The following is a 53,940-nucleotide window of genomic DNA, read 5'->3' on the forward strand; positions in this document are numbered from 1 at the left end:
TTTTTCCTGTGCAGCTTCAGTTTTTCTGTGTCTCCCATCTGTCGGAATCATCTCACCCGTCTCAGGATCTATCTTTCCGATAAGAGTACGCTTGGCCCGGCTCTGCTGTTTTTCTTTGTCCCAGTATGCCTTGGATTCGTAGACATAGGTTATTCCTGTTCGTTTATCAAGTTGTTTTATTATTCCCATGGGGGTGCTCCTTTCTGTAACATCGTTACGTTTATATTATATATCATAACGATGTAAAATGCAATAGAAAAACCCAAAAAAGTTAGATTTTTTCTGGGTTTTCTCAAATTTTCATATGTATTTTTATCGTTAGGTTAGAATGTCAAGTTAGGGTCTGAACAGTAACGATTCTTCTGCAGAATTTTTAAAAAAATAATTATTGTATTTACATTTGCTTTGTATTTGCAAATCTTGTATTTGCTTTAGGGCTTACTACAAGATAATGTATGAAAAGCGCTTTGGAGGCTTGCCAAAGCGCTTTTTTCATGTGCTTAAATGGCTTTTAGACACTTGCAGATGGAGGAAAATGGGTATAAAATCAAATCAGGTGGTGAAAAGTGGTGATTTGTGGTGGAAAATGGTAAATCACCCACTAGGGCAAGGAAGGCCTGGATTTTGCCAGAGCGCGCGAGGTATGTGAAAACAAATGTTAACGGGTGAATACAGTCATTCAATTGATGCTAAGGGAAGACTGATCATCCCATCCAGGATCCGGGAGGAGCTCGGCGATGAATTTGCCGTGACCAAGGGACTGGACGGGTGTCTTCTGCTGTATCCCGAAGACAGCTGGGAGGACTTCGCGGGCCGGCTTCAGGCACTTCCTGCAGCCACAAACGCTGCAGCCAGAAAGGTTCAGAGATTCTTTCTGGGAAGTGCTCTTACAACAGAGTTTGATAAGCAGGGCAGGATTCTCTTGCCAGCCAAGCTACTGGAATTTGCAGGACTATCCAAGGAAGCAGTGATTGTAGGAATGGGTAATCATGCTGAGATATGGGATCCTGTGAAATATGAAGAGTTTAACAGTGATGATGATATAGACAGCATTGCTGAGAATATGGGTGACCTGGGACTCAGGTTTTGATCTTGTCACGGAGGAATCAAATGGAATTCGCACATGTATCTGTTTTGTTAAATGAATGCATTGATAATCTTAATATCAAAGCAGATGGTATCTATGCGGATTTTACTCTGGGAGGCGGCGGTCATTCCTATCAGATAGCTTCAAGACTTACAGAGGGTGGACATCTATACGGAGTAGATCAGGATGCAGATGCAATAGCTGCTGCCAGCAAGAGACTTGAGGACTTTAAGGACAGAGTCACTATCATCAGAGACAATTACGAGAATGCAGTCCGTAGGCTAAGGGAGCTGGGCGTTACAGGGGTAGACGGTATACTCATTGATCTGGGTGTATCTTCATGGCAGCTTGATGATGCCGCAAGGGGCTTTTCTTATAATAATGACGCTCCTCTTGATATGAGGATGGATCAGAGACAGGAGCTCACAGCCAGAGAGATTGTTAACGAATGGCCCTTGGAGGAGCTCTATCACATAATCAGAGATTACGGCGAAGATGGTTTCGCCAGAAATATAGCAAAGCACATTTGCATGGAAAGGGAGAAAAAGCCCATAGAGACCACACTAGAGCTGGACAGGATAGTACATGAGGCTATACCGGCCAAGATGAGGACCAGAGGCGGCAATCCCAGTAAGAGAACATTTCAGGCTATAAGGATAGCCTGCAACAGAGAACTTGATGTACTCAGTGATTCCCTGGATGGGATGATAGATTTTCTAAATCCCGGAGGAAGGCTCTGCATCATCACCTTCCATTCATTGGAAGACAGGATAGTAAAGAGCGGATTCAAAAGAAATGAGAATCCTTGTACATGCCCTCCGGAATTTCCGGTGTGTGTGTGCGGCAAGATATCAAAGGGCAAAGTACTGAGCAGGAAACCAATACTTCCATCCAGGGAAGAACTTGAAGCCAATTCAAGATCTGCCAGTGCCAAGCTCAGAGTATTTGAGAAGACAGGAGGATCATCATGAACGTAAGAACATATGATCGCTATGGCAATACAATTTTTGTAGAAGGTAATACATTAAGATCACAGCTTATGCCCGCTTTGGATGACAGAGAGGGTTTAAGAGTTGCGCACCCAAAAAGAGGCAGAAAGAGAAATGCTGTATCAGGCACATATCTTGCCTTTTTGTGTGTGATGCTCTTTGCTATGATAGCTGTTCTTACCTGGTATATTTCCCTTAGATCCGGGATTACAGAGAGCATTAATGAGATCGCTGTTCTTGAGAGCAGACTGAATGATTTGAAACAGTCCAATGATGAGGAGTATAATAAGGCGGTTAGCAGTATCGATCTTGACGAGATCAAGAATACCGCTATTTATGATTACGGCATGCAGTACGCAAGTGAAGACCAGATCATCAAGTACAGCGATGGCGGCGGAGAGGATTACGTTCGCCAAAACAGTGCTATACCCGGAAATTGAGACTGGGGCTTCTTTTATCGTATTTGAATAGTATGTGACTATTAATGCCGGCTGAAATATATAGCCGGCAAATTTTTTACTGATAAAAAAGAGGTAGGGGATGGAGAAAAGGAAAAAGGTTCAGAAATTTACGGCAAGGATGCGCAGAAAACTGGGAGTGCTCTTTGTGATCCTGCTAATGCTCTTTGGAGGACTGGGAGCAAGGCTTTTATCCATAATACTCAATAATGAAGAGGAATATCAAAAGCAGGTGCTGGCGCAGAGGGCTTATGATTCCATATCAATAGCCTACAGAAGAGGCTCCATAACAGACAGGAACGGAACGGTGCTGGCAGTCAGCGAAAAGGTCTATAATGTGATCCTGGATGTCCGCGTCCTTACTCAGACCAAGGAGGCAATAGAGCCTACTATAGCGGCTCTGGTACATCATTTTGACCTTGATCCTACTTTTATCAGAAATTACATCAAAGACAATCCTACATCGGCTTATTGTATCCTGGCCAGGGAGCTTAGCTATGATACAGTTGCGCCTTTTATGGCTCTCATGGAGATAGGCGGTGAGAATTATAATGAACTCATCAAGGGCGTCTGGTTTGAAGATTCCTATATCAGGAAGTATCCCAACGGCTCTATGGCCAGTGATCTGATCGGCTTTACTACAGGAGACGGCAGAGGCATGGGCGGCCTGGAGCAGTATTATGAGGAGGAGCTAAGAGGAACAGAAGGAAGAGAGTACGGATACCTGGATGACAATATGGATCTGGAGAGGACTACGATACCGGCTACTGATGGAAATAGTATCGTTACTACTATTGATGGTAATCTTCAGACTATAGTGGAGAAACAGCTATTGCAATTTAATGAACAGTATCGTGATGCCTTTCACGAAGGCAATGGCGCCGAAAATGTTGGCTGTATCATGATGGATGTCAATAACGGAGAGATACTGGCCATGGCTTCCTATCCGAATTTTGACCTGAATGATGTGTACGATACAGATGCTCTCATCGGCATGAGAATGGTGGATGAGGAAGGCAAGAAAACTGATCCTGATTCTGAACTGGGAGCATATATCAACGAAGCAAGTATTGAGAACATGAGCAAGAAACAGCTCATGGCTAATCTCAATTCTCTTTGGAAGAACTTCACCATAGCAACCTCCTATGAGCCCGGATCTGTAGCAAAGCCCTTTACAGTGGCTGCGGCTATTGACGGCGGGGCCATAACAGGCAATGAGTCTTATGAATGTAACGGTTCCCTTCATGTGGGTGACAGAGACATATCATGTCATAACAGATACGGTGACGGAACAGTGTCTGTAGCAAGGTCTATAGAGATATCTTGCAACGTTGCTTTGATGAAGGTGGGCCAGGCTATGGGTGCTGAGATGTTTGCCCACTATCAGCATGCTTTTGGCTTTGGCCTTAAGACCAATATAGATCTCTATGGAGAGACCAGGACTGCCAATCTGATATACAGTGCTGATAAGCTGGGTCCCACAGAGCTTGCGACCGGAACCTTCGGTCAGGGCTTTAATGTGACTATGATAGAGACAATAGCAGCCTTTTCTTCCCTTATAAACGGCGGATATTATTACCAGCCTCATGTAGTCAGCAAGATCCTGTCTCCCGGCGGAGCTACCATCAAGAATATCCAGCCTAGGGTGATCAGGCAGACAATCTCAGAATCCACTTCGGATAAGGTAAGAGAATATTGCAATCAGGTAGTATCAGGCTCTGAAGGCACAGGTAAGACCGCAAGGCCTGCAGGTTACATGATAGGTGGTAAGACAGGTACAGCTGAGACTATTCCCCGTGACAAGACCAATTATGTGGTTTCGTTCATGGGATATGCACCTGCTGATGATCCTCAGATCGCTATATACGTAGTAGTAGACAGGCCCAATACCCAGTATCAGGATGATGCCAAGTTTGCTACAAGGATAGTGAGGGGGATCCTGAGTGAAGCCCTTCCTTATCTGCATTTTCCTATGACAGAGGGCTTGTCTGAGACAGAGGAGCAGGAGCTTCTTGACAAGAAGGCCGAGGAGGAACGTATCGCTGCAGAAAGAAAGGCAGCAAAAGAAGAAGAGGAAGGAAATAATTCTGAAAATGGCATCCTGGATGGAAACGAGCTGCTGCAAAACGGTGAAGGTGGCCTGGATGGCAGTGTAGAAGGAATGGGATCTGAAGCTGTGGTCATAGATACAGATAATGCCAGTGACCAGGGAGCTGACTCCGATCCCCGGGAAGGCGAAGGAGAGGCTCCTGAGCCCGGGCAGGAGATCTGGAGAACTTTTGACGTAGATCCTGAAACAGGGTATTATATTGACCCGAACACAGGTAATCTTATAGACCCTGAAACGGGTAATGAAATAGGCGGAGCTTCTAGTCTGCCCGATACTGTAGCAGGAGAGGGAAATACAGATGACTAATGGATATTTGACCACAATATTTGCGCCCCTTGTGGCATCATGGCTACTGGCACTCATAGCGGGAAGATTTATCATCCCTGTTTTGAAGAAGATGGGAATAAAGGATATAGAAAGGGAAGAAGGCCTGGAATCACACAAGAAAAAGGCCGGTACGCCTCTTATGGGCGGTATCATATTTCTGCTTCCACTTCTTATTGTGTCTATTCCCTATCTGAAGAGAAGTAGTGAGATAGTATCAGTACTCATACTGACAGGCGGCTTTTATCTGGTGGGCGTAGCTGATGATTATATCAAAGTAGTGATGCACAGGAATCTGGGTCTTAGAGTATGGCAAAAGCTGCTCTTCCAGTTCCTCATCATGGCGCTTTATACAGTATATGTTGTGAATTTTACAGATATGGGATTTGAAATGCTGATCCCTTTTGCAGGAAGGACTCTTGATCTGGGTATCCTGAATATCCCTTTCCTTTTCCTGGTGGCACTGGCTACTACAAACGGGACTAATTTCACAGACGGAGTAGACGGCCTTTGCGCTTCTGTTACTGCTGTTTGTGCTGGATTTTTTGCAGCAGCGGCACTCCACTTGTCTTCAGGTGTGGCTCCCTGTGCGGCAGCCATGATAGGTGCACTTCTTGGTTATCTGTATTACAATGTGCATCCCGGTAAGGTATATATGGGTGATGGGGGTTCTCTGGCTATAGGAGGCTTTGTCACAGCAATGGCTTATGTGCTGCATCTTCAGCTCTTCATCCCTATTGTAGGTATAATATATGCTGTTGAAGTATTATCTGTAGTGATACAGGTTGGATATTTCAAGATAAGTGGTGGCAAAAGAGTATTCCGTATGGCTCCCATCCATCATCATTATGAGAAGGGTGGATGGTCTGAGACTCAGGTGGTAAATGCTTTTGCAACAGTGACAATTATAGCAGCACTCCTTGGTTTTTTAGCGCTGCTTTGATGAAAAGAGGTTAGAGATGGAACTGAAAGGTAAGAAAGTACTGGTAATAGGAAGCGGACTCTCCGGGATTGGCTCAGCCCATTTATTGTGTGAAAGCGGAGCACTCCCTGTAATACTGGATGAAAATGAAAAGGTGACCGTAGAGGCTGTAAAGTCCAAGCTTGATCCTGATGACAGAGATAAGGTAGAGATCATAATAGGTCAGCTTCCTAATGAGATCAAAAAAGAGATAGTCCTGGTAGTGCCAAGCCCTGCAGTATCAATGGAGACTCCTGTGATGGCAGCTTTGATAGGGGATGGCATACCTGTATGGAGCGAGATAGAGCTTGCGTATAATTTTGCCAAAGGCGAACTGATCGCGATAACAGGTACCAATGGCAAGACTACCACCACCAGCCTTATGGGAGAGATCATGAAGGCGGTAAACAGTGAAGTATATGTGGTGGGCAATATTGGCCATTCCTATGCTCTTGAAGCACTGTCCATGACTGACAAGGCTGTATCAGTGGCTGAGATCAGCTCTTTTCAGTTAGAAGCAGTTGATAATTTCCATGCACATATCTCGACTATCCTTAATATCACACCGGATCATCTCAACAGGCATCATACTATGGAAAACTATGCAGCCTGCAAAGAGAATATATGCAACAGACAGACCAAGGAAGACGTATGCGTTCTGAATTATGATAATCCCTACACCAGAGAATTTGCGGATAAGTGCCCCGGAAGGGTAGTATTCTTTTCCTCACAGGAACAGCTGTCTGATGGATGGTGGCTCAAGGGAGATACCATCATGCTGTCTGCAGGAGCGGTAGATACTCCTGTCATGGATATCCATGATATGAATCTGGTGGGTACCTGCAATGTGGAGAATGTCATGGCATCGCTGGCTATGGCCTGTGCTGCGGGAGTGCCCCTGTCTGTATCCCTTAGGGTGATCAGATCTTTTAAGGCTGTAGAGCACAGGATCGAATATTCCGGTACCAAAAACGGAGTGGATTATTATAATGATTCCAAGGGAACCAATCCTGATGCGGCTATACAGGGCATCAAGGCTATGAGTAAGCCTACCTATCTGATAGGCGGCGGTTATGACAAGGGCGGAGATTTTGATGAGTGGATCGAGGCTTTTGGAGACAAGGTAAAGGAGCTGGTTCTCATAGGTGAGACTGCGGATAAGATCGATGCATGTGCCAGAAAGCATGGCTTTACAGCTATCCATCATGAAGACAGCTTTATGGGAGCTCTTGAATACTGTTCCTCCAATGCTCAGCCCGGAGATGCGGTGCTATTATCACCTGCATGTGCCAGCTGGGATATGTTCCCCAGCTATGAAGTAAGAGGACGTCAGTTCAAGGAGTATGTAAACGGACTGAAATGATCAGTAAGTCCCGAGAATATTTTTTTGACTGGGGAGGAATTATTTATGGACGAAGCTGCAAAGCAGAGAGTCAAGGAAAGATTCAGAAAGAGATTTTATCCGGATTACGGACTATTTCTCATAGTCCTCTTTTTGCTGACCTTTGGACTGATCATGCTCTTGTCAGTCAGTTCCTATGAATCCAAGATCACTTTTGGTGATTCAAATACATATTTTTATAAGCAGCTAAAGGCAACTGCCATAGGCCTTGTCATGATGCTTATCACGACTTTTATTCCTTATGGTGTATATAAAAGATTTACCGGTATTGCTTATGTTTTTTCTGGATTAATATTGCTTTCGGTCAAGACGAGCTTTGCTTATTCTGCAAACGGTGCTACCAGGTGGGTCAGGGTGGCAGGAATATCCATACAGCCTGCAGAGATCAGTAAGACGCTTATGATAATTGCTCTGGCGGGATTTATCAGCGAGCTTGGCAAACGAGTATCTACCTTAAGAGGATTTGTTTTGACTCTTGTCATGTCCCTTATACCTGCCGCAGCTGTCTATGGTCTGACCAAAAACCTGAGCTCTGCTTTTATTATTGTCAGTATCTCTCTTATCATGCTCTTTGTTTCATGTCCTAATTATGCGAGATTTGTTGTTCTGGGGCTCATTGGCGCAGGCCTCGCATTTTTGGCTGTATTTAGGGCTGTAAATGCGCCTTCGCCCAGTGACCTTGGCTTTCGCTCCAACAGAATACTGGCCTGGCTTCATCCTGAGAATTATGCGGCAGGTAAGGGTATGCAGACCGTGCAGGCTCTTTATGCAATAGGCTCCGGAGGACTCTTTGGCAAGGGGCTGGGAGAGAGCATGCAAAAGCTGGGTTACCTTCCCGAAGCTCAGAATGATATGATCTTCTCTATAGTATGTGAGGAACTGGGACTCTTTGGTGCTGCGGCTATTATTGTCCTGTTCATAATGCTGATCTACAGACTCAGGTCCATAGCAGATGCTGCACCTGATATGTTTTCTGCCCTTTTGGTGGTAGGTGTTATGGGACATATTGCTGTGCAGGTAATACTGAATATAGCAGTTGTGACCAATACAATACCCAATACCGGAATTACCCTGCCCTTCTTTAGTAATGGCGGAAGTGCTGTCATCATGCAGCTCATAGAGATAGGAATAGCATCCGGCGTGGCATTCAGAACGCCTGTAAGCGAGGTCCACTAACTATGGCGGGTGTAAGAAGAGAGACAGATCAAAAAAAGAAACTTGCAAGGCGCAGGAAAAGGCAGCGAATGAGGAGGGGAGCGCTTGCTGCAAATGTTGTAAAGGCAGATGAGAGCCCTTCCATGCCAAGGAACAGGAGACCTCAGAGAAAAGCAAAAAAGAGCTTAAAGAGGCTCTTAAAAGATAATAAGTCTATTCTCTATATACTGGCCGGCCTTATAGTTATGTTGCTCCTGGCCTTTGGCGCACTCATGTATGTCAGGTCAGAGTACAAGGTCTACAATGTATATGTAGATGGAAACAGCTGGTATACCAATGAAGAGATAGGTGATATTGTGATGAGCGGGCCTTTTACTCACAATAGTCTCTTTTTGTCCATGAAATACAGGGGCAAGGCCATAGAGAATATCCCCTATGTGGAAAAGATCACAGTAGAAATAATTAATAATCATACAATCAGTATACATGTTTTTGAAAAGGCACTTGCCGGGTGTGTTAAGTACCTTGAACATTATATGTATTTTGACAGGGAAGGGATAATAGTGGAGACAGGTGATGACCTGCTCTACGGTGTACCTCTTGTCAGCGGCCTTAAATTTGACTCTGTGGTCATGTATGAGCCTTTGCCTGTGGGTAATGACAGCGTATTTGGACAGATACTGGATCTTACACAGCTTCTTAGCAAATACAAGCTGGATGCTGATAAGATCTCCTTTGACAGCTCATATAATGTGACTCTCTACTTTGGGGATGTTGAAGCTGTGATGGGAGAGGGCCTTGGGGTAGAAGAGAAGATAATACAGCTTCCTCACCTGCTTCCGGATCTTGAGGGCAAAAAAGGTATTCTTCATCTTGAAGATGTGGATGAGAATACGTCGACAATCAGATTTGAAGCTACAATAAATTAAAACGGTATAGGCAGAAAATGCGTGTTTCTGAAGGCTCATCTAATAATACATACACTGATAATGTATTTTTTTAAGCAAATCGGTTGATAAAAGCGGTGAAAAATCGTATGATATAATACATGTAAAGGTTAATTCAGTAGGAGGTTGGGCTCCTATGGAGATAAAAGGAGGAGGCTGTTTTGCTGGAAATCAAGTCGAATGAGGCTGAGTCTGCATGCAAGATCATCGTAGTGGGAGTCGGTGGAGCAGGCAATAATGCTGTGAATAGAATGGTGGACGAGAACGTGGCAGGCGTAGAGTTTATCGGTATGAACACTGATAAGCAGGCCCTGCAGATGTGCAAGGCACCCAAGCTCCTGCAGATAGGAGAGAAGCTTACCAAGGGTCTTGGCGCAGGTGCCAAGCCTGAGATTGGTGAGAAGGCAGCTGAGGAGAGCCTTGAAGATATAACTGCTTCCATTAAGGGCGCAGATATGGTATTCGTTACCTGCGGTATGGGAGGCGGAACAGGTACAGGTGCAGCTCCCATAGTTGCCAAGGCTGCCAAGGATATGGGCATCCTGACAGTCGGTATTGTTACAAAGCCCTTTTCTTTTGAAGCGCGCACTAGAATGCAGAATGCTCTGATGGGCATCGAGAATCTCAAGCAAAACGTAGATACACTTATTATCATACCTAATGACAGACTGCTCCAGATTGTGGATCGTCGTACTTCTATGCCTGATGCTCTCAAGAAGGCTGATGAAGTCCTTCAGCAGGCTGTATCAGGTATTACAGATCTGATCAATGTACCCGGACTTATCAATCTGGACTTTGCAGATGTCCAGACTGCTATGAAGGGCAAGGGTATCGCTCATATCGGTATTGGAACAGGTTCCGGAGACAATAAGGCATCTGATGCTGTTAAGCTGGCTGTTGAATCTCCTCTTCTTGATACTACAATTGCCGGAGCTACAGATGTTATTGTCAATATCTCCGGTGATATCGCACTTGCAGATGGTTCAGAAGCAGCTGAATATGTTCAGAACCTGGCAGGTGACAGAGCTAATATCATATTCGGTACTGTTTATGATTCATCCAAATCTGATACATGTACTGTAACAGTAATTGCTACAGGTATAGAGAGCCAGGGCGTTTCAGCTGCTGCTCCCAGACAGAGTATGAATCAGGCAAGACCTCAGGCTGCTATGCCTCAGGGCAATATGCCTCAGCGTCCTATGGGAGGCACAGGAATGCCTTTCACAAGACCTGCAGGAGTTGCTCCTCAGCTCAGGCCTTTTGTAAATCCTGCTAATCCTCAGCAGCCCCAGACTTTCCAGCAGACTGCCACATCAACAGTGACACCTTCTGACAGTCAGGGAATACAGGTTGAGTCTCAGTCTGCAAGGGCTTTTGACAGGCCGCTGAAGACTACAGTAGAGCAGAAAGCTCTGAAGATCCCGGATTTTCTTCAGAAGAAATGATATTGTGATCCTATAAAATCAGCGCTTCAGGTATTTTTCCTGGAGCGCTTTATCTTATTTTACAGATTGTGGGGGGAATGACATGAAGTGTCCTTATTGCGGAGAAGATAATACAAGAGTAATAGATTCAAGACCGGCAGATGATAATGCTTCTATCAGAAGAAGGCGTATCTGCGATTCCTGTGGCAAGCGTTTTACCACCTATGAAAAGGTAGAGACTATTCCACTTATCGTCATCAAGAAGGATAATAATCGAGAGCCCTATGACAGGTCCAAGATTGAGGCCGGAGTGCTCAGAGCCTGCCATAAGAGACCTGTTAGTGCTGAACAGATCACTAAGCTGGTTGACAGTGTAGAGGCAGAGATCTTCAATATGGAGAAAAAGGAGATTGACAGCAGAGAGATCGGAGAACTAGTCATGGACAAGATGAAGGACTTGGAGCCTGTGGCTTATGTGCGTTTTGCATCTGTCTACAGAGAGTTTAAGGATATCAATACCTTTATGGATGAACTACGTCAGGTGATGACTCCTAATAAAAAATCATAAAAAGATATCAAAAATAAAAATATAAAATACATTAATAGATTAAAATATGATGATTTCGGTGATAACCTCTGTGATATTATTCATTCAGGTTTTGAGGAAAGCAGTTTTCAACACGACGAAATCAGTTTTACAAAGCCTATATACCTGGCGCTCTGGCGTAGGGGACATGGGCTTTTTATTTTGCCTTATTTTAGAAACTAGTGAGGAAGTTCAAAATGCGATCAATGAGTTCTAAGAAGAAAATCCTGGCCTTTGTATTAACGGCAACAATGTTCATGGGTGTACTGCAGGGCTATGGCTTTGCTGCACATGCTGATGAAACAGAAGGTGAATATACAGAGGTTTATCCGGCAGCATCATCAATGCCTTCGCCTGAACCTATGACTTATCAGGAAGAAGAGAGCAGCATATCCGCTGAGCAGGAGGCCTGTGATAACTCTGATGAGGATCTTGCTTCCGAACCTGCTGATGATGAGACAACATCTGCTGATACAGATAATGACATGATCCCTGCTGATGACGCTGCATCAGAGAATCCTGCAGAGACAGGTGAAAACGCAGATGAGTCACAGACCTCTGAAGATGAAGAAACAGGCGATCTTATCACAGATGATCAGCCTGCAGGAACTGATGGGAACGCTGATGACATTACAGAAGAAACAGAAGAAGAGGAATCCTCAGAGGACGAGGAGAATCTCGAAGATAATGAAGCTGATGAAGAGATCACTATCATCGAGGATGAAGAAGATCCTCTGGCTCCCGCTCCTGCTTCTGATAAATACGAGATTCTCTATAAAGAAGTAACGATCAGCTACAGCGTAGTAGAGGGAGATCTTAAGGCAGTTAAAGATAAGATTGAAGAAGACGCTGCAACAGAAAAGTCTGCTTCAGATATAGCAGGTGAGGCCTGCAAGGTAAGCGTTACCGAAGAGAAGATAAGAATCCCTTATGTATCTGAAATTGCAGTAGAAAAAGCAACTGCTTCAAAAGTATCAAAAAAGACCAAAACACTAATACCCGGTCTTCTTAAAAATGAAAATATCAATACAGGTAATGCAAACGCTGATAAAGCGGAGGACAGCACTGATTCTGCACTGAAGTTTGCTGATAAAAAAGCGGCAGATACAAAATGCGAAGAGCTTCTGGACAAGACAGTTGTCAAAGGTTCCAAGGCCACCGCAGCTGCTGGATGGGGACTGACAGCATGGATCGATGAAGAGGGTGACGAGATCTCATCTGAAAGCTTATTGGTTCCTGAGATCCCTGAAAAGGATGTAAGTTACAGAGCACTGTTCTACAGATATGAAGAAAATGAGATATCTGCCAAAGCCCAGGATGGTGCGGTTATCAGCATCAAGGGTTACCTTCCAAAGGGTGCTTATGTAAAAGCAAGCGTTCCCGGAAATGCAGAGATGGAGAGCGTTAAAGCTGAGCTTGAAGAAGGCGGCGATAAGGAAGTTATCTACGCTTACGATATCAAGATCTGCTTTAAGGATGCTAAGGGTAAGGAAATTGAATATCAGCCCGGCAGTGACAATAAGGTAGAAGTTACTATCACACCTGCAGATAAGGATGATGAATCAGTACTGGATAGCTTCTCTGATGAGGAGTTCCTGGATAAGATATATGATCTGGATTTCCTGGATGGTGAAGACAGACTCTTTCACATCTCTGATGAAGGCGATGGAGCTGAAGAAGTAGAAATAGCAGTAAGTGAAGATAACAGCATAGTATTTGAAGCAGAAGGCTTCTCCATATATGCGGTAACCAATGATAAGGTTCAGGGATTATCCACAAGTGATCTCTATCTCTACCTGGTTGGATCAGACAGAGACAATATAACAGTCTATTTTACAGGGGAAGAGAACGCTGCAAAGAGACTGATCCTGGTTGACAGAACAGCAGGAAACAGTGGCTGGACAAGTAGTAACAAGAATGTGATCCTGACAAGACTGGATGGCAAATCCGATTCCACCAAGAACAACTGGACCAGAAACAGCAATAACAATCCTAAAACTAACGTATCCGTAAATGGTAAAAATGCGCAGGTAAGCTTTATCTATGCTGATGTGTCTGCGCCTGCTAGTTCACAGACATCATATACAGCGACAGTTAATTATGGCAGCGACAAGCTGAATATAACTGTAAAGCGTCTGGGAGATCTCTACGTAGAAGATATGATCGCAGAGTCTCAGGAAGCATTTGCAGGCAATCTCAGAGCGGATATCAGCGAATATTATGATGCTGATGAAGCACTGGAGTTTGTATGGGAGAGCAGCAGAGACGGAAACAGCTGGAAAGAAGTAGATAACACGGTTCCCGGAAATGTCAGATTCCTGGCTTCTACTGATGAAAGGAATTGGAAAGAGCTGGAGAAAGCAGAGAATCCTCTTCAGATCGGATCTGCTGATACTAATGCAGTAGCTAATAAGGTCTATGCATGCATCAATGCAGCTATAGACAGTGGATATGAGAAAGTATCCGGTTCTGACAGGCTCTACTACAGGCTGGTGATCAGAACTGCAGGAGATGACCGGAAAGTTCTGGCTACTTCTGAAGAATATCAGATTCCTTATTATACAGAGCTTCAGAATGTAGGCTTTGAAGAACAGAATATGTCCAATGGTGTAAAGAAGAGTGACACTATGTACAACTTCTCCAATGGAACACCGGGACTTATATGGAAGTCTACAGGTATCACTTCTGATGCTAATCAGGATATAGAAATCCTGAAGTACAATTCTGATGACCTTAGTGGCTGGATCAGTCACGGTGCTACAGACGGCGGCGAAGGCAATAACTATTTTGCCGAGCTTAATGCAGAAGCTGCGGGAACACTGTATCAGGATATGATCACAGCTCCCGGATCTACTCTGAACTGGTCTATCAGCCACAGAGCAAGACACAGAGCCGGTAAAGATGATGAAAAGCTCCATAAGGAAACAGTAGTAAGCAGTGAGATTGATTACTATTCATTAAGCCAGTCCGGTTGGTATACAGATTCGGAATACCGAAATGTAAGCTCCATAGCGGTTGATAAGCTTACAGAGTTTGAAAACGGAAAAGAGCTGGTAAGTGTATCTAATGACGGCACCAGAGTATACAGAAAGCTTAGATCTTCAAGTTGGTTGGGCAGTACATATTACAACTACACATTAAAGCCACATGTAAATAATGTTACTAAGACCGAGTACGCACAGGACACCATGTACGTGGTGATCATGGCAACAGATAAGGCTTCATCATCCTACTATACACAGAGTCAGGTTGACAGTCTGGTGGCAAGAGCAGGTTTTACAAGTGCTCACGGTAATGAAGAAAGAGAACTGACAGACGGAGACAATCTGGTAAAGATCTGGCAGGTAACCAGTAGCTGTGAAGACTGGACCAAGCATTCAGGTTCCTTTACTGTTCCTGAAGGCCAGTATGTAACAAGGCTCTTCCTCGCAGCCGGTGCTACAGCATTTGATGATAATCACATAAATGACAGCATAGCCAAGACAGTAGGTAACCTTCTGGATGATGTGGAAGCATCAGCCAGGATGGCATACAGCATCGAATATTACGAACTTGGAACAGAAGGAATATCAGACAGCAGACTTCTGGAAACAGAAACAGGAAGCGACTTCCCTAATAACTGGGCATATGCGAGGAAGCATGCATCCTATATTGCCGGCGGCTACAGACTAGCGGAAGTAAGCGGTAACGGAGGACTGGACGAGAATGGTGATCCCAGACTCTTCGTAGCAACAGCAACTGACGGCTCCGCACCGGTGCTCAGACTCTATTATTCACAAGGACTGATCCAGGCAGCAAAGACTGTAAGACTTCTTGATGGGGCGGATGAAGATGAGATCACAGCCTTTAAGGCAGAGATTGCAGGGGGCTACGAGGTCAGATTGAGCCTTTATGCTGACAGCTCCATGACAAGTACACTTGCAACTGCCAATCTGTTAATAGATGGCACTGATGATATCTATACAACCCGGTCATACTTTGCAGATGCCCAGGGCGCAAGATTTAATCCTGCTCCTTCAAGCACATATTATGTGAAGGAAGAGATCATTACTGAGCTGGGATGGCCCTTTGAGCTAAACAGTGTAAATCTGGTGACCGGCTCCGAGACCTCTGCAAATAAGGCTTCAGAAACAGTATATACAGGAAGCCTGACAACGGATGACAGAGGAAATGCTTCTGTAGAATTCATAAATATCTACAAGGCTCATGCTTACAAGACACTGACAGTATCAAAGCTTGCTGTGGGTAATATGATCGAAGCTGATACAGTTTATGATTTTACCCTTGAGCTCTATGAGGATATGACTGCTGTGAAGGAAGGAAAGAGAGCAGACATCTCTCTTGTAAAGGTAGATGGAGAAGCTCCCTTGGCTGATGATAACCTGTATAGCTTTGGACTTACAGGTGGAGAGAGCATAGCTATAGAGATCCCTGAGGGGTATGTATACACAGTAAGAGAGATTAGTTCAGGATATGAGACATCAGTATTTATGACAGAACTCACGAATGTGACAGAGTCTTCTGTACCTGAAGAAGCACTGGCCAACATGGCAGATCCTGCAGTTACAAAGGTCATGGAAGAAGATCATGCAGTAACCTTTAGGAATTACAAGGGACTGATCGCTCCAACCAGCCTTGATCTGGAGAATAACTACTACATCTACATGATCATCCTTTCAATCTCTGCACTTGCACTGCTTGGCGGACTCTTCGGATTTGGATTTAAGAAAAAGAGATAAGTTTCACCTGAAGCACCAGCTTCTTATGAAATAAATAAGCACATTATTTTTCACGCATATATAGCGTAATTTAAGGAGGAAAAAATGAGAAACAATGTAATGACAAGAACAATGGCAATCACAGCAGCAGGTCTTATGGCTTGCGCCATGACAATGACAGCGAATGCTGCAGCAGCACCTCTTGCAGAGACCCAGAACGGATCCGCTTTTGTTAAGGAGTTTAATGTAGATGCTGACACTTATGCACCTGTAGCTGAGTTTTCATTCTCAGTGGAAGCTGGCGAAGCATTTGAGGGAGAAGCAGCAGTTGTCCTTTCAGAGGGCGGCCAGGCACAGCCTGTATATGCAGGTGTTGCAGGCGGAGTTACAGCATCAGCTGTAAGCTTTGATGCATTAAGCGATGAGAAGGGCGCTGAGCAGAGCGGCAATCCTGAGCTTACATATGATGCGTCTGTTTTCACAAAGCCCGGTATTTACCACTATGTAGTTACTGAGGATGTAACAGCTGACAAGCACTATCACTTCGATACAGTAGCTCGTGATCTCTATCTCTATGTAGTAAACGGTGATAATGGTCTTGAAGTATCCGGCGCTGAGATGTTTAAGCGCGGCGAAGATGGAGCTGCAGTTAAGCCCGGCTCAGCTGAGAACAAGAATGATACTTTTGTTAACACATACGGTGAGCTTGGCGATGAAGCGCTTAATGAGTTCAATGACCTTTATGTGACCAAGACAGTAACCGGTGACATGGCTGATATGAACGAGTACTTTGATTTTGAGATCACTGTTGTCAGCTACGAAGGCGAGAGAACAACCTACATGTACACCATTGATTATGCTGATGCTGACATGGAGGATGTTACAGATGGTAAGCTTACATCCGGTCAGGCTATGTCCTTTAAATTAAAGAACGATGACAAGCTCACAGTTCAGAACCTTGCTGATGGAGATACATATCTTGTAGCAGAGTCTTCTGATGACTTTAACCAGGATGGTTATATCTCTTCCTGCAGCGTTAATGGTCAGGATCTTGACGGTAACATGACAACAGCTCAGACTATGGGCAATGAGGATGTGACTGTTGAATTTGTAAACGAGAAGAACAGCATCTCTCCTACCGGCGTAGTAGTAGAGTTTGGCCCTTACATCGCTATGCTTTGCGGAGCAGGCGCTCTTGCAGCTGTATTCATGAGAAAGAAGACACAGAGATAAGATAATAGGAATAGGATCATCAGATCAGGATCACAGGATAAAGACTATGATGTTTACTCAGATCAGAAATAGTAAAAAGAATATATTAGGCAGGATCAAAAATATCGCGGCCGCTGCCCTTGTGGCAGCCCTGGCCGTGACAGGGAGAGGGGGCTGTGCAAATGCAGCTTCTGTGTACACTCCCATTGCAGATGATATGTCCATAAAGGCTGAGGTGACTGTTAAATCAGGTCCCATGCCTTCGTCGGCTTCTTTTACCATAGAACTGAAAGCGCTGGACCCTGCTGTAGATGAGGAACTGTCCTCTGTAAGAGATGCGAGGAAAGCTCCCCTGCCTGTAAGTGAAGAGAGCACAGAGTCCTTAGAAGATCCTTCTGCAGTAACTATTACTGTCAGAAAGTCTGCAGTAGCCGATTTTGGCAGTGCTGTATATGATATGCCGGGAGACTACTATTACAGTCTCAGAGAAGTCAAGGGGAAGATGAGGGGCGTAAAATACGATGACACAGTATATACATTGCTGGTAAGGGTCATCAATGAGCCTGAATCTGAAGGCGGGCTTGCCATAGCCCATACAGCTTGGGTCGGATCTGCGGATGAAGCGCTGTCTGACAAGCCGGCAGATATAGTTTTTGCCAACAGCTATAAGCCTGAGACAGTTGATCCATCTCCGGTTCCCGGAGCCGAGCCTCCTGCAGATCCGGGTGCGGATCCCGGGACAGGTTCTGCTCCATCCGGTGAAGGACAGGGAGTGCTGGGGGCCATGAGGGAGCTTGGCAGACGCGTGCTTGGTGCAGTAGAGGAGCTGCCTGAAGTATTGGGAGAAAGAAGGCGCCAGACCGGTGATGATAGTATCATTCCTGAGGCCCTTGCAATAATTGTTATCTCATTTGGAGCTATCCTGATCCTCCTTAGAAGAAACAGGAAGAAAGCTTGATAAAGGCCCGGTGAGGCCGGCGGATAAAGGCCGGTCCCCGGGCTTTTTTGGTGCATGTTATAATTAAGTCTGCAGATGACGATAAAGAAATATGATGGCATAGAAGTTCATGGATCAGGAGGCTATTGTGGACTATTTTGAAGAAGTTAAGGAAAGATTATCGGACCTGAAATTCAGAAAAAAACTCTTTGGCGGTCTGGATGAAGACGACGTGTACAAGAAGCTTGAAGAGCTTACTATGGATTTTGAGAAGGCATTTGAGAAACAGCAGGCTTATTATACCGGCCTGCTTGAAGAGCATGGTGTGGAGCTATGAAGATGTCAAATAAAGATCCGGAAAATGTCCGTCCCTCTGATATTGTCAGGGAAAAGCGCACTAGATATCTGAACAGGCGTGATTTTGCAGACTTTATCAAAAGGCTGTTTTTCATGGCTGTCTTTCTCTATATCCTATTTGGAGTGATCTTTGGCCTTGCAATGGTGCCTGATGATGATATGAAGCCCAGACTCTCAGGGGGCGATCTGGCTCTGTATTACAGGCTGCAGACTGACTATTCATCGGGAGATCTTATAGTCTACAGGGCTGATGGCAAGGAGCATATAAGCCGTGTAGTTGCCAGGGGCGGAGATAGTGTGGAGATCACAGATGATGGTAATGTGATCATCAACGCATCGGTTCTCATAGAAGACAGAATCTATTACAAGACTGCTCCCTATGACAGCGGAATAGTGTTTCCTGTCGTTCTTGGCAGGGATGAGATATTTGTGCTGTCTGATTACAGAGAGGGTGCAAAGGATTCCAGGTATTACGGCCCTGTAAAAAAGCCTGATATAAAGGGCAAGGTAATAACAGTTATCAGGAGAAACTCCTTATGAAGACTCTGGGCATAGTTGCCAGGATAGGCAATTTCATATTGAGCATAGTAGCCGGGGTCCTGATCCTTTCCATGTCTTCTTATGCAGCTTTTAGCCTATGGTCCAACTATATAACGGACCACAGGGCATTTGGGACAGGCATGCTGGAATTTAAGCCCGATGGTAAAGACAGCCTTAGCTTTAAAGAACTGCAGGCTATAAATCCCGACTGTAAGGCCTGGATCACTATAGATGATACCAATATAGACTATCCCGTTATGCAGGGGGAATTTGACTATGAGTATCTTAATAAGGATGCCTTTGGCGAATATGTGTTGTCGGGATCTATATTCATGTCCACTACCAATGATGAGTATTTTACGGATCCCTATACTCTGATTTATGGTCATCATATGGACAATGGGGCTATGTTTGGGGATATAGACAAGTTTTTGGTAAAGAGCTTTTTTGACAGCCACAAAACGGGTACTTTGTATCTGGCTGACGAGAGCTATGAGCTTGAAGTCTTTGCTTCTGTATCTACTGATGCATATGATCCTCTGTTTTATTCCCAGGCTTCCCAACATACCAGAGACCTTCCGGCTCTTGCTGGAAAGATGCTGGACGCGGCAGTATGCTCTGAGAATGTTGATATAGCCCCGGATGATAGGATCATTGCACTGTCTACCTGCGCCGATGCAGTTACCAACGGAAGATATATATTGTTATGCAAGATCAAGCCTTGACATTCTTTTAACAAAGTTATACTATGACCTGAGAAAATAATTAAATAAATGCGTCCATTTACCAGGATGCAAAGAAGAGGAGAGAAAGATGAAAAAGAAAAGCCCGGTAAATCGCACTTATGTGCAGAAAGGTCTGGCTATTCTGAGCGTGCTTTCCACGATGGCTATTGCACTGAGCGGATGCTCAGGTGATAAGGCAGCGGATTCTTCTGATGAATCGGTTACACTTACAGTAGGCATAGCTCAGGATCTTGACGGACTTGATCCCCACAATGTTCAGGCCGCAGGAACGAGAGAGGTGTTGTTTAACATTTTCGAAGGACTTGTTAAACCCGATGAAGAAGGTAATCTGAATCCGGCTCTGGCCAGTGAGATCAGCATTTCAGATGATGCTACAGAGTACACCTTCACCCTTCGCGATGGTGTCAAGTTCCACAATGGAAAAGAGGTCACAGCAGAGGATGTCAAATATTCCCTTGAGCGTTATAAGGATACCGGTGCTTCTTCCTTTGAAGATGTGCAGGCTATTGATATCGTCGATGATGATCATATCAAGGTAACTTTGGGAACTGCCAATACGGAATTCCTCAGTCTCATGACTGTTGCCATCATCCCTGCAGACCTTGCTGATCCTGATAAGGAGCCCATTGGTACAGGTCCATATAAGTTTGTATCCAGAAGTCCTCAGGAAAACGTGATCGTTGAGAAGTTTGATGATTACTGGGACAGCGCCAATGCTGCTCATATTAAGGATGTAGTATTCAAGGTTGAAGCCAATCCTGATTCAATCGTCATGGATCTGGAAGGCGGATCTATAGATATGATGCCCCGTGTGACCAGTACTCAGGCTTCACAGCTGTCTGACAGCTTCAAGATCTACGAAGGACAGATGAACCTGGTACAGGCTCTTTATCTTAATAATGCTGTAGCGCCTTTTGATAATGAACTGGTAAGACAGGCTATGTGCTATGCAGTTGATCCTGAGGAGATCATGGATTTTGTATCTGATGGAGCAGGCTTTGAAATAGGCTCAGCTATGTTCCCGTCCTTTGGCAAGTATTTTGACGAGTCATTAAATGATACTTACAACTATGATCCTGATAAGGCAAAGGAGCTCCTTGCTGAGGCAGGCTATGCTGACGGATTCTCCTTTACCATAACTGTTCCTTCAAACTATACCCAGCATATCGATACTGCCGAAGTAATAGCAGAGGAGCTTCAGAAGGTCGGTATCAAGGCGGAGATCAGCCAGATTGAATGGAACTCCTGGCTTGAAGATGTATACGGCGGCAAAAACTATGAGGCAACTGTGATAGGCTTTGATGCATCCACACTTTGTGCTTCAGCTTTGCTCTATCGCTATACCTCAGATGCTCACAACAATATGTTCAATTATGCCAATGCAGATTATGATGCTGCTTTTAAGGCTGCTCAGTCTACAACAGATGATGCTGAGCAGGTAAAGTATTACAAAGAGTGTGAGAAGATCCTCTCAGAAACAGCGGCTGCTGTTTATATTCAGGACCTTCCCGAGTTTGTTGCCATGAGCGACAAGTTTGAAGGCTATACCTTCTATCCGCTTTATGCACAGGATATAGCCAAGATTCGTCTTGCAGACGGAGAGTAAGATATTTATACTGATAAAAGACGGGCATGTAATCTACCATGCCCGTTTTTTACAAAATGGGAATCATAGATAGCTGTGATAAGGGGAGCGTTTCATGAAATATATTCTAAAAAAAGCTGTTATGATGATACTCACATTGTTTGTAGTATCTATCCTGGTATTTCTGGCATTTAACCTGATACCCGGAGATCCTGCAGCCAGGAAGCTGGGTACTGAAGCTACCCCTGCTCAGCTTGAAAATCTAAGAGAAGAGATGGGGCTTAATGACCCCCTTGTGGTCAGATATCTAAGATGGGCTGGCGGATTCGTAAAGGGTGATATGGGCGATTCCTATACCTATGGCCCTGTGGAGAAGCTCATAGCTGATAAGGTGCCTATCACCATTACTCTTGCTCTTATGGCTTTTGTCATCATGACTATCATTTCTATCCCCCTTGGAATATACGCTGCCAGGAATAAAGGCGGCTTTATAGACAGGATTATCGTGGTCACCGATCAGGTGGTGATGTCGGTACCTCCCTTTTTTGCAGGTATCCTGATCACTCTTATATTTGGCCTTATACTAAAGCTTTTTGTACCAGGTAAGTTTGTGTCCTACAACAGGGATCCTGCGGGATTTTTTGCTTACCTGTTATTCCCTGCTATAGCTATAGCTCTGCCTAAGAGCGCTATGACGGTGAAACTCCTTAGAGGAAGCGTGATCGAAGAGATAGGAAGGGACTATGCCAGGACTGCATACAGCAGAGGCAATGATACCAGGCAGGTTCTCTACAGACATATATTAAAAAATGCCATGATACCTGTAGTGACCTTTATGGGCATGGCGCTTGCAGATATGGTCAGCGGCAGTATAGTCATTGAGCAGGTGTTTAATATACCGGGGCTTGGCAGGATGCTCCTGACCTCTATCAACAATAGGGATTACCCTGTGGTGGAAGCTATCATAATGGGAATATCCATTATGGTAATGACTGTGAATTTTATGGTGGATGTGATATACAGAATAATCGATCCCAGGATCGATGCAGTTGATTAAGGGGGCAGTGACATTATGAAAGACGGTAAGAATACCTATAAGTCAAGACGCCCCATGGAAAGGCTCCTGCAAAGAATACCTTTCCTGAAGGATGAAAAGTATAGTCCCTTTCTGGCGGCAGGGCTGCTGCTGACATCCATAATGCTGATCTTTATCCTGATCGGTCTGTTCTGGACTCCTTACGATCCCACGGCTATGAACAGAAATGAGAAGCTTGCAGGAATCTCCATCAGGCATCTCATGGGAACTGATAACAAAGGCAGGGATATCCTGAGCCGTGTCATGTACGGTAGCAGGATCACCCTTATGATCGCTACAGGCACTATGATCGTTGGCGCAGGCATAGGGACAGTCCTTGGTGCGCTTACAGGCTATTTTGGCGGTATGGCAGATGAGATCTTTATGAGGATAGTGGATGCTCTGCTGGCATTTCCCTCTGTCCTTATGGCTCTTGTCATCGTGTCGCTCTTTAAGACAGGTAGCTGGGAGGTCATGATGGCTCTTGGTATTGCCTTTATCCCAAGCTTTGCCAGGATAGTAAGGTCGGAAGTGCTGCGCTGCAGATCCATGGATTATGTGGAGAATGCCAGGATACAAGGAGTGTCAGACCTTAGGATCATATTTATGCATATATTGCCTAATATACGAGGTGTACTGCTCTCATCTATCCTTATAGGCTTTAATAATGCTGTGCTGGCAGAAGCAGGACTGTCTTATCTGGGCATAGGATCACAGCCGCCTCATGACAGTTTGGGAAGTATGCTCTCAAGTGCTCAGCAGTATATGTTGTCCAATCCCGTATCAGTATTGGGGCCAGGCCTTGCCATCATATGGATGGTACTGGGATTTTCTTTCCTGGGAGAAGGACTTAGAAGGGAGGGGGACTGATGGACATGAGAACAGATAATCCTGTGATCCTCTCTGTATCTGACCTCCATATTGAATTTCTGGATCATGAGAGGCCGGAAGTGGCTGTGGAAGATTTTGACCTGGAGCTGTCCAGGGGAGAGATAGTAGGATTGGTTGGTGAATCCGGTTCCGGTAAGAGTATGAGCGCTCTTGCCATAGCAGGACTCCTTCCCAGACATGACCTGTATAAGAGCGGCAGGATCATGTTTGATAATACAGATCTTCTCACCTGCAGCAGGCAAAAGCTCAGGACCTATCAGGGAGATGAGATATCCATTATCTTTCAGGAGCCTATGACCAGTCTCAATCCTGTCAAGAAGATAGGCTGGCAGACTCAGGAGAGCCTGAAGATCCACCATCCTGAGCTGTCTGCACAGGAGAGGAAGAATAAAGCTATAGATATGCTGGGACAGGTGGGCCTTAGAGAACCTGAGAAGCTATACAACATGTATCCCCATGAGCTTTCAGGAGGAATGCGCCAGAGAGTGATGATAGCCTCGGCCATGATAGGAGATCCCTCTATCCTCATAGCAGATGAACCTACTACAGCTCTGGATGTTACAGTGCAGGCCCAGATAGTGGAGCTTCTCAGAAAGATCAACAGAGAAAAGGGTACTGCTATAATATTCATCTCCCATGATCTGAGTCTGGTACGTCAGCTCTGTGAGAGAGTACTGGTCATGAAAAAGGGCAAGGTAGTAGAGACGGGATATGCTTCTGAGATATTTACAAGACCTATTCATCCCTATACCAGGCGCCTGATAGCGGCTATTCCAAGAGTGGATCTTGGCAGATGATGATATGGCCATTTTCATCAGCTTCATTATCCTGTGAGGGAAAGCAGGGCGGAGGAATATATGAGTGCTTTAGTGTCAAATACAGCTGCGTCGCAGGCGGGCGGAGATGTCTGGCAAGGAAGGGCCAGGAGCCTGGAGATAAGCGGACTGAATGTATATTATAAAAATAATAAAAAAAGTATATTTGAGAAAAGGACTCTTACCCATGCCGTCAAGGACGTGGACCTTGTGATGTACAAGGGAGAGGTCCTGGGACTGGCCGGCGAGAGCGGCTGCGGCAAATCTTCTCTTGCAAGGACTATAGTGGGGATCAATAAGAACTATACAGGGACTATAAAAAAGACAGATCCCTATCCCCAGATGATATTCCAAGATCCCTATGGGAGCCTTAATCCCTGCGGGAAGGTGGGCTGGATCTTAAAAGAATCTCTCCGCGCAGACAGAAAGAAGAGACGCAGCGAAGAAGAGATGGATATGCGCATCCGTAAAGCGATGGAGGATGTAGAGCTTCCCGTAGATTTTTTGGAAAGATATCCTTCGCAGCTGTCAGGTGGACAGAGGCAGAGGGTGAGCATAGCCCTGAGTCTGGTACAGGATCCCGAGATACTCATAGCAGACGAACCTGTATCTGCCCTTGATGTGACTATACAGGCTCAGATATTGCGCCTTTTGGATGATCTGCACAGGAAGCTCGACCTGTCCATACTTTTTATATCCCATGACCTCAGGGTTGTGTATAATATCTGTGATCACGTGGCTGTTATGAGAAACGGGATCATAGAAGAATACGGCGAAACAGACTGTGTATACAGAAATCCCCGGGCTGAGTATACCAGGGAGCTGCTGCGGTCTGCCGGTATATGATCTTATAGGCTGATTTTGACACCTACCTCATAATATAGTTAAAGGAATTTAAATAAATGAAACACTATTTGTACCCGGATGCTACTTTTGCATCCAGCTATGATATCCCTTATGAGGAGCTATATGAAAAGGGCTACAGGGGGATAATATATGATATAGATAATACACTGGTACCTCACGGAGCCCCTGCTGATGAGAGGGCGATAGCTCTTTTTAAGAGGCTTAAAGATATAGGCTTTAAGACGATACTCATATCCAATAATAAAGAAGCGAGAGTGAAGAGCTTTGCAGAGGATGTGGGCTCTGAATATGTTTATAAGGCAGGTAAGCCCCTTAAGAGAGGCTATCTTAAGGCGCTTGAAGTCATGAATACTAACAGGGATAACAGTCTGTTTGTGGGAGATCAGCTTTTCACTGATGTGTGGGGAGCCAGAAGATGCGGTATCATGTCATATCTTGTGGACCGCATAGATGACAAGGAAGAGATCCAGATAGTACTTAAAAGAAAGTTGGAAAGCATAGTATTATTCTTTTACAGAAGACATATCAGGAAAATGGAGAAGAACAGATGAACGATACAGATGCTAACACCCGTGTGCTTGGGCTTTTAGCCCATCCGGCAGGACATACCCTGTCACCTCTTATCCATAATATGCTGGCAGATGAACTGGGGCTTAACCTGGTCTATGTGCCCTTTGATGTAAAGCCTGAAGATCTTGGCAGGGCTGTAGAGGGTGCTTATGCCCTGGGAATAGCAGGCATGAATGCTACTGTGCCTCACAAAGAAGCGGTCATGTCTCACTTGACCATGATCGATGAAGAAGCTCAGATGATAGGTGCTGTAAATACCCTGGTCAGAGATGACAAAAACGGGGGCTATACAGGCTATAACACTGATATATTAGGTCTTGAGAGAGCTCTTGAGCATAATGGATTTGATATCAGGGAAAGAAAGGTGATCATCCTTGGGGCCGGAGGAGCTGCAAGATCGGCAGCTATCCTGGCTGCCAGAAACGGGGCAGCATCCGTAGTCATCCTCAACAGGACTCCTGAGAGAGCAAAAAAGCTGGCAGAGGAGATCTCGGACAAGATAAAGTCGGCAAAGATAAGGGGCGGAGCTGCAGGCAAATGGAGAGAAGTCCTCTTCGCGGAGGGGACTGTATCTGATACTGCTGCATCTTCTAAAGAAAAATACCTTTGTATCCAGTGCAGCAGCGTAGGTATGCACCCTGATATATCAAGAGCACTTATAGAGGATGAGGAATTTTATGACCTTATTGATCAGGCTTTTGATATTATTTACAGGCCTTTTGAGACTCTTTTTTTGAAGAAGGCCAAAAAGGCCGGCGCAAGATGCGCTAATGGACTGGAGATGCTGCTCTATCAGGGCGTAAGTGCTTTTGAACTATGGACCGATGCAGACGTATCGGAAGATATTTGCAGGAAGGTGTACGGAGAACTGATCTGGAAGCTGTCCTTTGAAAAGAACGTTGTGGTCACAGGCTATATGGGCAGCGGCAAGACTACAGTGGGGAAGCTCCTGGCAAGGAAGCTGGGATATGCTTTTTCTGATACTGACAGTATCATAGAGGATATGTGCGAATGCACTGTGTCTGAGATATTTGACAGTGAGGGCGAAGACTATTTCAGGGCTATGGAAACCAAAGTCCTTCAGAATCTGTTAAAGGATGGCGGGGATCCTATGGTACTGTCCACAGGTGGCGGTATGCCCCTTAGGGCTGTTAACAGAAGGCTTTTGTCAGATCTGGGCAAGGTGGTATATCTAAGGACCTCTGTGGATGATATCATCAGGAGGCTGGAAGGGGACAGCACAAGGCCCCTGCTCCAGGAAGGGAATCTGAGAGCCAAGGTCACATCTATGCTGGAAGCAAGAGGACCTATTTATGAAGAGGGAGCCTTTTTGACTATTGATACGGGAGGCCTTAGTCCCGAAGAGATAGCTGAGAGGATCATAAGAGAGCTGGGACTTGAAGAAGTGGGGGCAGACAAATGAAAATACTGATAATAAACGGGCCTAATCTGAACTTTCTGGGGATCAGAGAAAAGGCTGTATATGGTAATAAGGATTATAATTATCTCCTGTCACTGATAAATGACAAGGCCAAAAAGTGCGGGCTGGATGTGACTGTATGGCAGTCCAATCATGAAGGAGCTATCATAGATAGGCTGCAGGAGGCTTATAGCGATGGGACAGACGCAGTTATCATCAACCCCGGTGCCTATACTCATTACAGCTATGCCATTCATGACGCTCTAAAGAGCCTTGAAAACATATATAAAGTAGAGGTGCATATATCTGATATAGATGCCAGGGAATCCTTCAGGTCTGTGTCTGTGACAGCTCCTGCCTGTGATGAGCAGATCAAAGGACATGGCCTTGAGGGCTATCTTGAGGCTATGGACCTTGCTATGGCTTATTTAAATGACTGATGTTTCCTTTTGCGATAAGTATTGACAAATACTAAGGGCATATTATAAGATATTCAGAGTTGTTTAATGAGTGTGGAGTGCAAAGAGAATTATGCCCTTTTTTAGGCTTGGCACTCAATGATTATAAAAATAATTGCACTATGGTTCAGGCAATTTATTAACTTGCGTTTTTTCAGGAGGTTTTTATGGTTACAGCCAGTGATTTCAGGAACGGTGTTACAATCGAGGTTGACGGAAAGGTTTGTCAGGTCGTTGAATTCCAGCACGTTAAGCCTGGTAAGGGTGCTGCATTTGTTCGTACCAAGCTTAAGGACATCATCAACGGAGGCGTTATCGAGACAACTTATCGTCCTACCGAGAAATTCCCTCAGGCACGTATTGAGAGAAAAGATATGCAGTATCTCTACAATGACGGTGAGCTTTTCAACTTCATGGATACAGAGACATATGAGCAGATCGCTATCGCTCAGGACGTTATCGGTGATTCAATGAAGTTCGTTAAAGAGAACGAGATGGTTAAGGTTAATTCCTACAACGGCAACGTATTTGCTGTAGAGCCCCCTCTTTTCGTAGAGCTTGAGATCACAGAGACAGAGCCCGGATTCAAGGGTGATACAGCTACAGGTGCTACAAAGCCTGCTACAGTTGAGACAGGTGCTGTAGTTGCAGTTCCTCTCTTTGTTAACCAGGGTGATGTGATCAAGATCGACACCAGAACAGGTGAGTACCTTTCCAGGGTATAAATGACATAGAAGTGCATCCGTGCACTTCTGAGCATGTCGAGTTACATCCTGTAACAACGACATAGAAGTGCATCCGTGCACTTCGTAAAAAAACATATGCGGACAATGAATGTATCCATCAGGATAGTTTCATTGTCCGTTTTTTATTTTTTTCAAGGAGGAAAGATTAAAATGGATTTTAATGAATTTTGCAAGGCTGCAATGGATTACATGAAGGAGTATGATAACGAAGGGGCTAGGTTTGAATTTAGAACGATCAACAAGAATAACGGAGTGGTGATGACAGGCCTTACCAGGATCATAGAGGGCAAGTCCTGCGCTCCCTCCTTGTTTATGGAGCCTTTTTATGAAAACTATAAGGAGAATGGGGACTTTAACAAGGTGATGGGGCTGCTGCAGCAGGCCTATGAGAATACCATAGAAATTGATATATCCGGGGAAGAGCTTATGTCATCTTTTGAGACAGCGTCAAAGAGGCTGGCATTAAAGCTGGTCAATTATGAGAGAAATAAGGCGGCTCTTATGGATATGCCTCACAGGAGAATTGGGGATCTGGCTCTTATATATATGCTAAGGATTGATGATAAGCTGTCTAAGGGAGTGGTAGTCCTTCATCATGAGCATGTGAAGCATTGGAATGTATCAGAGGAAGAGCTCTACAGTAAGGCTATGGAGAATATGACCATTATCTGCAGGCCAGGCGTATATGCGCTTGATGATATCCTAAACAGACTTCCCTTTGATGAACCTGAGCTATGGGAAATAGACAGCAGGGAAGCTTATAAATGCGGCTTTTGCGTATTGACTAATAATGAGAAGCTCTTTGGAGCATCTACCATGCTCTATCCGGGAGTGCTTGATAAGGTGTCTGAGATGCTTTCGTATAATTTCTATATCGTTCCTTCCAGCCTGCACGAGCTGATCATCATCCCTGATATGTTTGGGGAATATAATGAGGCTGTGGTGGCTAACCTTAATACCATGGTGGATGAAGTGAACAGGAGCAGTCTAAGGGATATAGATGTACTCTCAGACAGTGTCTACTATTATGATAGAAATGAGGGCAGACTTATATTTCCTTCCGATAAGATTGAAATTGCGGTATAAGAAAAAACGTGACATAGGGGGCGCTATATGATATTATACTTTGGTACGTAATAAATCCGTAACAATTGATGGATGTGCCATTGTTACGCGTTTAAGGGCTTTATAGCTGCCCCGGGCATTCGTAGTCTAATGGATAGAACGAAGGCCTCCGACGCCTTTAATGCGGGTTCGATTCCCGCCGAATGCATTTGACTTATTGTGACAGAGCCTATAATATCAAAACTTTCGTATCATCCGTATAGCCCTCGGTAGTGCAGATGATATAGCAATAATATGACGTAAGGGTCAAAAGTCATTTCGATTCGAGCTTGCTCGAAATCGAATATGAATTTATGACCCGCAAAACATGAGCAAAGTAGCACGTAGTGCGGAATTGCGAATGTTTTAGGATTGTGAGAGTTTCGAAGAAACGGAACAATCCGTTAGTCATAAGGTGTCAAAAGGAACTTTTGACACCTACCTCATAATATAGTGAAGGATTTGAAATGAAAAGGAATAACAGAAAGAATAAGCCCGAACCCTTTCGTAAGAATGAGTTCAATTTGCTGGAGCTTCTGGCTGACAATAAGAAGATAGTAATGCCTGTGGCCCTTTTGGCTGCTTTGGGTATTACCTTTGCCATAGCAGTTTCTGCCGGCAAGAAGGATGATGCTGTCGGCATCGTTTCCTCCGTGGAGGGTGTGGAAGTAAGCTCCAATGAGATCAGTGATGAGGCGGGGAGCGGCGTAAGTGTGGCTGCAGGGGATATTGAGATGGAAGAGAATGCTCATGCCGATGTGACCGATCTTATCAATAGATTTTATACAGCTCAGGCTGCCGGAGACCTGGATACTATAGAAGATGTAACAGATGGAATGACAGAAGCGGCTAGAGTCAGATTCAGAGAAGCTGCTGAGTATATAGAGAGCTTTAATAATATCAAGGTATATACCAAGAACGGACCTGAAGCGAATTCCTATATCACATACGTTTGCTACGATGAGAAATTTACAGGACACGATGCACAGATACCCGGACTTACCACATACTATATCAGAAGCTCAGAAGAAGGTAAGCTTAGCATCTATTTTGGTGAGCTGGATACAGCTACCAACGATTATATCGCTGAGCTCAATCTGCAGGATGATTATGTGGATCTGAGCAATGAAGTATCTGTGAATTTCAATTCTATGCTGGCGGAGAGTCCCGAGCTTGAGGCCTTTCTAACTGATCTGTCCGAGAAGCTTACAGAAGCGGTGGGTAAGGAGTTGGCTATGGCTGCTACTGATGAGGAAAATGGAGCAAGCAAGGAAGCCCCTGAAGGCGAAGGAGAGATCTTAGAAGATGATTCCGCTGTTGAAGGTGAGAATGACAGCACTGATACAGCTACTGAAGGCGGAGAAGACGGAGCAGAGGCTGAAGCAGAGCCTGAAAACAATCAGCCGGCAGTCGCTAAGGTGATCCTTGTAGCTAATGATGTGGTAAATGTCAGAAGCTCTGATTCCATAAATGCTGATAAAGTTGGTAAAACAGAGAAGGGTAAGAAATATACCTGTATTGAGGAACTGGGTAACGGATGGAGTAAGATTGAGTTCTCCGGTGCTTCCGGCGGCGTAGGATATGTTAAGACAGAATTCTTTGATAAGGCTTCAGAAGCAGTTGAAGATAGTAATAAGTCTGATAATGCAGAAGATAATAAGCCTGCAGAGAATAATAATACATCATCTAATAGTTCAAACTCAGATAATAAATCTTCCGGTGTAGACAGTAATGGAACATATCATGTCCGTGAGACTGTCAGGATCAGAGAATCTGCCAGCACCGAATCTGATATTGTGACAAATGCATATCAGGGAGACGAGATTGAAGTGACTAATTACAGGGCTGACGGATGGTGTGAAGTAGAGTACAAGGGCAAGAAAGGTTTTGTTAAGACCGAGTTTCTTGAAAAATAAGTTGAATTAGAGCCGATACGGAAAGTCCGTATCGGCTTTTTTGTGAAGATTATACCAAAAATACCTTTAAAGCTTTGACGTTTTAGTGCAATAAAGAATATTGCCAAATAAAGCCATCAATACTATAATGTACAAAGATTGTATGTTTGTATACAGGCTAGGACACAGATTCCGACCTGAAGCATACTCGTTCAAGTATTCATTTTGGAAAACAGAATAGTAATTACCTTTTTAGGGTGTCTGCACAATGGGGCGTAGAGATCGGATGATTTTTTATGCTCTTTTTTTATAGCTAATTACTGTTTTCCTGTAATTTCATAGCGCAAAGCGCGGGAAGGAGATACACATGTCATACGTTGACGAGGTTTACGACAGAGTCGTAGCACAGAACCCGGCACAGCCGGAATTCCATCAGGCAGTCAGAGAGGTACTTGATTCTCTGAGAGTTGTCATTGAAGCAAATGAAGAGGAATATCGTAAGGATGCTCTTCTTGAGAGACTTACAACACCTGAGAGACAGATCCTTTTCAGAGTACCCTGGGTAGACGATAAGGGACAGGTTCAGGTTAACAATGGTTTCCGTGTACAGTTCAATTCTGCTATCGGACCTTACAAGGGAGGACTTCGTTTCCATCCTTCAGTAAATCTTGGTATCATCAAGTTCCTGGGCTTTGAGCAGGTATTCAAGAACTCTCTTACAAGCCTTCCTATCGGCGGCGGTAAGGGTGGTTCCGATTTCGATCCCAAGGGCAAGTCTGATCGTGAGATCATGAGCTTCTGCCAGAGCTTCATGACAGAGCTGTATCGTCACATCGGCGCTGATACAGACGTTCCTGCAGGTGATATCGGTGTAGGCGGACGTGAGATCGGATATCTGTACGGTCAGTACAAGAGGATCCGTGACGTATACGAAGGCGTACTGACAGGTAAGGGCCTTACATATGGCGGTTCACTTGCTCGTACTCAGGCTACAGGCTATGGTCTGGTATATATCACTGACGAGCTTCTCAAGGACCATGGAACAAGCTTCGAAGGCAAGACAGTAGCAGTTTCCGGTGCAGGTAACGTTGCTATCTACGCTATCGAGAAGGCTCAGCAGCTGGGAGCAAAGGTTGTAACATGTTCTGATTCCACAGGCTGGATTTATGATGCTGAAGGCATCGATATTGAGCTTCTTAAAGAGGTTAAGGAAGTTAAGAGAGCACGTCTTACAGAGTATGCTGCTGCACGTTCATCTGCAGAGTATCATGAGAAGAAGGCAGGAGAGCACGGTGTATGGACTGTTAAGTGTGATATCGCTCTTCCTTGCGCTACTCAGAACGAGCTGGATCTGGAAGATGCTAAGGCTCTTGTAGCTAACGGTGTATATGCAGTATGTGAAGGCGCTAACATGCCTACAACTCTTGAAGCTACCAAGTATCTTCAGGATAACGGCGTTCTCTTCATCTGCGGTAAGGCTTCCAATGCAGGCGGTGTTGCTACATCCGCTCTGGAGATGAGCCAGAACTCAGAGAGACTGTCATGGTCCTTTGAAGAAGTAGATAGCAAGCTCCACGATATCATGAAGAATATCTACAAGAACATCTCTGAGGCAGCTAAGAGGTACGGTGTTGAGGGCAACTACGTAGTAGGTGCTAACATCGCAGGCTTCGAGAAGGTTGCTGAGGCCATGAAGGCTCAGGGTATTGTATAATACCATTTACCTGCCTACGCTCATTTTGATTATATGATCTTTGTCATAAAACTTTTATGATTTCTATAGCGCACATGTATCATGTGCGCTATAGTTATATACAGAGTTTTTTATCATATAAACCATCATAATTTTTTTAATTAATGTTGAAATGTTTAGAATGCTGAAATTTGTCCGATTTATTAATTGAAGAGTTATTTGCATTATTAGGATATCATAAAGTTTTTTGGAACAAGGAGAAGCTTCTGCTATTATTTACGCGGTAAAACCCGTGAACACTGGTATGTTCCAAGGGAGGGTTGTATGGCTAATGCAGTTAATGGAATTGATGGAGTAAGTGACAGCTATCAGAAAGCATATAATAATACTAAGGTAAACTCCCCTATTGCAGCCTACACTTATTCTATGCAGGTAGGTGCCAATAAGCAGGCTATGGGTACTACAATAGGTGCTGAATATATTCCCAGCCAGGGCAGGGATGAATATATCAGGAATGTTGATCTGTCCTCTGTGGTTTTGGGTAATAATCAGGGTACTGAGACTATTGCCAGCCAGGCTGCGGATATGGCTCAGCAGACAGCTGCAAGCAGCGGTCAGGTGACCCTGCAGAGTCTTGAAGCTGCTCTTAAGGGTTTGTCAGAAGCTGATATGGCTATTCTCTATGATCTCCAGCAGACATACAAGGTCAATGCAGGTACTATAGTTACTACCATGCAGCAGCTTGGCTTTAAGTTTGACGATCTATCGGAAAAGCAAAACATGGAAGAACTTAAAGAAGCTCTTCAGACAGTCCTTGTAGATTATGTGATGCCTCCTGTTGAAAATGTTGAAGCCGCGACTGACAGCATCAATGACGGACTGGGAGAGAAAGAAAGCGTAAGCAGAGAAAAGGAAAATGAAAATGCTCCTGAGGATGAGGATGAATTCTCTAACCTTGTGATAATAGGAGATAAGACCTTCCTGGAGACAACAAAAATCATAGACGGCGCAAAGACTGTTGTAAGGACAGAGGTTATTTGAAGCCGCTATTATAGCAATGAAGTAGCTATCTTTAATTATTAGTTCAATAATTGAGATTATAGAAAAGGTGACCACCTCTAATGAAGTGATCACCTTTTATTCTTGTTCTCTTTTATTTATTTTGCCTATATACCAGACATACACAGTTAAATGCTTGCATGGCCTTTTATCTTTTGCTGTTGTGTGACTATCCTGACTGATCAACTAAGTGTCTTATAAAGTTCATTTATAAGCTCTGCTGTTGCCAGTCCGTCAAGGAATGCTGTAGCGCCGCCTGCTGCGGTGCCCATGTTGAGAGCAACCTTGTAATCTTTGGTCTTGGAATATCCTGCAACAAAGCCTGCTACCATGGAATCTCCTGCACCAACGGAATTCCTAACTGTTCCCTTGCATACTCCCTGGCGAAGTCTCTGTCCATCCTCGGTGATCAGCATTGAACCGTCGCCAGCCATTGAGATGAGTACATTACGTGCTCCTTTCTCTTGAAGCTTTTTGGCATAGAGCTCAATATCATCGTCAGTCTCGATCTCTACGCCGAACATCTCACCCAGCTCCTGCTTGTTGGGTTTGATAAGGAAAGGATGGTACTTCAGCACATTGAGAAGTAGATCTTTGATTGCGTCAACGACAAAGAGGATGCCCCTTCCATCAAGTCGTTCCAGAATCCTTTCGTAGATATCGTTTGGAAGAGAAGAAGGTATGGAGCCGGATACTATAAGAGTATCGCCTTCCTTAAGCGTGTCCAGCTTCTCAAACAGCTGATCAAGACATTCCGCAGGGATCTTGGGTCCCTGACAATTGATCTCTGTTTCTTCCTGTCCCTTGATCTTAACATTGATTCTGGTATTTCCCTCCGGAAGACGGATAAAATCAGCTTTGATACCTGATGCAGCTACGCCGTCTTCAATTGCCTTGCCTATAAAACCGGCAGTGAATCCCAGAGCTGTGGTCTCTTCTCCAAGCTCGCGAAGAACTGTGGAAACATTGATCCCTTTGCCTCCGAAATAGATTTCTTCACTGTCGGACCTGTTGGTCATGCCGGGCTTTAGATCGCCAGACATACGAACTACATAGTCCAGTGCCGGATTAAAGGTAACGGTGTAAATCATGGAATGACTCCTTTCCTTGCCGGTGCGTTATGCATCAGCATTTGTGGATTAAATGATGGTTTTGGATCTATTGGGACCCATTATGACAGTCCTGCACAGATAAATGTAAATAATAGCTGTTCTCATGCCGATATAGATACAGTGAGGGTAGGAATAGCCTGATCATTCTTATCCGGCAGTACTTGTACGAGAACAGTTTATCACCTGGCATAGTCAAAATCAAATCGCCGGCACTTAAGGAGGTCTCAGATGGATAGTAGTATTTTAACCAGTGAGCAGATAGATATTCTGGGCGAAGTGGCCAATATCAGTATGGGCAATGCAGCAACGGCGCTGGGGGCCATGCTTAACAGGACTGTCAGTATCACTACTCCAAAAGTGGAGGTCATTAACAGAAGCCAGTCGCTTGATGACTATTCCAATGTATGCATTTTCGTACAGATCCATTATATAAAGGGCCTTCAGGGCAATAATGTGCTGATCCTCAAGGAGACTGATGTTAAGTGCATGACTGACCTTATGATGGGCGGACAAGGTGATATCAGCCCTGAGCCTATTAATGATATACAGATCTCCGCAGCCTCTGAATCTATGAACCAGATGATGGGGTCGTCTGCAACATCTCTGTCTTCGATGTTGGGCATACCTGTAGATATCAGCACTCCTGAAGTCAAGTGGATTGATGTGGAATCAGTAAAGACCTTTGAGAGAATGTTTGAAGGTACGGAAGATAAGTTTGTAAAGGTTACCTTCCGTATGGAGGTGGCAGGCCTTATTGATTCCATTATGGTACAGCTATATCCCGTGAATTTTGCTGATGAGATGTGCCAGAAGTTCAAGGAGTCCAAGCTTCAGGCCAGAGAGTCGTGATTTAGATATAATTTAATCAATCTTTATTTTCTTTTCCTCTTATTTAAGATTTCTGTATCTGACAAGTGGGCATAAATAATGATAAAATAATGGAGGTCACCGGTTACCACGGCATTTCACAAATAGTGACAGGCTCTGGCAAAAATGACCTCCTTTTTGTGTCCGGACTTTGGCATCCGGTGACGAATAAAGATAAAGGGGAAGAGAAATGAATAAAGAAGAAATATCCGAGATAAAAAAACAGTTTACACCCGACAGATGCACTATAGATCATATCTGCGGCTGTTATGTAGATCATGAAAAGAACAAGGTCATGGTGGATAAAAGAGCATTCGGCTCTATCCCCGATGAAGAAATGTACAAATACCTGGACATATTCAGACACAGTCTGACAGGCACTATAGGCAAGAACCTCATACCATTGGAGTTTCCTCTGGACGAGGAGATCGAGGGAGGTACCCAGAATTTTCTATTGAATCTAAGGGACAGTCATCTGGAGGATGATGCACTGGTAGATGAATTTTATGACAAGGTGATAGCCAATTATGTTAATGGTGAGAATTACTATATCATTTTGGTGCATGCAATATACGATATCCCCGGTGTGACCAGTGATCATATAGAAAATGATGATGCATCCACAGATATTTATGACTATATTCTGTGCAGTATCTGTCCTGTAAAGCTCAGCAAGGCAGGACTTGGCTACAATGAACATGATAACAGGATAGAAGACAGGTTCAGGGATTGGATAGTGGAAGCCCCTGTAAAGGGAATGCTCTTCCCTGCTTTTATTGAGAGGAATACTGATATCCATAACATGCTCTACTATACTAAAAAGCCTGAGGATCTGCAGCCTGAGTTTGTAGAGACTTTGTTTGGCGGAAGGCCGCCTATGTCAGCTCCGGACCAGAAGGATACCTTTGAAGCCATTATCATGGATACTGTAGGTGATGAGGGTAATTATGACACTGTAAAGAATATCTATGAAAATCTGGAACAGATGATGGAGGATCATGCAGAGGACAGAGAGCCCCTTGAGATCGGCAAGGAAGACATGAGGCTTCTTTTGGCTCAGTCAGGTGTGCCGGAAGACAATATGAGATCCTTTAACAAAAATTATGAAAACTGTGTAGGCAGTGAAGAGGATTATCCGCTTCTGGCCAGCAATATTTCCACCGGCAAGAAGTTCAGAATATCAACTCCCGATGTGGAGATAAAGGTCAATCCCGAGAGAACGGATCTGGTTGAGACCAGGATCATAGATGGCAGACAATGTATTGTCATCAAGGTGGATGACCATGTTGAAGTAAATGGTATGAGCGTAAGGACAATACTGTGATTATGGTAAAGGGTGATTCGAATGGTCAAAACAATATTAAGTCAGCTAAAAGAATTTAAACTAATAGCGATCACAGCACCCCTTTGGATGGTAGGCGAAGTGATCTGTGAAATGATAATCCCCATACTCATGGGACATATGGTGGATATAGGCGTGTCCGGAGGAGATATGGGCTATATCGTAAGGACGGGTCTCTTTATGCTATTTGTGGCTGTTTTGGGATTGATCTGCGGATGTATGGGCGGTTATTCCAGATCCAAGGCTGCGGCAGGACTGTCCAGAAATCTGAGAAAGGCTATGCATGACAATATTCAGACTTTCTCTTTTTCCAATATAGATAAATTTTCCACATCGGGTCTGGTTACCAGGCTTACCACTGATGTTACCAATATTCAGAACTCTTTTATGATGATACTGTCTATGGCTGTCAGGGCTCCTATGTCTATGATAGTAGCCATGGCTATGTCATTTTATCTGAGTCCCAGGATCGCAACGGTATACCTGATAGCTGTTATCTTTCTGATGCTGGTGATAGGTCTGTTCATGAAGTCAACAATGGTATATTTCAAGCAGGTGTTTGAAAAATATGACAAGCTCAATGAGAGCGTTCAGGAGAATGTATCTGCTATAAGAGTGGTCAAGGCCTATGTCAGAGAAGAGCATGAGGACAATAAGTTTGAAAAGGCTGCTACTGCTATATATTCCATGTTTGTCAAAGCAGAGAAGAGAGTGGCAATAGCAGGACCTCTTATGATGTTTACCGTATATTCCTGCATCCTTCTTATCAGCTGGATGGGAGCTCACATGATCGTGGCAGGAAGTCTCTCTACCGGTACCTTGATGAGCCTTCTCACCTATTGCATGAATATCCTTATGAGCCTGATGATGGTATCTATGGTATTTGTGATGATCACCATGTCTGAAGCTTCTGCAAGACGTGTCAGTGAAGTTATCAATGAGAAGAGTGATCTGACAGATCCTGACGTTCCTGTATATGAAGTAAAGGATGGATCCATAGTATTTGATCATGTTGATTTTGCATATGACAGGAATGCGGATGAGCCGGTACTCAAGGATATCAACCTATCCATAAATTCCGGAGAATCCATAGGCATCATAGGTGCTACCGGTTCTGCCAAGTCTTCCCTGGTAAGCCTTATCAGCAGGCTCTATGATGTGACAAAGGGTGCTGTAAAGGTAGGCGGCCTTGACGTAAGAGATTACAACATGGAAGCCTTGAGAAATCAGGTGGCGGTAGTACTGCAGAAAAACGAGCTATTCTCAGGCAGCATCTATGATAACCTTCGCTGGGGTAATCCTGAGGCGACAGATGAAGATTGCAGATGGGCTGCCAAGCTGGCCTGCGCAGATGAGTTTGTTGAGAAGATGCCTCAGGGTTATAACACCTATATAGAGCAGGGAGGCAGCAATGTGTCAGGTGGTCAGAAGCAGAGACTGTGTATTGCCAGAGCCCTGTTAAAGAAGCCCAAGGTATTAATACTGGATGATTCCACATCCGCTGTTGATACTGCAACAGATGCCATTATCAGGAATGCATTTATCCGTGAATTGCCCAGCATGACAAGGCTTATCATAGCTCAGCGAATCTCATCTGTAATGGAATGTGACAGGATCATAGTAATGGATAATGGCAAAGTAGCAGATTTTGGCAGTCATGAAGAGCTCCTTGGTCGCTGCTCCATTTATAGCGAAGTATATGAATCCCAGACCGGAGCCAATGCAGATGCGGATTTTGACGAACCTGCCTGATGATGAATACAGATGCCGGCAATGGACCGGTGTGGAGGTAATAAATGGCTGAAGAAAAAGTAGTAAAAGTAGGCGGCCACGGCGGAAGAGGAATGAGAGGAATGCCTAGGCCAAAGATAGATAATCCCGGTAAACTTTTTGTAAGACTGATAAAGGCAGTAATGGAGAATTATACAGTCCATCTTATAGTGGTAGTAGCTTGTATACTCATAAGTGTATTCGCCAATATCCAGGGAACTCTTTTTACCAGAACCTTGATCGACGCATATATAGAGCCCTTGTCCAAGGCTGCCAGAGCCGGAGAAGCAGTGGATTATGGCCCTCTTGCCATTGCTATGCTCAGGGTGGCATGCTTTTATGCCATAGGTATAGCTGCTGCATTTATACAGGCCTGGACTATGGTATATGTGACCCAGGGTACACTAAAGAACCTGAGGATCAGACTCTTTGAACATATGGAGAGCCTTCCTATCAAGTATTTTGATACCAACGCCCACGGCGATATCATGTCAGTGTATACCAATGATATCGATACTTTGCGCCAGATGATTTCCCAGTCATTGCCTCAGCTCCTTAACAGTGCCATCACCATTGTCAGTGTACTGGGGTCCATGATCATACTCAATATTCCTCTTACCTTTGTAACACTCTTTATGGTAGCAGTAATGCTCTTTGTATCTGGCAAGGTTACCAAGATGTCCGGTAAGAACTTTATAGCCCAGCAAAAGAATCTGGGTACTCTTAATGGCTTCATCGAAGAGATGATGAACGGTGAGAAGGTTGTCAAGGTATTCTGCCACGAAAAACAGGCTGTTGAAGAGTTTGACAGATATAATGAAGCTCTGTATGAGAGCGCTTATAAGGCAAATGCTTTTTCATCAATACTCATGCCCATCAATGCCCAGCTGGGTAATGTGAGCTACGTAATGTGCACTATCGTAGGCGGTGCTCTGGCTCTTACCACTTCTGAGACAACAGGTACAGGAGTAGCATTTCTCCTGGCTCTTATCGGACTCTTTGGAAGTCTGTCAGTAGGTTCCCTTGCATCCTTCCTGACGTTTAACAAGAACTTCTCTATGCCGGTAAACCAGGTTTCTATGCAGCTTAATTCCATCATCATGGCCCTGGCAGGTGCAGACAGAGTATTCAGACTCCTGGATCAGGAGCCTGAGACCGATGAGGGCTATGTGACACTAGTCAATGCCAAGATGGAAAATGGCGAGATCACAGAGACAGACGAGCACACCGGCAAGTGGGCATGGAAGCATTATCATAAGGCTGAGGGTACCACTGATTATAAGCCCCTTATGGGTGATGTAACCTTTAATGATGTAGACTTTGGCTACAATGATGACAAGATGGTGCTGCATAACATTGTGCTTCACGCTAGGCCCGGTCAGAAGATAGCGCTGGTCGGTACCACAGGTGCGGGTAAGACCACCATCACCAATTTGATCAATCGTTTCTATGATATTCAGGATGGAAAGATCAGGTACGATAATATAAATGTCAATAAGATATGTAAAAAGGATCTGAGAAGGTCCCTTGGCATAGTTCTTCAGGAGACTCATCTTTTTACCGGAACGGTAGCTGATAATATCAGATACGGCAAGCTGGATGCTACAGATGAAGAAGTAATAGCTGCTGCAAAGCTGGCCAATGCAGATGGCTTTATCAGAAGGCTGCCAAACGGCTACGATACTCAGCTTACAGGAGACGGAGCCAATCTTTCACAAGGTCAGAGACAGCTTCTTGCAATCGCAAGGGCAGCTATAGCTGATCCCCCGGTACTGATCCTGGATGAAGCTACCAGCTCTATTGATACCAGAACAGAAAAGCTGGTTCAGGATGGTATGGACAAGCTGATGAGTGGAAGGACTACCTTTGTAATAGCGCACAGGCTGTCTACCATTCGCAACTCCGACTGTATCCTTGTTATGGAACAGGGACGTATCATAGAGAGAGGCAGTCACGAAGAGCTATTGGATAAGAAGGGCAAATACTATCAACTGTACACAGGTAAAAAGGCCGAAACAGCATGAGTGATAATAAGTTGATCCGAAGTGAGCTTGCATACTGGGATAAGGATAAAACGCTGGTGGAACTGTTTGATGACAGGATCCGCTTTACTCCTGTGGGCGAAAAGCCGGTGGATATCAGATATGCAACCATATCCTCCTGCAAGCGTTATATCAAAGAACTCCTGATCACCAGTAAAGGTACAAGCGGAGACAGCTATGACGTACACTATATCCCTGTTAAATTCGAAAACAAGGATATAGCAGGCTATTATTATCATTTTATAGCAGACAGAGTGGAACGCTCGGCTGCTGTTGGAGAGTCTGAGACTAGCAGAGATGACGAGTCAAAGCCTGTATATACTATTCCCTGTAATTGCGCTTTTGCTGAAGGCGTTCTCTATATCTTTAATGATCACTTCAGCTTCAGGACCAACGGTCAAGGTAGCAATATAAGGGTTCATTACCTGGATGTGCTGGAAGTCACAAAGAACTTCGGATCTATACGCTTTAAGTTGGGACCTGCTGATTTTGTGAGCTTCCAGGTACCCAAAGCAGTGTTCCTTGAGGTGTACAGATTTCTGGATTCTCATGTGCGCAGTGAAGCGGTCAGGAGCCTGGATACAGAAGATGAGATTGTCAGAAATATGAGGACCGGCATTGGACACAATGTGGACAAGCAGGTCATCAAGGAATCCTTTGCAGCCAGAGATATGGACGTAGAGGACCTGTAGCAGAGATCACGACATAGAAGTGCATCCGTGCACTTCTGAGCATGTCGAAATACATCCTTGTATTCACGACATAGAAGTGCATCCGCGTGGTTAATAGCTGCCGGATGCATTTTTGATTCTTTATTCAAGGGGGATATGCCCTTCGTCATAACCCAGGGCGCTGTCGTCAGTTACTGTGTTATAGACAGATATGCTGTAGCAGAGATCGGTATTGCTATCAGGATATACGGGAGATAGCTCCACGTGAAGATAACGGCAGTCGCTTATGGGGAAATCTTCCTTAAGTATGACAGAGCCTGCTTTTTGCATATAATCATTCTTGTCAGAGGCAGAATTATATATTTGATGAAGAGCTGCGTCTGTGTCAGCCATAAAGCCTTCTGACGCCAGTACAGCGCTGTAATAGCTGCGGGTATTGGCTGAAGCTTTGGATGAGAGAGCCTCCTCTGCAAGGGCGCTTTGGAGAGACAAAAGGGCAAAGGAAATAAGGCTCACTGCCAGGAATATCAACAATATAGAAACTGCACCAATAGGCATATTAAGGCTGATCCTTTTATTCATAGGCAGCCTCCTTTTTAAGTCCAAGATAAAGACCCATTGGGATCTGCAGAATAGGTGAAGCTGCATCTTTTGCATCTTCACCTGTTATCAGTTCGTGAGTATGAGAAGTATTGAATACATAAATGCAGGCATCTGATGCATAGCCCAGTCTTGAATTGTCTGAATAATCCTTATACAGATCATCTGCATATACAAGCTTTGTTGTTATCACTGTTTCGTAATAAGTGTTATTTGCAGTCTCGTTTATGTCAGAAGCGGGGCTCATGATCGGATTAAAGTCCTTATCCAGGCAGATGATGATAGAGCCTGTGGACTGACTGTCATCCTTGCTCATTATGCAGTAATTGGGAAATTCATCATAAATACGGCTCAGATCTCCGCCGCAGCTGATATATATCTGGGCTATGGAATCAGCAAAAAGTCCTGCTTTTGTTTCGTCCGATGCCCTTTTGGTGACCAGGTATGCCCTGGCAAATATCTGGACGCAGACTGCGCAGGTGATGGCAAAAAAGAATAATGAAATTATCAGCTCTGTGAGAAATAATGATGAGCTGCTTATCTTGTTAAAACCATCCCGCATATTGATATCTATTTGCTCCCTTTATTCTGCATTATTCCTTAATGCAACGTATACTCTTATTGTGCTTTTATCTGTCATGGCCATCTCTATTCGGCAAAGGCTGTTGTCCACCATGGAGATGTCCATGCTGTCCATATCCATGATCCTCTGGCCTGTCATGGGAGATATGGTTGCTTTTTCGCTGCTCATGATCTCCATTAGAGAGCCGTCATAGACGTACAGAGAAGTGACATATGTCTCTTTGTTTAACTCTTCGTAAATCTTGATGGCCGGAGAATTGCCTACTTTACCTATCCGTATCATATCAGAGGAGCTTGCGCAGCGTATCTTGTTCAGTACATAAGAACCTGCTGTTCTGATCTCGTAGGACGAATCAGATGCAGAGAGCGTCCTTTTGTAAACTGAAGAGCCCAGGGCAATGACCATTACAGAACACAGGGCAAATCCAAAGAGGAGAGCTGTAAGAGTAATGGTCTCTATTATATGCTTGTCTCTGCTTAGCTGCTGCGTCACGGCTGCCTCCTGATCGTTATCTTATGGTAGATGCGACCCCTGTCTGGATGTTGAGTATGGTCACGTCCGGGTAAATATTGGAACCAAAAGCGGAATAATCTATAAAAAAGACTTCTTCATCATAGGATAGCCCGTAATGTTCTCTTATATATTCCAGACTTGGAGGGTAGAAGCCTTCAATTGCATAGCACTGGGCTATATCCTTTCTCAGAGCATTTGAGAGTGAATCCTGCCTGTAGTAGAGAGACTTCATACCTATACTGTCTATGCCCAGATTAAAGAGGATGAGCATGATTATGCTAATGATCAGGTAGATATAGCCGGCTATTGATTTAAATGGTTTTGTTATTTTTCTTTTAAAAAAGTTACCCATAAAGCCTCGTTATCAGCCAATCTGGCTCATGATGCCCATAAGCGGGAGTATTACAGATAAAAGCACCATTCCGACTATAAAGGACAGGATGATGACAAGGGCAGGCTCTATGATGGATAGAAGGATGGAAATCTTTCGCATTGCATCCTTGTCATATTTATCTGCGATTTGAGAGAGGACCTTGTCCATGGAGCCGGATCTGAAGCCTACCAGAAGCATTCTTGTATATACGGCGTTAAACATACCTGTTTTTTTGATGGCTTCAGGGAAGCTTGCTTCTTTGGTGATCTCATCTATACATACATCAACTTTGTCCGCTATTTCTTTGTTTTCTACTATCCTCTTGATGAGCTGCAGAGATGTATATGTATCCATTCCGCTTCTGATAGCCATTGACATGCCTCCTGCAAAGCGGCTGATAGCCATATCGCATATGAGATCATGAAAGGGGCCGAAATGCATTCCTGCCCGCTCTGCGATACGTCTTCCTCTTCGGGTCTGAGTGGACAGGAAGAGGAGAATGGAGAATGTGGCAACCAGGCTGATGATCACCATGGACCATTTACTCATGGAATTACCTATATTCAGGAGAATCTGTGAAAAGCCGCTCATTCCTGTTCCCAACTGTGCAAATACCTGGGCAAAGATAGGCATGACCTTGGTAAGAAGGATCATGACTATAACGAATATCATCAGAGTGATGATGGAGGGATAGGTAATGGCACTTCTGGTGGCTTCCTTGAGTTCATCCTCTCTCTGGTAAAAAGCTGAAAGAGAAGCAAGGACAGTATCCAGATTGCCGGTCTCTTCGCCAATCCTGATCATGGATATGACATAGGGCGGGAATACCTGGCACATGCCAAGGGCGATATGAAAACGTTCTCCTTGCCTTAGCATGGATAAAAGGTCTGTCAAAAGCTCTTTTGATCTTGTGTCTGAAGTATCTGATAAAAGGATATCTGTGGCTTCCGTAGGGGCTATGCCTCCCTCCAGGAGCATGGCAAACTGACCGCAGAAAGCGGCAAGCTCACTATCAGATAATTCTCGTTTTTTTCTGCTTTTTACTTTTGCATCCATAAGGCTTCCCCATAGCGGATCTGATCAGTAAATGTATTTGACAGAATAATTGGAAGAGTCACCGATAAAGGATCTGAGTTTTTCTTCGGGTGTGGTGGAACCAAAGGTGGGATCCATAAGCTGCCAGGTGGTGCCATCGAACTGGACGATACCGTTTACCCAGCCTTTGTCACTTATATAGCAGCTGATCCAGGCGTGATAGGCGGTACCGGCATAGCCCACTTCCATATGTGTTGGGATCCTCTGTGAGCGGAGAATGGAAGCCATAAGGCAGGCATAGTCAAGACATATGCCTTTCCCAGTCTCCATGACTTCGTCTATATCAGGAATGTAACCGCTTTCTACGGTTTCCGCTTCCTCGTAATCATAGGTAATATTGGAAATTATATAGTTGTATACGTTGGATATGACATCAAGATCGTTATTTGCGCTCCAGGCCAGCTCTTTGCCCTTGGCTATCCCCAGGTTCCCTGCATTGAACCATACATACTGGTTGGGATAGAGATAGGGTAGGAATTCATTTTCCAGCTTGACATCAAAAGATGCGGAAAATGCTGTGGCGTACTGGTTGCCGGATATATTCTCGTATACATTTACCAGGTAGAGGCCGTCTCCTGCGGAAAGGGGGAAGACCTCATCCTTGCCTCCGCCGGTGGCAAGATTGTAGGTGTAAGTTACATCATCGCTCCCTGTGATCTGGAGTTTGACCTTCTCATTACTGCCTGCATATCTGACAAATATATAGCCCTGACTTGCGTTGGATGCGTCTATTATCACATCGTCTGAGCTATAGACTGTTTCCCCGCTCATCTGGGGGATCAGTACCTGGGGCTCGCAGTCCCTGCTTCCTTTGGTGTCGGAGGTGTTATTGCGGAAGTTTGAACTGACAGTGCCCCTGCCTTCGCTGCTTGCAGGATCGAAAAAGATCCTGGTATAGGTGCCGGACTGGTCACAAATATAGAACCATACGGATCCAACAGGAGCATCAAAAATGATCTCTCTCTCCGGAGCGTTAAAAGACAGAGCATAGTATTTGGAACCGTCCTCCTCCATGAGATAGGAATCGTGAACGTTGACGTAGGCATCGGTTAGTATTACGTGGAGGGTATCATCCTCCAGCCAGCTGCCTACTACTCTTGTATCGTTTCTTCCTATCAGAGAGACTTTAGAAGCCAGGTTTACAAGGGGGCTTTTTTCGATCAGAAGAAAAGGGAAGAGCAGCATGACAAAGACGCAACAAAGACAGAAGGCAAAGAGGCCGCGACGAAATACAGTCAGCTTCTGTTCTTCCCTTAGCAGACTGTTTATGCTTTCTTCTATATTTGCCTTTTCCTCGCCTGGAAAGACACCGATAAAACCGTGAGCGATCACGCTTTTATCACTTATAAGATTATTGTCTGTATTGTCCATTATTCTTGTCTTTCAGATGAATCTGTCAGTCGCTTGTACCAAATATGCTGCTCTCTGTAATGAATCTGGAGTATGCAGCGGCTATTAGTTCATAATAATGAAGGGGATGTATTTCTTCTGCATCAAGGGTATTGTACTTGATGATCATACGGTTTTCGGGATGAAGGATATTGTATTCTTTGATGCTTTCACAAAGCATGGCCATTGTCTCATAGGGACTGGCGCTCCTTCCCTTGTCTGATACAATCAGGAATTCATTGCCGCCGTTCCTGCAGGCAAAGGAACCGTCACTGACGCATCTGTTGACAATATGGCCGAATTCTTCCATGAGTCTGTCTCCGGCATCGGTCCTTCCTTCCATATTGGCAAGCGCCAGGTTGTCTATGGATATGAGAGTGAGGCACATGTTTTTGAGGTTATCGGGATCATCAAAACGCTCCAGGTATCTATCAAAGCTGTATCTGTTGGGAAGATTGGTCAGAGGATCCAGGTAGAGCATTTTTTTGAATTTGATAGACTCTCTCTGCAGGTCATTGATGTGCCTGAGATCTGCTATGCCCAGAAGAAATGACACTACCAGTACCAGTAGCAGAACTCCGCACAGGAGAGTAAAGCTCCTGTCCCGGTATATACTTTCGCGGAGAGGAGCGTCGGTCAAGATCATAATAAAGGAAAAAACTGCTGTCAGGAACTCGATGATCAGGCCACAAACTTTGCGGCGCATGACACCTTTAAAAATGTCACCGTTATTGTTCATTCCCTATTGTCCCTTTTTCTTTAGTATATGTTATTAGACGTACCTTCAGAAACACGCATTTACTGCGTGTTTCGTGAGAACATGAATCTGGCAAATAGGCCCAGCGGCCCTGGCCGCTCTCAAATGGCCTATTTGCATACATTCTTGGATATTTTATCCAAGAATGTATGGTTTGATATATCTTAACTTACTAACATTTTACTAAATTACGTATATTTTGTGAAGTAATATCGGGATTACGATAACAATTCAATTGTTACGATATAAATTTTATGGAAAATAGCTTTGGTAATTGAATATTTATAAATGAACACTTGAATTTATCAGTCAAGTTCGTTAGAATAGGAATTGCTGATAAAAAATTGTCAATAATGACTGCGTTCGTAAGGATACAGTTCATGAGAGATTAAGGAACAGCAACAATTATATAATTTCATTTTAGGAGGAACTTAAAATGGCAGTAAAAGTAGCAATTAATGGTTTCGGTCGTATCGGTCGTCTGGCATTCAGACAGATGTTTGGTGCAGAAGGATACGAAGTAGTAGCAATCAATGATCTGACAAGCCCTAAGATGCTTGCTCACCTTCTGAAGTATGATACTTCACAGGGTCGTTATGTAGAGCTTGGACATGAAGATGATGTTACCGCAGATGACGAAGCTGGTACAATCACAGTAAAGGGCCAGACAATCAAGATCTACAAAGAGCCCGATGCTAACAACTGCCCTTGGGGCGAGATCGGTGTAGATGTTGTCCTTGAGTGCTCCGGTTTCTATACATCCAAGGAAAAGGCACAGGCACACATCAATGCTGGTGCTAAGAAGGTTGTTATTTCCGCTCCTGCAGGAAATGATCTTCCTACAATCGTTTACAACGTTAACCACAACACACTTACAAAGGATGACAAGATCATCTCTGCTGCATCCTGCACAACTAACTGCCTTGCACCTATGACAAAGGCTCTCAATGATTTCGCACCTATCCAGTCCGGTATCATGTGCACAATCCACGCTTACACAGGTGATCAGATGATCCTTGACGGACCTCAGAGAAAGGGTGACCTTCGTCGTTCAAGAGCAGGCGCTTGCAACATCGTTCCTAACAGCACAGGTGCTGCAAAGGCTATCGGCCTTGTTATTCCTGAACTTAAGGGCAAGCTCATCGGCGCTGCACAGCGTGTTCCTACACCTACAGGTTCTACAACACTTCTGTTCGCAGTAGTTAAGTATGATGGCGAGCTTACAGCTGATGCTGTTAACGGCGCTATGAAGGCTCAGGCTAACGAGTCCTTCGGTTACAACACAGAAGAGATCGTTTCTTCCGATATCGTTGGAATGAGATTCGGTTCACTCTTCGATGCTACTCAGACTCTTGTTAACAAGGTTGGCGATGGTCTGTATGAGGTTCAGGTTGTTTCATGGTATGACAACGAGAACTCTTACACAAGCCAGATGGTTCGTACAATCAAGTACTTTGCTGAGATGTAATTCAAGAGCCCTGTCTTTTGATTGAATCAAATGCAGACTTTAAGGGTCCGGTCGGGTCGCATTATGCGACGGGGCCGGGCCCTCTTTATTTTTTATATAAACAGGAGGGTTAAATAATGGCACTGAATAAAAAGTCAGTAGATGATTTTAACGCTAAGGGAAGAAGAGTCCTTGTAAGATGCGACTTCAACGTTCCCCTTAAGGAAGGCAAGATCACAGACGAGACACGTATCGTTGCTGCTCTTCCTACTATTAACAAGCTGATCGGAGACGGAGCAAAGGTTATCCTCTGCTCACACCTTGGAAAAGTAAAGAACGGCCCCAACGAAGGCGAATCTCTTGCTGCAGTAGCTGAGAGACTGTCTGAGAAGCTGGGCAAGAAGGTTACTTTCGTAGCTGATTACAATGTAACAGGCGACGAAGCAACTAAGGCAGTTGAGGCTATGAACGAAGGCGATGTAGTGCTTCTTCAGAATACTCGTTTCAGAGGCAAGGAAGAGACTAAGCCTGAAGAAGCAGGCGAAGCTTTTGCAAAAGAGCTGGCTGATCTTTGCGACGATTATGTATGTGATGCATTTGGTTCTGCTCACAGAGCACATGCTTCTGTAGCTGTAGTTACAAAGTATGTTCGCGAAAAGGGCGGCAATTGCGCAGTTGGTTATCTCATGCAGAAGGAGATTGATTTCCTTGGAAATGCTGTAGAGAATCCTATTCGTCCTTTTGTTGCTATCCTGGGCGGTGCTAAGGTTGCAGATAAGCTCAATGTAATCAACTCTCTTCTTGATAAGTGCGATACACTGATCATCGGCGGTGGTATGGCTTATACATTCCTTAAGGCTAAGGGTTATGAGGTTGGTAAGTCTCTTCTGGATGAGACAAAGGTTGATTATTGTAAGGAAATGATGGAGAAGGCTGAGAAGTCCGGCAAGAAGCTGCTTCTGCCTGTTGATGCTGTATGTATCGATGAGTTCCCCAGCCCTATCGACAATCCTTCAATCGCTACAGCTGTATTTGATGCTGATCAGATCCCTGCTGATAAGGAAGGTGCTGATATCGGACCTAAGACTGTAGCAATGTATACCGAGGCTGTTAAGACAGCTAAGACTGTTGTTTGGAACGGACCTATGGGTGTATTCGAGAATCCTGTTCTTGCTGCAGGTACAGAAGCTGTTGCTAAGGCACTGTCTGAGACAGAAGCTACTACTATCATTGGTGGTGGTGATTCTGCAGCTGCTGTTAATCAGCTGGGTTATGCAGATAAGATGAGCCACATTTCTACAGGCGGCGGCGCTTCTCTTGAATTCCTTGAAGGCAAGAAGCTGCCCGGCGTTTATGCTGCAGATGACAGAGCGTAATGTCTGCTTGTGAGCGATCATAATTTGGAGGAATAATAAAATGGCACGTAGAAGAATTATTGCCGGTAACTGGAAGATGAACAAGACTCCTTCTGAAGCTGTTGCTCTTGTAGCTGAGCTTAGGGACCTTGTAAAGAATGATGACGTAGATGTAGTATATTGCGTTCCTGCAATTGATATCGTACCTGTTGCAGAAGCTGTTAAGGGTACTAACGTTCATGTTGGCGCTGAGAATTTCTATATTGTTGACAGCGGTGCTTATACAGGTGAGATCTCTGCTCCTATGCTTAAGGATGCAGGCGTAGAATATGTTATCATCGGACACTCTGAGAGAAGAGATATCTTTGGTGAGAATGATGTACTGATCAACCAGAAGGTTAAGAAGGCATTTGCTTCAGGCCTTACACCTATCCTTTGCTGCGGTGAGTCTCTCGCACTTCGTAAGGCTGATACTTACAAGGAGTGGATCAAGAGACAGATCACATGGGATCTGGATGGCGTTACAGCTGATCAGGTTAAGAAGCTTGTTATCGCATATGAGCCTATCTGGGCTATCGGAACAGGCGAGACTGCTACTGCAGATCAGGCTGAAGAAGTTTGCGGCCTTATCCGCGGACTGATCGCTGAGCTTTATGATCAGGCTACAGCTGATGAAGTTCGTATCCAGTACGGTGGCTCTATGAATGCAGGTAATGCAGCAGAGCTTCTGTCTAAGCCCAACATTGATGGTGGACTTATTGGCGGTGCTTCACTTAAGCCTGATTTTGGCAAGATCGTTAATGCCTGATATAGCATAAATTCTCTGCTTCATTTATTTGATGATCAATACGATTGGTTTTATTGCCTCCCGCTTTTGCGGGAGGTTTTTTTATCTCAAAAGTCTTATCAACAATAACTGATGCGCCGATAGAAAGGTGAAAGGGGTGTTGCTTGTCTGCCAAATATGGATGGGCGCTATTCTGAGAGGAGTCGGGGGAGAAACGAACGGTATCACGTTTATAAATCCTATGTAAATGCGTGTAATAATTATTAGCGGTAAGGAGCGCGAAGGATATGAAAAATAGTCTCCGTTCATTTCTTAAAGCTTTGCTGACCGTTGCTATCGTAATAGTTTTTACGATCAGTCCCCTATCTGAACTTGGGAGCAGTGCTCAGCAGATACCTGCTGATTTTGACTACAAGTACTATGCTGACAGCTATCCTGATCTTAAAGCGGCCTTTGGATATGACAAGGAGGCTCTGTGGCATCATTATGAGAATTATGGACGAAAGGAGAACAGAAAGTGCTCCTCCTATGATGCTTCCGTCCTGGGGGCTTTACGGCCTGATTCTTCTGATGTCCAAAGCTCAGATGCTGTATCTCTTGATCTGTATTCGTCCCTCTTATTTGACAAGATAAATGCATATCGCACAGCAAACGGACTTGCAGCTCTCCAGGTTAGGGATATCAATATGCAGGTTGCGGAGCTAAGGACAGCTGAACTTCCCGGCAAGTTTGATCATAAAAGGCCGGATGGAAGGACTTTTGGCAGTTCGTATGTAGATCTTGGATATGACAAGCCCTACTGTGGGGAAAATCTGTGCCTTTTGGAAGGAAACTGGGATTTTAACAAAGATGGTGACGTATATGCTTATGTGCAGTATATATTTGACGGATACAAGGCGAGCCCTTCTCACAACAGGTGTATGCTCAACCCTGCCTGGAACTATATAGGGGCATATTTTATAGTCAACAGCGGCGGATGCAGCTATAATGCTGTTGAATTTTCTCAGTAGATAACCTTTGATTAGACTATCATTATAATTTTTTACATATATATGCGCTCTTATTGGGGCTTTTGCCGAAAAAAAGTATGCGCCTTTTGATGACGTCGACAATTATACTAGGTCCAAACTTATGTCCATGCATAAATTTGGACTTTTTTATGCTGTTTTATTTAAAGGATATCTGATAAAATTACATCTGCATGCTAACAAGTCGGTAGCGCCAAAAAAGCAGATTGCATCGGAGGAGCTATGGTCAAAGCTTTAGTTATCAGTGATTCCCATGGTAGAAATGATGGGATGCGTGAAGTGATAAAAAGAGAAAAGCCTTTTGATGTTTTGATTCATTCAGGAGATGTGGATGAAGCTTTGGAGAATATATTGGGGCCCACGGATTTTCAGATCAGGAGCGTGAGAGGGAACTGCGATTATATTTCGCTGCCTTATGAGCTTATATTTAAGCTTGGAGGAAGAAATGTGCTGCTCCTTCATGGACATACTATGGGTGGAAGGAGTATTCATCCCGGAATAGATATGAATTCTCTGGTTTATTATGCCAGGTCCAAGGGCTGCGATATGCTGATCTATGGCCATACACATATACCTGATTATACAGTGCTGGAGGATGGATTTATCATTATCAATCCCGGCAGTATCACACTTCCCAGACAGTCAGACAGGCAAAAGACCTATGGAGTACTGGAAGTGGATGATCAAAAAGTAAGCTATGAGCTTAGGACGGTGGCATTTTGATAAAGGATAATATTATTCTGATCGGTATGCCTGCATCAGGCAAAAGTACAATAGGCGTCATATTGGCAAAACTGATGGGCATGAGATTTATAGACAGCGATATTTTGATCCAGGATAAAACGGGCAGGAGACTGGCCGGGATCATAGAAGAGGAAGGCGTAGACGGATTCATCAGCATTGAAGAGGATGTCAACGCATCCATTGAAGCTTCAGGGACTGTGATCGCTACCGGCGGAAGTGTTGTGTACGGCCAAAGAGCCATGGAGCATTTTAAAGAGATCGGAAAGATAGTATATCTGAAAGTGTCTGAGAAAACTATAAAGGGCAGGCTCGATGATATCAAGGGAAGGGGCGTTGTGATCAGAAGGGGCCAGACCTTTGAGGACCTTTACAGAGAGCGCACAGCCCTTTATGAACAATATGCCGATCTCATAATTGATGAGGATGGACACTCTGCAGAGGAGGTTTTATCTATGCTAAAGGAATCCCTTGACATAGAATAAGGGATTTTAGCAAGGATATAGCCAATCGGCGAGTCCAAATATATTTTTAGAAGGACACCCTGACAGCAGGGAATAATCAAATGTTTTTCAGAAAGGTCAAGAAATGCCAAGAAAACCAGTAATATCACAGACAGACATAATCAATGCAGCATTTAAGGTAACCAAGAAGTCGGGTTTTGACTCTGTTACAGCAAGAAAGCTTGCTTCCAATGCAGGCTGTTCTACACAGCCTATCTTCAGAATGTATTTCTCTATGGATGATCTGAAGAAGGATGTTTATGTAAAGACAGAAGAGTATTTTGCTGATTATTGCAAGGCTCAGGCTAACGATAACGAGACTCCTTTTGTAGATATGGGTCTTAACTATATAACTTTCGCAAAGAAGAACACTCACCTTTTCAAGCTCCTCTTCGTATCAGAGGAAGGTGCGAAGAATGAGTTCTACAAGAACAATAGCTATGGCACAGGTCTTGTAGCTGAAGAAAAGGCAAAGGCTGTAGCTAAGGGCTATAAGGATGTTGACAAGCTCTTTGATACTGTATGGGCTTATGTTCAGGGACTGGGCTGCAGAGTAGCATTTGGCCTTAATGGTGATACAACAGATGATTATGCTATGCAGATCGCTGAACTGGTTGAGAAGCTGTCCAAGTAATTTTGAGTAGCTTCCTATAGGATTGATATTGCAGAGAAATGAAGGGTTTTGTCATTTACTTGCCGCCGGCAATGTGGCAAAACCTATTTTCTTGCTCGATTACATTAGATCTAAAGCGGTGTTATAATATATAAAATAATCAAGATAACCCACCACCTTTAGGTGGTGGGAATATCTTGATTACGGGTGCGGGGTTATAA

At 44.4% G+C, this 53,940-nt stretch carries 49 protein-coding genes, 1 tRNA gene and 1 pseudogene; 42 read left to right on the forward strand and 9 right to left on the reverse strand.

What is annotated here, in order from left to right; all coding sequences use genetic code 11:
- A pseudogene (locus G636_RS19045) lies at positions 1–189 on the reverse strand (hypothetical protein); the annotation flags it as partial.
- Positions 190–655: 466 nt separating this feature from the next.
- Between G636_RS19045 and mraZ the strand changes: the two are divergent.
- From mraZ to G636_RS0116260, 30 genes are all read left to right on the forward strand, one after another.
- On the forward strand, positions 656–1,090 hold the full coding sequence (gene mraZ, locus G636_RS0116115; protein WP_026508895.1) for a division/cell wall cluster transcriptional repressor MraZ: 435 nt from the start codon (positions 656–658) through the stop codon (positions 1,088–1,090).
- Positions 1,091–1,110: 20 nt separating this feature from the next.
- A complete protein-coding gene (gene rsmH / locus G636_RS0116120) occupies positions 1,111–2,058 on the forward strand; it encodes a 16S rRNA (cytosine(1402)-N(4))-methyltransferase RsmH (protein WP_026508896.1) in 948 nt (315 codons plus the stop codon).
- Positions 2,055–2,516, forward strand: a complete 462-nt coding sequence (locus tag G636_RS0116125) for a hypothetical protein (RefSeq protein WP_026508897.1) — start codon at positions 2,055–2,057, stop codon at positions 2,514–2,516. The genes rsmH and G636_RS0116125 overlap by 4 nt, the downstream gene beginning before the upstream one ends.
- Positions 2,517–2,616: 100 nt before the next feature.
- On the forward strand, positions 2,617–4,950 hold the full coding sequence (locus tag G636_RS19050) for a penicillin-binding transpeptidase domain-containing protein (RefSeq protein ID WP_035779951.1): 2,334 nt from the start codon (positions 2,617–2,619) through the stop codon (positions 4,948–4,950).
- Positions 4,943–5,911: a phospho-N-acetylmuramoyl-pentapeptide-transferase gene (gene mraY, locus G636_RS0116135; RefSeq protein WP_026508898.1), complete on the forward strand. Its 969-nt coding sequence runs from the start codon at positions 4,943–4,945 to the stop codon at positions 5,909–5,911. The genes G636_RS19050 and mraY overlap by 8 nt, the downstream gene beginning before the upstream one ends.
- Before the next feature lie 16 nt (positions 5,912–5,927).
- Complete coding sequence (gene murD, locus G636_RS0116140) at positions 5,928–7,292, forward strand: UDP-N-acetylmuramoyl-L-alanine--D-glutamate ligase (RefSeq protein WP_026508899.1); 1,365 nt, start codon at positions 5,928–5,930, stop codon at positions 7,290–7,292.
- Between the two features lie 45 nt (positions 7,293–7,337).
- Positions 7,338–8,507: an FtsW/RodA/SpoVE family cell cycle protein gene (locus G636_RS0116145; protein ID WP_026508900.1), complete on the forward strand. Its 1,170-nt coding sequence runs from the start codon at positions 7,338–7,340 to the stop codon at positions 8,505–8,507.
- Positions 8,508–8,509: 2 nt separating this feature from the next.
- Positions 8,510–9,415 (forward strand): cell division protein FtsQ/DivIB, encoded by a 906-nt coding sequence (locus G636_RS0116150; RefSeq protein ID WP_026508901.1) that lies wholly within the window; start codon positions 8,510–8,512, stop codon positions 9,413–9,415.
- Positions 9,416–9,594: 179 nt separating this feature from the next.
- Positions 9,595–10,878, forward strand: coding sequence for a cell division protein FtsZ (gene ftsZ / locus G636_RS0116155; RefSeq protein ID WP_026508902.1), 1,284 nt, complete (start codon positions 9,595–9,597; stop codon positions 10,876–10,878).
- Between the two features lie 82 nt (positions 10,879–10,960).
- Positions 10,961–11,425 (forward strand): transcriptional regulator NrdR, encoded by a 465-nt coding sequence (gene nrdR, locus G636_RS0116160; protein ID WP_026508903.1) that lies wholly within the window; start codon positions 10,961–10,963, stop codon positions 11,423–11,425.
- A 224-nt stretch (positions 11,426–11,649) separates the two neighbouring features.
- Positions 11,650–16,182: a DUF7601 domain-containing protein gene (locus G636_RS0116165; RefSeq protein WP_026508904.1), complete on the forward strand. Its 4,533-nt coding sequence runs from the start codon at positions 11,650–11,652 to the stop codon at positions 16,180–16,182.
- 84 nt (positions 16,183–16,266) lie between these two features.
- Positions 16,267–17,394, forward strand: coding sequence for a DUF7601 domain-containing protein (locus G636_RS0116170; RefSeq protein WP_026508905.1), 1,128 nt, complete (start codon positions 16,267–16,269; stop codon positions 17,392–17,394).
- A gap of 46 nt (positions 17,395–17,440) precedes the next feature.
- Positions 17,441–18,331, forward strand: coding sequence for a Spy0128 family protein (locus G636_RS0116175; protein WP_026508906.1), 891 nt, complete (start codon positions 17,441–17,443; stop codon positions 18,329–18,331).
- A 127-nt stretch (positions 18,332–18,458) separates the two neighbouring features.
- The gene (locus tag G636_RS19055; protein ID WP_155832431.1) at positions 18,459–18,647 is read left to right on the forward strand and encodes a hypothetical protein; all 189 of its coding nucleotides are present in this window, start codon (positions 18,459–18,461) and stop codon (positions 18,645–18,647) included.
- Between the two features lie 2 nt (positions 18,648–18,649).
- Positions 18,650–19,207: a signal peptidase I gene (gene lepB, locus G636_RS0116185; protein WP_081668545.1), complete on the forward strand. Its 558-nt coding sequence runs from the start codon at positions 18,650–18,652 to the stop codon at positions 19,205–19,207.
- Entirely contained in the window at positions 19,204–19,932 is a 729-nt protein-coding gene (srtB, locus tag G636_RS0116190; RefSeq protein WP_026508908.1) for a class B sortase, read from the forward strand. The genes lepB and srtB overlap by 4 nt, the downstream gene beginning before the upstream one ends.
- An 88-nt stretch (positions 19,933–20,020) precedes the next feature.
- Entirely contained in the window at positions 20,021–21,559 is a 1,539-nt protein-coding gene (locus tag G636_RS0116195; protein WP_051227097.1) for an ABC transporter substrate-binding protein, read from the forward strand.
- A 94-nt stretch (positions 21,560–21,653) separates the two neighbouring features.
- Entirely contained in the window at positions 21,654–22,595 is a 942-nt protein-coding gene (locus tag G636_RS0116200; RefSeq protein WP_026508910.1) for an ABC transporter permease, read from the forward strand.
- A gap of 84 nt (positions 22,596–22,679) precedes the next feature.
- Positions 22,680–23,483: an ABC transporter permease gene (locus G636_RS0116205; protein WP_442856002.1), complete on the forward strand. Its 804-nt coding sequence runs from the start codon at positions 22,680–22,682 to the stop codon at positions 23,481–23,483.
- The gene (locus tag G636_RS19060; protein ID WP_051227098.1) at positions 23,483–24,301 is read left to right on the forward strand and encodes an ABC transporter ATP-binding protein; all 819 of its coding nucleotides are present in this window, start codon (positions 23,483–23,485) and stop codon (positions 24,299–24,301) included. Before G636_RS0116205 ends, G636_RS19060 begins: the two co-directional genes overlap by 1 nt.
- A 60-nt stretch (positions 24,302–24,361) precedes the next feature.
- Positions 24,362–25,165 carry an ABC transporter ATP-binding protein gene (locus G636_RS0116215; protein WP_081668547.1) on the forward strand — a complete coding sequence of 268 codons (804 nt, stop codon included), beginning with the start codon at positions 24,362–24,364 and terminating at the stop codon, positions 25,163–25,165.
- Positions 25,166–25,221: 56 nt separating this feature from the next.
- Entirely contained in the window at positions 25,222–25,737 is a 516-nt protein-coding gene (locus G636_RS0116220; protein ID WP_026508913.1) for a YqeG family HAD IIIA-type phosphatase, read from the forward strand.
- Complete coding sequence (aroE, locus tag G636_RS20950; RefSeq protein WP_026508914.1) at positions 25,734–27,179, forward strand: shikimate dehydrogenase; 1,446 nt, start codon at positions 25,734–25,736, stop codon at positions 27,177–27,179. The genes G636_RS0116220 and aroE overlap by 4 nt, the downstream gene beginning before the upstream one ends.
- Positions 27,176–27,616, forward strand: coding sequence for a type II 3-dehydroquinate dehydratase (locus G636_RS0116230; RefSeq protein WP_026508915.1), 441 nt, complete (start codon positions 27,176–27,178; stop codon positions 27,614–27,616). The genes aroE and G636_RS0116230 overlap by 4 nt, the downstream gene beginning before the upstream one ends.
- A 185-nt stretch (positions 27,617–27,801) precedes the next feature.
- Positions 27,802–28,359, forward strand: a complete 558-nt coding sequence (gene efp, locus G636_RS0116235; protein ID WP_026508916.1) for an elongation factor P — start codon at positions 27,802–27,804, stop codon at positions 28,357–28,359.
- A gap of 171 nt (positions 28,360–28,530) precedes the next feature.
- Entirely contained in the window at positions 28,531–29,466 is a 936-nt protein-coding gene (locus G636_RS0116240) for a DUF5688 family protein (protein ID WP_026508917.1), read from the forward strand.
- 115 nt (positions 29,467–29,581) lie between these two features.
- A tRNA-Arg gene (locus tag G636_RS0116245) sits at positions 29,582–29,653 on the forward strand.
- A 298-nt stretch (positions 29,654–29,951) separates the two neighbouring features.
- Entirely contained in the window at positions 29,952–31,400 is a 1,449-nt protein-coding gene (locus tag G636_RS0116250; protein ID WP_026508918.1) for an SH3 domain-containing protein, read from the forward strand.
- 346 nt (positions 31,401–31,746) lie between these two features.
- Positions 31,747–33,093: an NADP-specific glutamate dehydrogenase gene (gene gdhA / locus G636_RS0116255; protein WP_026508919.1), complete on the forward strand. Its 1,347-nt coding sequence runs from the start codon at positions 31,747–31,749 to the stop codon at positions 33,091–33,093.
- Between the two features lie 303 nt (positions 33,094–33,396).
- On the forward strand, positions 33,397–34,113 hold the full coding sequence (locus G636_RS0116260; RefSeq protein ID WP_026508920.1) for a hypothetical protein: 717 nt from the start codon (positions 33,397–33,399) through the stop codon (positions 34,111–34,113).
- 200 nt (positions 34,114–34,313) lie between these two features.
- On the opposite strand, the gene pfkB is transcribed toward G636_RS0116260, so the two are convergent.
- On the reverse strand, positions 34,314–35,222 hold the full coding sequence (gene pfkB, locus G636_RS0116265) for a 1-phosphofructokinase (protein ID WP_026508921.1): 909 nt from the start codon (positions 35,220–35,222) through the stop codon (positions 34,314–34,316).
- A gap of 249 nt (positions 35,223–35,471) precedes the next feature.
- Here pfkB and fliY point away from each other — a divergent pair, with 249 nt between their 5' ends.
- The 5 genes from fliY (at position 35,472) to G636_RS0116290 (ending at position 41,956) form a co-directional block, all read left to right on the forward strand.
- Complete coding sequence (gene fliY, locus G636_RS19065; protein ID WP_035779954.1) at positions 35,472–36,092, forward strand: flagellar motor switch phosphatase FliY; 621 nt, start codon at positions 35,472–35,474, stop codon at positions 36,090–36,092.
- Between the two features lie 208 nt (positions 36,093–36,300).
- Entirely contained in the window at positions 36,301–37,434 is a 1,134-nt protein-coding gene (locus tag G636_RS0116275) for a DUF4317 domain-containing protein (RefSeq protein WP_026508922.1), read from the forward strand.
- A gap of 21 nt (positions 37,435–37,455) precedes the next feature.
- A complete protein-coding gene (locus G636_RS0116280; RefSeq protein ID WP_026508923.1) occupies positions 37,456–39,204 on the forward strand; it encodes an ABC transporter ATP-binding protein in 1,749 nt (582 codons plus the stop codon).
- Between the two features lie 44 nt (positions 39,205–39,248).
- Complete coding sequence (locus G636_RS0116285; protein ID WP_026508924.1) at positions 39,249–41,246, forward strand: ABC transporter ATP-binding protein; 1,998 nt, start codon at positions 39,249–39,251, stop codon at positions 41,244–41,246.
- Complete coding sequence (locus G636_RS0116290) at positions 41,243–41,956, forward strand: hypothetical protein (protein WP_026508925.1); 714 nt, start codon at positions 41,243–41,245, stop codon at positions 41,954–41,956. Before G636_RS0116285 ends, G636_RS0116290 begins: the two co-directional genes overlap by 4 nt.
- Before the next feature lie 120 nt (positions 41,957–42,076).
- Here the strand turns inward: G636_RS0116290 and G636_RS0116295 are convergent, their stop codons facing one another.
- The 7 genes from G636_RS0116295 to G636_RS0116325 are packed head-to-tail and all read right to left on the reverse strand — an operon-like array spanning position 42,077 to position 47,227.
- Positions 42,077–42,517 carry a hypothetical protein gene (locus tag G636_RS0116295; protein WP_026508926.1) on the reverse strand — a complete coding sequence of 147 codons (441 nt, stop codon included), beginning with the start codon at positions 42,515–42,517 and terminating at the stop codon, positions 42,077–42,079.
- Positions 42,510–43,097: a hypothetical protein gene (locus G636_RS0116300; RefSeq protein WP_026508927.1), complete on the reverse strand. Its 588-nt coding sequence runs from the start codon at positions 43,095–43,097 to the stop codon at positions 42,510–42,512. Before G636_RS0116300 ends, G636_RS0116295 begins: the two co-directional genes overlap by 8 nt.
- Positions 43,098–43,118: 21 nt before the next feature.
- The gene (locus tag G636_RS0116305) at positions 43,119–43,610 is read right to left on the reverse strand and encodes a DUF4860 domain-containing protein (RefSeq protein ID WP_026508928.1); all 492 of its coding nucleotides are present in this window, start codon (positions 43,608–43,610) and stop codon (positions 43,119–43,121) included.
- A gap of 16 nt (positions 43,611–43,626) precedes the next feature.
- Positions 43,627–43,983: a hypothetical protein gene (locus G636_RS0116310; protein WP_026508929.1), complete on the reverse strand. Its 357-nt coding sequence runs from the start codon at positions 43,981–43,983 to the stop codon at positions 43,627–43,629.
- 12 nt (positions 43,984–43,995) lie between these two features.
- Positions 43,996–45,060 (reverse strand): type II secretion system F family protein, encoded by a 1,065-nt coding sequence (locus G636_RS0116315; RefSeq protein WP_026508930.1) that lies wholly within the window; start codon positions 45,058–45,060, stop codon positions 43,996–43,998.
- Between the two features lie 24 nt (positions 45,061–45,084).
- Positions 45,085–46,470, reverse strand: a complete 1,386-nt coding sequence (locus G636_RS0116320) for a transglutaminase-like domain-containing protein (protein WP_051227099.1) — start codon at positions 46,468–46,470, stop codon at positions 45,085–45,087.
- Between the two features lie 25 nt (positions 46,471–46,495).
- Positions 46,496–47,227 carry a GGDEF domain-containing protein gene (locus G636_RS0116325; protein WP_026508932.1) on the reverse strand — a complete coding sequence of 244 codons (732 nt, stop codon included), beginning with the start codon at positions 47,225–47,227 and terminating at the stop codon, positions 46,496–46,498.
- Between the two features lie 454 nt (positions 47,228–47,681).
- Between G636_RS0116325 and gap the strand changes: the two genes are divergently transcribed.
- From gap to G636_RS0116360, 7 genes are all read left to right on the forward strand, one after another.
- Complete coding sequence (gene gap, locus G636_RS0116330; protein WP_026508933.1) at positions 47,682–48,713, forward strand: type I glyceraldehyde-3-phosphate dehydrogenase; 1,032 nt, start codon at positions 47,682–47,684, stop codon at positions 48,711–48,713.
- A 116-nt stretch (positions 48,714–48,829) separates the two neighbouring features.
- Positions 48,830–50,068: a phosphoglycerate kinase gene (locus G636_RS0116335; protein ID WP_026508934.1), complete on the forward strand. Its 1,239-nt coding sequence runs from the start codon at positions 48,830–48,832 to the stop codon at positions 50,066–50,068.
- A gap of 40 nt (positions 50,069–50,108) precedes the next feature.
- On the forward strand, positions 50,109–50,855 hold the full coding sequence (tpiA, locus tag G636_RS0116340) for a triose-phosphate isomerase (RefSeq protein ID WP_026508935.1): 747 nt from the start codon (positions 50,109–50,111) through the stop codon (positions 50,853–50,855).
- A gap of 266 nt (positions 50,856–51,121) precedes the next feature.
- Positions 51,122–51,844 carry a CAP domain-containing protein gene (locus tag G636_RS20955; RefSeq protein ID WP_026508936.1) on the forward strand — a complete coding sequence of 241 codons (723 nt, stop codon included), beginning with the start codon at positions 51,122–51,124 and terminating at the stop codon, positions 51,842–51,844.
- Positions 51,845–52,084: 240 nt separating this feature from the next.
- Complete coding sequence (locus G636_RS0116350; protein ID WP_035779955.1) at positions 52,085–52,585, forward strand: metallophosphoesterase family protein; 501 nt, start codon at positions 52,085–52,087, stop codon at positions 52,583–52,585.
- A 26-nt stretch (positions 52,586–52,611) separates the two neighbouring features.
- Positions 52,612–53,088, forward strand: a complete 477-nt coding sequence (locus G636_RS0116355; protein WP_081668559.1) for a shikimate kinase — start codon at positions 52,612–52,614, stop codon at positions 53,086–53,088.
- Positions 53,089–53,191: 103 nt separating this feature from the next.
- Positions 53,192–53,740: a TetR/AcrR family transcriptional regulator gene (locus G636_RS0116360; protein WP_026508939.1), complete on the forward strand. Its 549-nt coding sequence runs from the start codon at positions 53,192–53,194 to the stop codon at positions 53,738–53,740.
- Positions 53,741–53,940: the final 200 nt, after the last annotated feature.

It is taken from the genome of Butyrivibrio sp. MC2013, assembly GCF_000424585.1.
GTDB lineage: Bacteria > Bacillota > Clostridia > Lachnospirales > Lachnospiraceae > Butyrivibrio.

What these genes read in the sequence shown, in the direction of transcription:
- mraZ (WP_026508895.1), top strand. Translation starts at nt 656, where the DNA reads ATGTTAACGGGTGAATACAGTCATTCAATTGATGCTAAGGGAAGACTG.
- rsmH (WP_026508896.1), top strand. Translation starts at nt 1,111, where the DNA reads ATGGAATTCGCACATGTATCTGTTTTGTTAAATGAATGCATTGATAAT.
- G636_RS0116125 (WP_026508897.1), top strand. Translation starts at nt 2,055, where the DNA reads ATGAACGTAAGAACATATGATCGCTATGGCAATACAATTTTTGTAGAA.
- G636_RS19050 (WP_035779951.1), top strand. Translation starts at nt 2,617, where the DNA reads ATGGAGAAAAGGAAAAAGGTTCAGAAATTTACGGCAAGGATGCGCAGA.
- mraY (WP_026508898.1), top strand. Translation starts at nt 4,943, where the DNA reads ATGACTAATGGATATTTGACCACAATATTTGCGCCCCTTGTGGCATCA.
- murD (WP_026508899.1), top strand. Translation starts at nt 5,928, where the DNA reads ATGGAACTGAAAGGTAAGAAAGTACTGGTAATAGGAAGCGGACTCTCC.
- G636_RS0116145 (WP_026508900.1), top strand. Translation starts at nt 7,338, where the DNA reads ATGGACGAAGCTGCAAAGCAGAGAGTCAAGGAAAGATTCAGAAAGAGA.
- G636_RS0116150 (WP_026508901.1), top strand. Translation starts at nt 8,510, where the DNA reads ATGGCGGGTGTAAGAAGAGAGACAGATCAAAAAAAGAAACTTGCAAGG.
- nrdR (WP_026508903.1), top strand. Translation starts at nt 10,961, where the DNA reads ATGAAGTGTCCTTATTGCGGAGAAGATAATACAAGAGTAATAGATTCA.
- G636_RS0116165 (WP_026508904.1), top strand. Translation starts at nt 11,650, where the DNA reads ATGAGTTCTAAGAAGAAAATCCTGGCCTTTGTATTAACGGCAACAATG.
- G636_RS0116170 (WP_026508905.1), top strand. Translation starts at nt 16,267, where the DNA reads ATGAGAAACAATGTAATGACAAGAACAATGGCAATCACAGCAGCAGGT.
- G636_RS0116175 (WP_026508906.1), top strand. Translation starts at nt 17,441, where the DNA reads ATGATGTTTACTCAGATCAGAAATAGTAAAAAGAATATATTAGGCAGG.
- lepB (WP_081668545.1), top strand. Translation starts at nt 18,650, where the DNA reads ATGTCAAATAAAGATCCGGAAAATGTCCGTCCCTCTGATATTGTCAGG.
- srtB (WP_026508908.1), top strand. Translation starts at nt 19,204, where the DNA reads ATGAAGACTCTGGGCATAGTTGCCAGGATAGGCAATTTCATATTGAGC.
- G636_RS0116195 (WP_051227097.1), top strand. Translation starts at nt 20,021, where the DNA reads ATGAAAAAGAAAAGCCCGGTAAATCGCACTTATGTGCAGAAAGGTCTG.
- G636_RS0116200 (WP_026508910.1), top strand. Translation starts at nt 21,654, where the DNA reads ATGAAATATATTCTAAAAAAAGCTGTTATGATGATACTCACATTGTTT.
- G636_RS19060 (WP_051227098.1), top strand. Translation starts at nt 23,483, where the DNA reads ATGGACATGAGAACAGATAATCCTGTGATCCTCTCTGTATCTGACCTC.
- G636_RS0116215 (WP_081668547.1), top strand. Translation starts at nt 24,362, where the DNA reads ATGAGTGCTTTAGTGTCAAATACAGCTGCGTCGCAGGCGGGCGGAGAT.
- G636_RS0116220 (WP_026508913.1), top strand. Translation starts at nt 25,222, where the DNA reads ATGAAACACTATTTGTACCCGGATGCTACTTTTGCATCCAGCTATGAT.
- aroE (WP_026508914.1), top strand. Translation starts at nt 25,734, where the DNA reads ATGAACGATACAGATGCTAACACCCGTGTGCTTGGGCTTTTAGCCCAT.
- G636_RS0116230 (WP_026508915.1), top strand. Translation starts at nt 27,176, where the DNA reads ATGAAAATACTGATAATAAACGGGCCTAATCTGAACTTTCTGGGGATC.
- efp (WP_026508916.1), top strand. Translation starts at nt 27,802, where the DNA reads ATGGTTACAGCCAGTGATTTCAGGAACGGTGTTACAATCGAGGTTGAC.
- G636_RS0116240 (WP_026508917.1), top strand. Translation starts at nt 28,531, where the DNA reads ATGGATTTTAATGAATTTTGCAAGGCTGCAATGGATTACATGAAGGAG.
- G636_RS0116250 (WP_026508918.1), top strand. Translation starts at nt 29,952, where the DNA reads ATGAAAAGGAATAACAGAAAGAATAAGCCCGAACCCTTTCGTAAGAAT.
- gdhA (WP_026508919.1), top strand. Translation starts at nt 31,747, where the DNA reads ATGTCATACGTTGACGAGGTTTACGACAGAGTCGTAGCACAGAACCCG.
- G636_RS0116260 (WP_026508920.1), top strand. Translation starts at nt 33,397, where the DNA reads ATGGCTAATGCAGTTAATGGAATTGATGGAGTAAGTGACAGCTATCAG.
- pfkB (WP_026508921.1), bottom strand. Translation starts at nt 35,222, where the DNA reads ATGATTTACACCGTTACCTTTAATCCGGCACTGGACTATGTAGTTCGT.
- fliY (WP_035779954.1), top strand. Translation starts at nt 35,472, where the DNA reads ATGGATAGTAGTATTTTAACCAGTGAGCAGATAGATATTCTGGGCGAA.
- G636_RS0116275 (WP_026508922.1), top strand. Translation starts at nt 36,301, where the DNA reads ATGAATAAAGAAGAAATATCCGAGATAAAAAAACAGTTTACACCCGAC.
- G636_RS0116280 (WP_026508923.1), top strand. Translation starts at nt 37,456, where the DNA reads ATGGTCAAAACAATATTAAGTCAGCTAAAAGAATTTAAACTAATAGCG.
- G636_RS0116285 (WP_026508924.1), top strand. Translation starts at nt 39,249, where the DNA reads ATGGCTGAAGAAAAAGTAGTAAAAGTAGGCGGCCACGGCGGAAGAGGA.
- G636_RS0116290 (WP_026508925.1), top strand. Translation starts at nt 41,243, where the DNA reads ATGAGTGATAATAAGTTGATCCGAAGTGAGCTTGCATACTGGGATAAG.
- G636_RS0116295 (WP_026508926.1), bottom strand. Translation starts at nt 42,517, where the DNA reads ATGAATAAAAGGATCAGCCTTAATATGCCTATTGGTGCAGTTTCTATA.
- G636_RS0116300 (WP_026508927.1), bottom strand. Translation starts at nt 43,097, where the DNA reads ATGCGGGATGGTTTTAACAAGATAAGCAGCTCATCATTATTTCTCACA.
- G636_RS0116310 (WP_026508929.1), bottom strand. Translation starts at nt 43,983, where the DNA reads ATGGGTAACTTTTTTAAAAGAAAAATAACAAAACCATTTAAATCAATA.
- G636_RS0116315 (WP_026508930.1), bottom strand. Translation starts at nt 45,060, where the DNA reads ATGGATGCAAAAGTAAAAAGCAGAAAAAAACGAGAATTATCTGATAGT.
- G636_RS0116320 (WP_051227099.1), bottom strand. Translation starts at nt 46,470, where the DNA reads ATGGACAATACAGACAATAATCTTATAAGTGATAAAAGCGTGATCGCT.
- G636_RS0116325 (WP_026508932.1), bottom strand. Translation starts at nt 47,227, where the DNA reads ATGAACAATAACGGTGACATTTTTAAAGGTGTCATGCGCCGCAAAGTT.
- gap (WP_026508933.1), top strand. Translation starts at nt 47,682, where the DNA reads ATGGCAGTAAAAGTAGCAATTAATGGTTTCGGTCGTATCGGTCGTCTG.
- G636_RS0116335 (WP_026508934.1), top strand. Translation starts at nt 48,830, where the DNA reads ATGGCACTGAATAAAAAGTCAGTAGATGATTTTAACGCTAAGGGAAGA.
- tpiA (WP_026508935.1), top strand. Translation starts at nt 50,109, where the DNA reads ATGGCACGTAGAAGAATTATTGCCGGTAACTGGAAGATGAACAAGACT.
- G636_RS20955 (WP_026508936.1), top strand. Translation starts at nt 51,122, where the DNA reads ATGAAAAATAGTCTCCGTTCATTTCTTAAAGCTTTGCTGACCGTTGCT.
- G636_RS0116350 (WP_035779955.1), top strand. Translation starts at nt 52,085, where the DNA reads ATGGTCAAAGCTTTAGTTATCAGTGATTCCCATGGTAGAAATGATGGG.
- G636_RS0116355 (WP_081668559.1), top strand. Translation starts at nt 52,612, where the DNA reads ATGCCTGCATCAGGCAAAAGTACAATAGGCGTCATATTGGCAAAACTG.
- G636_RS0116360 (WP_026508939.1), top strand. Translation starts at nt 53,192, where the DNA reads ATGCCAAGAAAACCAGTAATATCACAGACAGACATAATCAATGCAGCA.